The sequence below is a fragment of the Microbulbifer aggregans genome (assembly GCF_020524005.1).
Lineage (GTDB): Bacteria > Pseudomonadota > Gammaproteobacteria > Pseudomonadales > Cellvibrionaceae > Microbulbifer > Microbulbifer aggregans_A.
On sequence record NZ_JAIVKK010000006.1, the window covers coordinates 1 to 57671 of the forward strand.

Genomic DNA, 57671 nt, shown 5'->3' on the forward strand with positions numbered 1-57671 from the left:
TTAGCAAGCGCTTTTCGCAGACTTTTTTTGCTCCGAAACCCTTATAAATCAAGGTGTTCCGAAGCTCTCGACCACCTCTCGGCGATCTCGATAAGGGCGCGCATTATATCGAGCTCTTATCGCCTGACAAGCTGTTTTTTGAATTTCTTTTTCAGGGAAAACCCTTTGAAAATCAACAACCTTTCTTGCCGCTCGCGCTGTCTCTGCAGCAGCGAGGGCGCGAACTATACGGCCCCCACTATGGCGGCGCAAGCACTTTTATGACAAAACTGTAAAAAAGATTTTTTGCGCCGATCCGCCCACATCAACGATCAATTTGCGCGATAGAACAGGTGATACTTTTTCTTACCCAGGCGAACGATATAGAAACGGCCGTGCAGCGCTCGCTCCGCAGAAAAGACCGCGGAGGGATCGCCATTGCTCTCCATACCTACAGCATCACCATTTACCAGAACGGCATTGCGCCCAAGGGCGTCCTTAACCGGCTTACCCGACGGCGCCATACCCGCATCCACCAAAAGCTGGATCAGGCTCTGGCCTTCAAAATCGGAAGGCAACTCAGAGCTTGGCAGCCCATCGAGACGCAGCTGCTCCAGGTCTTCGGCCGAAAGCTCGCCAATATCACCAGAGAACATAGCCTGTGAAATTCGCTCAGCGGCAGCGAGACCTTCCTCACCATGTACCAGGCGGGTAACTTCCCGCGCCAGAATCGCCTGCCCCTCTGGCTTGCCCGCACGCCCGTGGTCAGCGGCTTCAATCTGCTCGATCTCATCCACACTGATAAAGGTGAAATAACGCAGGAACTTATATACATCCGCATCAGCGGTATTCAGCCAGAACTGATAGAAGGCATACGGCGAGGTACGCGCCGGGTCCAGCCAGATGGTGCCGCTTTCTGTTTTACCGAACTTGGTGCCATCCGCTTTGGTGACCAAAGGCAACGTGAGACCGAAAACCTTGCCGCGGTGCTGGCGCCGGGTGAGATCCACACCACCGGTAATATTGCCCCACTGGTCTGATCCACCGATCTGCAAAGTACAGTTGTGGCGCTTGTACAGCTCAGAGAAGTCCATGGACTGCAGCAGGATGTACGCAAATTCGGTAAAGGAGATACCTTCACCCTCGCGTTCAATCCGCTGCTTTACAGACTCTTTGTTGACCATATTGTTAACGGAAAAGTGCTTACCCACATCCCGCAGGAAGTCGAGCACATTCAGGTCTTTGGTCCAGTCCAGGTTGTTGACAACGACGGCGCCGTTTTCGCTCGCCTCAAAGTCGACAAAGGCGCTGACCTGCTGTTTGATCTTCTCCACCCAATTCGACACCACATCCGGTGTATTGAGTGAGCGCTCCTGCGCCTTGAAGGAAGGGTCGCCAATCAGGCCGGTTGCGCCGCCAACTAGCGCAATTGGTTTATGTCCTGCCGCCTGAAACCTCTTGAGGGTCAGCAGCGGGACTAGACTGCCTATGTGAAGGGAATCTGCAGTGGGATCAAAGCCGCAATAGAGGGTGCGACTCTCACCTGCCAGGTGCTGTTCCAGTTCGCCGTCACCGGTGGCCTGATTGACCAGCCCGCGGCGCGTGAGATCTTCCAGCAGTGTCGCATCCACTCTGGCCATTGTATCCCCTTGCGGTAAATTCAGATGTGCTTAAAGGAACCGGTCGTCCCGGAGGCGAACGGCAAAAAATCGGGCTGCAAATGTACCGAATCCAGCGGTAAATACAAGCACACACCAGTGCTTGCGCCCGCGGGCCGGCCAAGCCCAGTAAAGCATGGAATCACGACCGAGCAAGGAACCGAATCATGGACAGACAGGTCAATTACCTCGTGAACCACGGCGGGATTTTTGTTATAAAGTCGCTTTGGTGTTCGTTTTTTAGGCACACATTTTGCCTGAACCCTGTAACTTTTTCCGTTTCTGTCAGCACTACCTGTTAAGACCATGCAAGAACAACGCAACAACCCGCGCCTGCTGGGCGCCCTGGGCAGGCACTTTCCGCGCACTCACGCTCTGGCGGCTGGCGCCGCCAGCTTTGCGCTGGCGCTGACACTCTTCATATCGCCACCAGAGGTGGAAGCGAAGCGCACAAGCCTGCAGGTATCACTGAGCCTGCCCGAAACCGCCCTCGCAGAGCCCGTGGCAGCGGTCGAAAGCGCCTCCCAGGAAGCAGCAATCGACAGCGGCATGCGCACTATTGAAGAGAAGGTGCGCAACGGCGATACGCTCTCCGACATATTCCAGCGCGCCGGTGTCAGCAGCGCCGACATGTACCAGCTGCTGGGCAGCGGTAAAGAAGCCAAGCAACTGGCAAAACTGGCTCCGGGCGAAGAGCTGACCTTCCAGGTGGACAGCGACGGCAACCTTCAGAGCCTGGAGTTGCACCGGGACCGCCTCAGCAAGGTTGAGTTCAGCCGGGAAAATTCCGACGAATACAAATATGCGCTCCATCAGCGGGAGCCGGACAGCTATTCAGCTTTCCGCCAGGCAGAAATCGAGAACTCCCTGTTCGTCGACGGCAGCAAAGCCGGCCTCAGTAACAACCTGATTATGGAAATGGCCGATATCTTCGGCTCCGATATCGACTTTGCACTGGATATACGCAAGGGCGACAAATTCAGTGTTATTTTCCACGAAGAATTTCTCGACGGTGAGAAAATCGGTAATGGCCCGATTCAGGCGGTGACATTCACCAACCAGGGAAAAACCTTCAGCGCGGTTCGCTATACCGACACCAATGGCGATACCAACTTCTACACGCCGGACGGCAGAAGTATGCGCAAGGCGTTTATTCGTACACCTGTGGATATCGGTCGTATCAGTTCCCACTTCAACCCACGTCGCTTGCACCCGATTTTCAAGACACGACGCCCGCACAACGGTACGGACTATGCGGCCCCTCGTGGAACACCGGTCTACTCCGCCGGCGATGGCAAGGTCGTTAAGGCGGGCTATAGCAAGGCAAACGGCAACTACGTATTCGTTCAGCATGGCGAACGCTATCTCACCCGCTACCTGCACTTGCACAAGCGCCTGGTATCCCGGGGTCAACGCGTAAAACAGCGCCAGGCCATCGGTACCGTCGGCTCTACCGGATACGCAACCGGGCCACACCTGCACTATGAGTTCCTGGTGGACGGACATCATCGCAACCCGGCCACCATCGTGCGCAAGCTGCCCAAAGCCAAATCCATCCCCTCTGCCGAGATGGAGCGCTTCCTCGCCCAGACCCAGCCGGTTATGGCGCAACTGGAACGCTTCGAGCAACCCGCTCTGGCTCAGCAGAACACCGAGCAGGCCGACACCGTAAACTGAATGACAGAGCTTTATATTGGCCTGATGTCCGGCACCAGCGTCGATTGTATCGACGCGGTGCTGGTTGAGTTCTCCTCCCTGGAGTCTCCAGCACCTTCGCCTGCCCTGCGCACAGTCGCCGCAATCGGCCACCCCATTAATACTGAAACCCGTGATGCCATCCTGGCTCTCTGCGCTCCCGGGCCTTCCGAGCTGGATCGCAGTGGACAGCTGGACCGGCAACTGGGCATTCAGTTCGCAGAAGCAGCCCTGGCGGTGCTCAAGGAAGCCAACGTTGCCCCCGGTGACGTGACGGCCATCGGTAGCCATGGCCAGACTGTACGTCATCGCCCTCCCGGCTCTGTTTCCATGCCATTTACCCTGCAGATCGGTGACCCCAACACGATCGCGGCGCAGACCGGTATCACTACCGTGGCGGATTTCCGCCGCCGCGATATGGCGCTGGGCGGGCAAGGCGCACCGCTGATGCCCGCCTTTCACAACGCGATCTTCCGCACCCAGCAGGATCGGGCGGTAGTCAATATTGGCGGCATGGCGAACATCACAGAGCTGGCCGCAGACGGAGCGATTCGCGGATATGACACCGGCCCGGGCAATGCGCTGCTGGACTACTGGGTAAAGCTCCACCTGGGCAAGGCCTATGATGCCGACGGTCTCTGGGCCGCCAGTGGGAGCGCTCACCCGGAACTGCTCAATCGCCTGCTCTCCGACCAATTCTTCGCTACCCCTCCCCCAAAGAGCACCGGGCGGGAAGCCTTCAATCCAAGCTGGCTGGAGCGGGCCTCCGCCGGTCTGGAGGTCGCACCCGCCGACGTACAGGCAACCCTGGCTGAGGTCACCGCAGCCAGTATCGCCAATGGGATACATGAGTTCTCCGCCGGCGGCGAGCTGCTTGTGTGTGGTGGCGGCGCGCGTAACAAAGATCTGATGGCGCGGCTACAGCGGCGGTTACCTACCTGGTCGGTAGCGCCAACGGATCAGTATGGTCTGGATGCGGACTGGGTGGAGGGTGCCGGATTCGCCTGGCTGGCCCGCCAGACCCTGCTGGGCTTGCCCGGGAACTGTCCTGCTGTCACTGGTGCGGAAAAGTCTACAATCCTCGGGGCCATCTACCCCGCCTGAAACCGCTGCACCGGCAGACAAGCTTCGCCCACGGCCAAGCCGCTCGGCCTAACACAGCAAAGTATCTACAACAGGGAAGAAATGGATACGGCCTGACGGGACATCAGACCGGGGACTTCAGATAGAGAAGGACGAACCACACCCACAGGTGGAGGAGGCGTTAGGATTCTGCACCACAAAGCGGGAACCAGACAGCCCTTCTTCATAGTCGACACTTGCACCCACCAGGTACGGGTAACTCATGGCGTCGACGAGAACCTGGATCCCCTCTTTTTCGATGATCGCATCATCCTCAGCGACCAGCTCGTCAAAGGTAAAACCGTACTGGAAACCGGAGCAGCCGCCACCGGTTACGAAAACACGCAGTTTCAGATCCGGGTTGCCTTCCTCTTCCAGCAGTCCCTTCACCTTGGCAACGGCCTTTTCAGTAACCTGAAGCGGGTCGGGAGAAAAGGAAACAGCTTCTGACATAATGACTCTCGATACCTATCATGATTCCGCCCCTTGAAAACCAGCAAAGTAAACTCCGTACTTTATCAGCCGGCACGGGCCGGAAAGCGGGCGAATGCGCGCATTATGGGTAAAACCCAGCAAACAGGTCAAGTATTGCCCGGTTTAGCCTGCGGCACCAGCCCACATCAGGCAGGATTACTCGGCGTCGGCAGCGGTTTCTTCTGAAAAGCCGAGCATACGGGGTTCGCTGGTGGTATCGACTTCGACATTGGATACCAGGGAACCGTTCACCTGCGCGCCCTTGACCATCTCAATCAGCTTGTAGTGAACGTTGCCTTCAACCATGGCTTTGGATGCCAGCTCGAGGTGCCCACTGGCGTGTACGTCGCCTTTGACATTGCCGTTAACCACCACATTCGGCACACGAATTTCACCCTCGATAACACCGCCGTCAACGATCTGCAGACGCGCATCGCTGTCACTGTGGGCGCTGACGTTACCATTGACCCGACCTTCGACAACCAGGTTACCGCGGAAATGCAGGTCGCCAGTTACTTCAGTATGACGAGCGATCAGAGTCGTATTGTTGCCACCGGTGTTAGCCATAGTTTTCTCTTTTTTCTTCAACATAATTCAACCGAAACCTCTTGAATTGAGTGGGGCCTACGCAGTCCCGAAACCCTCAGGTCTTCTGCACCAGCCAGCCGTAACGCTGGTCGATGCTGAACCCTTTGCTCTTGCTGGACTTGAGAGACAGCTCCACACCTTCGGGTTCAAACCCTTCCGGCAACTGCAACTCACCCTCAATGTTCTGGAAATATTTGAACCGCAACGGAATGGACACACTTTCCACCTGAGAGGAAAGATCGGAAAGCGCGTAGCGCTGCTCCGCTCCATTCAGCTGACCAAAAATGGTGAAGCGCACCGCGCCGGTCACCACCTGGTGACGAGCCGCAGACTGCTGCACCAGCAACTTGTACTGGTATCGGCCGGGCGTCCCGGCCTCGGAAATACTGAAGCGGCCGATTGATACACCGTCACTGCCTTCGTTCGGCGCCATAATGCCGCGGTAGAAGGAAATTTCCTTGTTCAACTCGGCAATTTTGTTGTCTTTCGCGATCAATTCCGCACGGACGGACTCACTGGCCTGCTCGCTGATCGTGACCGATTGCTCGGCAGAAGCAGCCCGGACACGCAGGGTCTCGATCTCATCCTGCAACGCCTGCAACTGCTTTTCCGCCTGTTCGTGCTGGCGGGTTTTCTGGTCCAAACCCTTGCGGAGCTGGTATTGCCCCGCGAAATAGGCACCCGCTGTTGTCGAGAGCACCAGCAGGCTCACTCCCAGCACCGAGAACACCCCCTGAAAGGGGCGGTGCGGGACCACCTTCATCCGATACTGTTTACTGCCTTTAACTTTGCGTGCCATGGACTCTGCTGTCGTCTATTTTGTTTTTCTGAACCTGCCCGATTTTAAGGCAGCAAGGCTGGGCTCTCTAGCCCTTGGTTCTCATTTAAGCCGAACATGATATTCATGTTCTGTACGGCCTGCGCCGAAGCGCCCTTAGCCAGGTTATCAATGACCGACAGGACCACTACGGTATCGCGGTTTTGAGGGCGTAATACTGCAATCCGGCACATGTTGGTACCACGGACGCTGCGGGTCTGCGGGTGACTGCCCGCCGGCATAACATCCACAAATGGCTCATTCGCGTAGCGCTGTTCAAACAGCTGCTGCAAAGCCTCCTGGCTGACATCGCTTTTCAGCGTCGAATACAGGGTCGCGTGAATACCGCGAACCATCGGCAACAGATGTGGCACAAAGGTCATCTGCACATCACCGCCATTTACCAGGCCCAATCCCTGCTCAATTTCCGGCAAGTGACGGTGCCCGCCCGCGGCATAGGCGCGGAAGCTGTCATTGTTCTCGGCAAATAGCAGATCGGTTTTGCCCTGGCGACCGGCGCCACTGGCGCCACTGGCGGCGTTGGCAATCAGGCTCGCGGGATCGATTACGCCAGCTTCCAGAAGCGGGATAAATCCCAACTGAATTGCCGTAGGGTAGCAACCCGGACAGGCCAGTAACTGTGCACCGGCAATCTGCTCACGGTTAACCTCTGGCAGACCGTACACCGCCTCCCGGGCGAGCTCCGGGCAGGCGTGCTCCTGTGCATACCATTTTTCCCAGGTGGGGATATCCTTGATGCGAAAATCCGCAGAGAGGTCAATGACACGCACACCGCGACCAATCAGTTCCGGCACCTGCGCCTGTGCTACTCCGTGGGGCGTAGCGAAAAACACCACATCGCACTCTGCCAACTGTGCCACGTCCGGCACACTGAACTTGAGGTCATAGTGACCGCGCAGGCTGGGGAAGAGTTCCGAGACGCCAGTTCCCGCCTCCGCTCGTGAGGTAATCGCGGTGACCTCCACGTTCGAATGCCCGGCAAACAGGCGCAACAACTCGACCCCGGTATATCCGGTTCCACCTACAATTGCTGCCTTGATCACACTCACGCTTACTCCTCGCTATCCATTCCATTCCGCGATTTATCGGCCCCTGCGGCCATCCGGACTCGCCCATGCCAATCCGGCGGGTGAGCCCTGTATACTGAACCGAGCACTCTACCACAAGCCACCAGATAACAAGGACTTAGTGTGCCTCGCTCCCCCCGATTCCGAGCCATTTTGCGGAATCCTTTTAAACCAAATCTGGGCAAACGGAACCAGGGTCGTTACTTCGATCGCTTGCAACTGCAGCTTTCCGCACAGCAGGCCTTGCCGCTGCTCGTGTTCCTGGCACTGCTCATTGGTATCTGTGCCGGGATAGTCGTCATTCTGTTCCGCCAGCTCAGTGAAGGCCCGGCCATCCTCTACCTGCCGCGCCTGGAGGATTTTGAATCCCTGACGCCCGAGTGGCGATTTGCACTGCCCCTTGGTGGCGCCCTGCTGCTCGGCCTCCTGTTTCAATGGATTGCCCCCTCCGGTCGCCCAACTGGCGTTGTCCACGTGCTCGACCGGTTGCACAACCACCAGGCCAGGATGCCCATCAAAAATGCGATCCTGCAGTTTTTCGGAGCCAGCCTGGCGCTACTGAGCGGCCAGTCCATCGGCCGCGAAGGTCCCGCCGTCCACCTGGGTGCCGCCAGCGGGAGCTGGATTACCCAGCGTCTGCGCCTGCCCCACAACTCCGGTCGCACCATGCTCGGCTGCGGGGTTGCGGCAGCCATTGCGGCCTCCTTCAACACGCCGCTGGCCGGGGTGATCTTTGCCATGGAAGTGGTGATGATGGAGTACACGGTTGCCGGCTTCCTGCCAGTGATTATCGCCGCGGTCAGTGGAAGCGCTGCGACGCGCCTTGCCTTCGGCCACCAGGCGGCATTCAGTGTGCCAGCCATTCAGATGGAATCACTGGCTGAACTGCCCATCCTGTTTGTTTGCGCGCTAATGATCGGCGCACTGGCTTCGGTATTTATCGTCAGCCAGCGCCGTCTCGCCCCCCTGCAACAGAAGCACTCACCCCTGCTACGTTTTGGCATCGTCGGCCTGGTGACCGGCGGCCTGGCCATCTACGTGCCCGAGATCATGGGTGCCGGCTACGACACCCTGGAACTGGCCATGCTCGGGCAACTGGGGTTGACCGCGCTCACCAGTATCGTGATCGCCAAACTGCTCGCTACCGCCGTTGCCACCGGACTCGGAATTCCCGGCGGGGTGATCGGCCCCGGCCTGATTCTCGGCGCCTGTATCGGTGGTGGCGCAGGGCACATCGCCAATCACTGGCTCGGTATCAGTAGTGTCAGCCCCGGCCTTTACGCCATGGTCGGTATGGCGGCGATGATGGGCGCGCTATTGAACGCGCCTCTGGCCGCACTGCTGACCATTCTTGAGCTGACCTACAACCCCAACGTACTCTTTCCGGCGATGATGACCATCGTTGTAGCGACCCTTGCCAGCCGCCAGATATTTTCCACCGAGGGCATTTACCAGGAATCCCTGCGCGCACTGGGTAAAAGCGGCACGCCAAGTTGGCGCGCCCAGATGCTGAGCCGGGTCGGTGTCGCCAGTGTCATGGAAAAAGCGATCGCGGTGGCGCCACAAAAGCTCGACGAAGCCCAGGCCGAGCGGCTGATCGAACAGCAACCGACGTGGCTACTGGTGGGCGGGGATGAAAAACCGCAGATGTTGCGCACGGCGGACCTCGCCAGCTTCCTGCAACGCCCGCGAGAGGACGGGGATACTGAAGACGGCGAAAGACAGGCACGCAAGAAAGACAGGAAACAAGGGGAGGCGGAAAAAATCGATCTATTGCGCCTTCCCGGAGAGCGGCTGGAACTGGTTCCACTCAGCTGGCGCGCGACCCTGCTGGAGGCCCAGCAGCTGCTGGAAAGCTCCGGGGCCGGTGCGCTGTATATCGGCCGCGACTACGACCAGGGCAACCCGGGTGTACTGGACAGCGATGTGGCGGGTATCATCCTGCCTCAACACATAGAACGTTATTATCGACAATAACTCCTAAATAAGGACGTCGTATGCTCTGGGTCAAAGCTTTCCACATTATTTCCATGGTCTGCTGGTTCGCAGCCCTGTTTTATCTGCCGCGCCTGTTTGTCTATCACGTGGACGCCACCGACGCGCTCAGCAAGGATCGCTTCTGCATTATGGAGCGGCGCCTGTACCGCGGCATTGCCATACCCTCCATGGTCGCCACCATTGTGTTCGGCCTGTGGCTGATTCACATCGGCGCTTCCTACAATCCGGACTACTTTAAAACCGCGGGCTGGCTGCATGCGAAGCTGGCCCTCGTGGTACTGCTGATCGGCTACCACCATATCTGCGGCGCCTACGTGAAAAAGTTCGCCAAGGGCACCATCACCAAAAGCGGGCGCTTTTTCCGCGTGTTCAATGAGCTGCCGGTACTTGCGCTGATTGCGATTGTTATTCTCGCGGTGGTCAAACCTTTCTGAGCCCGCAACCACAGGGGCGCCGGATACCACCGGCTGCCCCGCGATTCACGGCTAGAATTAAACGATCGATAACCGGGAGACGCGCCCTTTCCAGACACGCCTATGGATACACGCCAACCCATCGTTCTGACCATCACCCATCACGACCCCAGCGGCAGTGCAGGGATCACGGCAGATACCGAGACTGCCACCAGCCTCGGTTGCCACTGCGCGTCCGTCGTTACCGCAATCACAGTGGGGGATACCCGCGAGCTGACCGGTGTTGCTCCAGTCGACGGCAACCTGCTGGTCGAGCAGGCACGGGCCGTGCTCGAAGATATGCCGGTCGCCGCCATCAAGATCGGTTACCTCGGCTCGGTGGAAAACGTCCACGCCCTGCACAGCGTGTTGCGGGACTACCCTGATATCCCCCTGATCATCGACCCTGACGCTACCCTTGCCGACAAGGAGAGCCTGCTGGCACCGCCGTTGTGGACCTCCATGTGCAATATGCTGCTGCCGCTGGCAACACTGGTCGCGCCCAATCGCCGCGAGGCCCGGGCCATGGCCGGTGAAGCGGATGTGCACGATGCCCAGGCCCAGGAACTGCTGGAAACCGGCTGCCGCTACCTGCTTCTCACCGGCGTGCCGGTCACCAGTTGTGAACTGGAAAACCGCCTGTACGACGCCCGCGGGCTGATGCGCCAGTTTCAGTGGAAACGGCTACCACCTGCGTCCTACGGTGTCTGCGGCACCCTGACCACCGCCATTGCCTGCCATATTGCCCACGGACTTACGATCCTGGAAGCGGTCAACCGCAGCCAGCAGTTCACCTGGAGCGCCATTGCCGACAGCCGCCGCCTGGGCATGGGACGCCCGGTGCCCAACCGCTTTTTCTGGGCCAAGAAAGACTGATCAGATCCAGCCCCGGCTGTCATTCTCAACGCAGTTTGCGAGCACCGCCGCAGGCGAAGATAATACGCGCAGTTTTTTACCCTTCCTCACCCCCAATTCATCCAATCCGGTTTCCGAATTTCTATGAGCAAGTCCGAAACTCTCTTTGCCGAAGCCCAGCGAGTCATTCCCGGTGGCGTTAACTCTCCGGTACGCGCGTTCCGCGCGGTTGGCGGTACCCCCGTATTTATTGAGCGCGCCGAGGGCGCGTATCTGTATGATGCAGATGAAAAACGCTACATCGATTATGTCCAGTCCTGGGGTCCTATGGTTCTGGGGCACGCCCACCCCGACGTAATCGACGCGGTTGTGGAACAGGCCCAATCCGGCCTCAGCTTCGGCGCGCCCACTGAGCTGGAAACCGAGCTGGCGGAAGAGCTCTGCCGCGTCTGGCCGAACATGGAGCTGGTACGGTTTGTGAATTCCGGCACCGAGGCCACCATGAGTGCCATTCGCCTGGCCCGCGGTTACACCGGTCGCGACAAGATCGTGAAGTTCGAGGGCTGCTACCACGGCCACTCCGACTCCCTGCTGGTAAAAGCCGGTTCCGGCGCCCTGACTATGGGCGTGCCATCCTCCCCGGGCGTACCCGCCTCGCTGGCGGACCACACCATCACCCTCACCTACAACGATGCCGAGGGTGTGCGGAAGTGCTTTGACGAAATCGGCGACCAGATTGCCTGCATCATCGTCGAGCCAGTGGCCGGCAATATGAACTGCATTCCGCCAGTACCCGGTTTTCTGGAAACCCTGCGCGAAGTCTGTACCCAGCACGGCGCCCTGCTGATTCTCGACGAAGTGATGACCGGCTTCCGGGTAAGCCTCACCGGCGCCCAGGGTTACTACGGTATCGAGGCAGACATCACCACCCTCGGCAAGGTCATCGGCGGCGGTATGCCAGTCGGCGCCTTCGGCGGCAAACGGGAAATCATGGAGCAGATTGCACCGCTCGGCCCGATCTACCAGGCCGGCACCCTGTCCGGCAACCCGATGGCGATGGTCGCCGGCCTGGAAACCCTGCAACTGATCCAGCAACCGGGTCTATACGACGAGTTGACCGCGAAGACCAACCGCCTGGTTGAGGGCGTGCTGGCCGCAGCCAAGGAAGCCGGCATCCCACTGACGGCCAACAAGGTCGGCAGCATGTTCGGTTTCTTCTTTACCGACGCCGAGCAGGTGACCAATTACCAACAGGTAATGGCGTGCAACAACGAGCGCTTCAACCGCTTCTTCCACGGCATGCTGGAAGAAGGCGTGTACCTGGCGCCCGCCTCTTACGAAGCCGGCTTTATGTCTGCCGCACACACTGATGAAGATATCGACGCAACTATTGCGGCCGCGCGCAAGGTGTTTGCCTCACTGGCATAATCACACCTTCAGGACTCGACCTTTCCCGAGCCTCAAAGAGCCCGCACAAATGTGCGGGCTCTTTTGCTTCGGCAACCCGCCCGTAATTCCGGTTGCATCAACCAAATATCCCGCCTATAAAATGTATACATTTTTCAAAAGGTATACATTGTGCGACGCTCACTCTGGGGCGATTTCAGCCTTTCCACGATCAGTGCCGGCTTCGTCGCCGTGCTGGTAGGCATTGCCAGCTCGGTAGCCATTGTCTTTGCCGCCGCCCGTGCCGCCGGCGCGACTGACGCCGACATGGTGTCCTGGATCGCCGCCCTCGGGCTGGGCATGGGCCTCACCTGTATCCTGTTCTCCTGGTATTACCGCGCGCCCGTCATAACTGCCTGGTCCACCCCCGGTGCGGCGCTGCTGGTAACCAGTCTGTCCGGCGTGAGCCTGGCCGAAGCCGTCGGTGCATTCCTGTTCGCCGCAGTGCTGACCATCGCGCTGGGGCTTTCCGGCGCCTTCGGACGGGTAATGGGGAAAGTGCCAACGCCGATTGCCAGCGCGATGCTCGCGGGCATCCTGGTGCAGTTCGGCCTGTCCGTCTTCACTTCGCTGCAGGCGAGTCCGCTGCTGGTGGGCGCCATGCTGCTGGTGTACCTCGTCGGACGGCGCTGGATACCCCGTTACGCAATCATCCTGGTACTCATCAGCGGCGCCACTGTCAGCGGGTTGCTGGGGCAGGTACACATCGAGCAAATGCACTGGGCACTGAGCCGACCGGTGTGGGTCACTCCAGAATTCAATACCACTGTCCTGCTCGGGGTCGGTCTGCCCCTGTTTATCGTCACCATGACCTCACAGAATATTCCGGGCGTCGCCACCCTCCGCGCGAGTGGCTATACACGGGTGCCGGTTTCCCCCGTCATTACAGGCACCGGCTTCACCGCACTGGTGCTGGCGCCTTTCGGTGGCTATGCCTTCAACCTGGCCGCTATTACCGCAGCCATCTGCACAGGGTCTGAATCGCATCCGGATCCAACGCGGCGCTATACCGCTGGTATTGCTGCCGGCGTGTTTTATCTATTGGTGGGACTGTTCGGCGCCAGCGTGGTGGCGTTGTTCAGAGCTTTCCCCGAAGCGCTGGTGGCCAGCGTGGCCGGGCTGGCACTGATTGGCACCATCGGCGCCAGTCTCGACGGCGCAACCCGCGACCCGGACAGCCGGGAAGCCGCGCTGATCACCTTTCTCGTCACCGCCTCTGGTGCAGAGTTTTTCGGGATCGGCGCGGCATTCTGGGGGCTCGTAGGTGGCATGCTCAGCCACTGGCTGTTTAACAGTGCCCGCCACCCGGTGGGAGACAGCAAGTGAGTGTGTACCAGCGGATCAAGCACGACTTGCAGCAGGGTCGCTTTGCCCCCGGCAGCACGCTAAAGCAGACGGAACTCGCGGAGCTCTACAGCGTGAGCCGGATACCGGTACGCGATGCCCTGCAACGATTGAAAAGTGAAGGCTGGCTAATCCCACACGGTAAACGGGGCGTTGCGGTCCCGCAGTTTGATGCCCGGGAAGTGGAAGATCTCTACCTGATGCGTATGCGTCTGGAGCCCCTGTTACTGAAGTTCGCCGCAGAGCGGCTGAACGGAGAAATACTGGGGCGGGCACGGGATATTCTTGACCGCATGGAGCAAACGCCGGGGCTTTCCGCCGCGGAAATCGGCGCACTCAACCGGGAGTTTCACGCCTGCCTGTACCATGCTGCCGAGCGGCCGACCCTGTTTGCCGCAGTCGAGCAACTGCACGAACAATGTGAGCGCTACATCGGCTACCAGTCCCGCAGCCTCGACTACCAGCACACCAGCCAGCGCGAACACTATGCCATCCTGGAGGCATTACAGCAGGGCGACGTGGAAGGCGCCAGCCGGGTACTCGAGCAACATATCTCGGCAGCAGGGCGCGCGCTGGTCGATTATCTGAACGGGCGTCCGGAGTGACCGCTTTCACCTTGGCTCCATCCTGTTCCATTTTGATATGATGGCCGCCATCCAGGCTGCGCCGCCGACGGCGCAGCAGATCCGACCTTCCTCCCGGAGCGATTTCCTATGAGCAGCAGCCTACTCCGCGGCGCTTACCCCCAGACCCGACTGCGCCGCCTGCGCGCCAACGACTTCTCCCGCCGCCTGGTGCGGGAAAACCATCTCACCAGCGACGACCTGATTCTGCCGCTGTTCGTGATCGAAGGTAGGGGCGAAACCCAGAAAGTAGCCTCCATGCCCGGTGTCGAGCGCCTCACCGTAGACCTGCTGGCAGCCAAGGCCAAGGACCTGGTCGCCCTGGGAATCCCCGCCGTCGCCCTGTTCCCGGTCGTGGATCCGGCGCACAAATCCGACGACGCCCGCGCCGCCTTTGCCGCCGACGGCCTCGCGCAGCGCGCAGTGCGCGCACTGAAAGACGCGGCGCCGGAACTGGGCGTGATCACCGATGTGGCCCTGGACCCATTCACCAGCCATGGCCAGGATGGCCTGATGAACGACAGCGGCTACATCGTCAATGACGATACCGTGGAAGTCCTGGTCCAACAGGCACTGTCCCACGCCGCGGCGGGCGCCGACGTGGTGGCACCGTCTGACATGATGGACGGGCGTATTGGCGCAATCCGCGCGGCCCTGGAGCGCGAGGGCTACGCGAACACCCAGATCATGTCCTACGCCGCCAAATATGCATCCGCCTACTATGGGCCTTTCCGCGATGCGGTGGGCTCCGCCGGCAACCTGAAAGGCGGTAGCAAAGAGAGCTACCAGATGGATCCCGCCAACGGCGACGAGGCACTGCACGAGTGCGCGCTAGACCTGCAGGAAGGTGCGGACATGATTATGGTCAAACCCGGCATGCCTTATCTCGATGTGGTGCGACGGGTGAAAGACGAGCTGAAAGTACCGACCTTCGCTTATCAGGTCAGTGGTGAGTACGCGATGCACTGCGCGGCATTTGAAAACGGCTGGCTGAATCGTGAAGCGGTGATCCTGGAATCCCTGCTCGCATTCAAGCGCGCCGGCGCGGATGGTGTACTGACGTACTTTGCCGAAGAGGCCGCACGCCTGCTACAGCGCTGATTTATAGCAATTGCTAAACAAAGGGGGCGCAACTGCGCCCCCTTTTTTATTTGTCCTAAACGTTCATTCCTTGCTGCTGCCGCGGCGGAACAAACGCAGCAGGCCGCCAAACGCCAGCGGAATCAGGATCCAGAATTTTTTCAGCAACACCAACAGCGCCGCCAGCGCGCCGGTTTTTGCCAGAACTTTACCGGTAACCAGCGCTCCCAGGCCGTAGGCTGCCACTTTGTCGATCTCCGGGTCGAACTCCTCGTAGCGGTAGCCGGGATTGAAACTGGTCATTGCCAGTACCGCTTCGCGGTTTTGCTTGATGTCCTCAAGCTCGGGCATGCCGGCGATAAAATTCAGTACCAGCACGCCTTTGCGCCCCAGCACGCGAATGTTGTAGTTGAGCACATTGGTTTGGGTATCCCCGAATTCCAGCTCCTTGGCCCAGTACAGTTTCTTCTGCTCCGCATCGTAATACGGGGCTTCCGCCCAGCCCACCAGGCTGATGGACTCGTATCCATTCTGCACCCGGTGCTCGCTCTCTTCGCGAGTGGACACCTTCATTTCCTGCAGCAAATCACCGTAATCAATTTCAGCGGCATCATCATCGCGGATATAACCCTCCTCACTGTACTCGATGGTAACGCCCCAGGAGTTGTCGTCGAAGGGCGTGCTATCGGCGGGAAAGAGCATACCCAGCGTCAGCTCATCCGTTTCCGGGTTGCCCCAGATTTGCTCCAGGACAATTTTCGCGTCCTGCGGATTCAGGTAGTAAAACGCCTCCGGTACTTCAAGGCTGGCAATGCCATCACCGAGGGCAATAGTTCCGGTGCGCCGCTCGATGGCATTCCAGGTGTCCTGGGCCCAGGTCATGTACTGCTGCTGCTCCTCAGTCAGCTGCGGAGTGTCCTCTTCGACCAGCGCCTGTGCGACGCTCGTGAGTGGTGATAAGGCCAGTAACAGACCAGCCAGGGCCACGAGTTTTGTCATGTTCATCAGTTCCCCCAAGGTTTCCTTATTGTTGTTACATCCCTTCGAATCAGAGCAAGCGGGTCCAGGCTCCCGGATCGGTAAACAGCACAAATACCAGACCGGTCACCGCTCCCCAGAAGTGGGCATCGTGATTGATACGGCTATTTTTCCCACGGCTCGCATAAACACTGTACGCCAGGTACAACAGTCCGAATAGCCATGCCGGTATCGGGATTGGCAGGAACAGCAGGTAGAGCTCGGAGGTGGGGAAGTAAACGATATACGCAAACACCAGCGCCGAAATGGCACCGGAGGCGCCAACGCTGGCGTAATTCGGGTTATCCCGCTCCTTGAACAGGGTTGGCACATGGCTCGTCACCAGAGCCAGAGCGTAGAGCAGCACAAACAGCGTGCCACCGATACGCTGTTCGAGTACGCGCCCGAACAACCACAAGCACCACATATTTACCGCAAGGTGCAGTAAATTCGCGTGCACAAAACCCGCCAGGTAGATCGAATCCCGGTTTTGCCCCCGCCACACCAGGTACGGCCGGAAGGCACATTGCTCGAGCAGACGCGGGGAGATAAACAGCGCAATCAGGCTTACGCCGATGGTCACCGCCAGCAGGATGCTGGTGGCATCAAGTGAAGGAAATTGAAAGCCAGTCAATTGGAGGCGCCGCCCGCAGTGGATTGAATATCCATGCTACACCGGTTTGGGCGACGCCGTTTAGCCTAATGCCATTACAGCGGAGTACACGTGTCGAACAGGGCCGTTCATGGCCTACCGGCTCACGGCCACTGATCTTCCTGTTCCGGAGGCCATGGCTCGGCCTCTTCTACCGGGGCACCACCGCCGCGACGCAGCTCCTGCTCACGCCGCAGCCGCTCCTCGAGGATGCGCCGCTCTTCACGCGCGCGACGCTCCTCTTCGAGATAGCGCTCCTCCTGAATCCGCCCCGCTTCGTCCAGGCGACGCAGGCGCTCTTCTTCGCTCTGCGGCGGGGGCTGGATTTCTTCCGGGTAGAAGTCGGGCTCCTGCGGGATCGGCTGCGGGTAGCCATCAGGGGTGTCCTGTTGCTCTCGCTGCAACTGCTCACGCAATTCCCGCTCGCGACGCTGCTGTTGTTCGCGGCGCTGCTGTTCCGGATCTATACCCCAGCCCGGGGTCATTTCCTCCCGCGGCACAGCCTCTTCCTTCTTGTCATCGCCAAACCAGTTGCGGAACCAGCTACGTCCACGCCCCTGACAACCGGGCGCCGTTTCCAGGCGGCTTTCATCCGACACCGGGATTTCCCGGCCGCCCTCACAATAGCGCGGATCCATGTACTGCCCCTGGTCATTGACCGGCTTCCATTCCACGCCCCGCGGAGCCTTGATCCGGCCGTGGCGATGGGGCAACTTGCGCATCATTTCCGTCCAGATGCTCAAGGCGCCGGTGGCCCCGGTGAGACTGGTGCGTTCGTTGTCATCGCGACCAATCCATACCACCGCTGTCAATCCGGGGGAAAACCCGGCAAACCAGCTGTCGCGATAATTGTTGGTGGTACCGGTCTTACCAGCGAAAGCCACACTGTTGGGCAGGCGGCGCAGCGCGCTCTTGCCGGTACCCTCGCGCATCACCTGCTCCAGGCCATAGCGCAACAGGTACACAGGTACCTCATCCACACCGCGACTGGCCTTGCGACGGAAGCGCTGCACCTGTTCACCGTCCGCATTGGATACTGCCAGCAGAGTACGGGGCTCCACATGCTCGCCGCCATTGGCCATTGTCTGGTACATGCCCGCCACTTCAAACGGGGTCATTTCCACCGCACCCAGAAACAGCGATGGCACCCGGGGGAGATTGGCCTGCACGCCGAGGCGACGAATGGTCTGGCGCACGCTCTCGATCCCCAGATCCAATCCCAGCCGCGCTGTGGCCTGGTTATAGGAACGTGACAGCGCCACATACAGGGGCACGAGACCGTGACTGCGGTTGTTGAAGTTGGCCGGCATCCACACCTGACCATCCTCAGTCACTTCCCGAATCGGCGCATCGTCGATCAGGGTCGCCAGGTTGTATTCATGGGCCCGCTCCAGCGCGGTGAGATAGACCGCCGGCTTGATCAGTGAGCCGATCTGCCGGCGCGCTTCCAATGCACGGTTGAACCCTGGGTAATGTGGGCGCCGGTCACCAACCATGGCCAGTACATTGCCGCTGTGGTTTTCCATGATGACCGTCGCCGCCTGCAGTGAGTCAGCCTGGATACCGCGGTTTTTCTCCAACTGCTCGGCGCCTTCGCTGATCGATTTTTCCGCCAGCGCCTGTACCGAAGGGGCGAGAGAGGTATAGACGCGCAAACCGGCGGTACGCAGCTCTTCCACGGAATAGTAAGGGCGTAATTCTTCCAGCAGGCGCTCGGTAAACGCCGGGTAAGGGTTCTGCGCAGCGCCACCGGCGGAGGCGACCTCAAGCGGTTTTTTACGCAGGCGGTCGTGCTGCTCCTGGGTGATGAGTTTTTGCTCCAGCATCACATCGAGCACGGTATTGCGCCGCTCAAGCGCGCGTTCCGGGTTGCGCCACGGATTGTAATAAGAGGCGCCTTTGGCCAGCCCCACCAGCAATGCAATCTGGTGTGGTTCCAACTGACTCAGCGGCTTCTGGAAGTAGAATTCGGAAGCCAGACCAAAACCGTAAATAGCCCGGCTGCCCTGTTGCCCGAGCCACACTTCGTTGATGTATTCCTGCAGGATGTACGACTTGTCGTAGTGCACCTCCATCAGGATCGCCATCAGTGCTTCATTGAACTTGCGCCACAGGCTCGGCTTGTGGTCAAAGAAGATGTTCTTCACCAATTGCTGGGTAATCGTCGATCCACCCTGTACCACTCCGCGTGCCTTGAAGTTGGCCACCATCGCGCGGGCAATACCCCGCGGGGATACACCGAAGTGATGTACGAAATCCTGGTCTTCCACCGCGATCAGGGTCGCACCCAGCAGCGGGGGGATTTCCTCGATCCGCACCGGTGTGCGGTCGTCACCGCCCCCCAGCAGGGTGCCTATGGGTGCAGCATCAAGACGGAATTCTTTGAGGGCGGCGTCGGACTCATCACGCAGGCGCGTGATTTCATCATTGCGCAATCGGAAGCGCACTTTTGCCTTGTCTTCACGGCCGTCGGCGTGAATAAAGTCCCGCCGCCATACCAGGTACTCCATGCCATCGCGCTGCCATTGTCCCGGCTCATCGACTGTCGGCATTTTCTTGTAGTTCAGCGCTTCAAACTCCGCTTCCAGCTCGTCCGGACGCATCACCATCCCCTCGCGCAGGATCAGCGGGCGCGCGAACACTCGAGCCGGCAGTTGATACTGGCGGCTATCCAGTCGCTCGCGCAGCTGCACATCCAGCCACACCATATAGCCGGCCAGTACCAGTACACCCAGAAGTGCCAGCAGACTCAAGCGCCTGATCCAGCGTCCCAGACGCCCGGGCCGTGATTTTCTGGTCCTGGACCGGTTATGTGTACGGCGTTTGTTAGATGCCATAAGAATCCAAATTTCAGCTCGTCAGTTCACTATAGAAAGATTTACAGGCAGGTTTAGCCGATTTAGCGGCTGTTATAACCGGCTTTTATAAGGTCACCAGCGCGCAAGTCAAACCAGTGCCGCGCCCGCACCACGCGCCTGTGGGGGCCTGCTATACACTTGCACTTGCCCCTGTCGCGGCCATAATGCGGCGCAGTATAAGCAGTCGCCAGGAAAACGCTCCCTTCGCGACCGATCAGTTTTGCGAACAGTAACGGAAACACTATGCACCAGTACGACCTCTACGGCATCGGCGCCGCCCTGCTCGACACGGAAATCGAAGTCAGCGACAACGACCTGCAGTCCCTCGGCGTCGACAAAGGAGTCATGACTCTGGTGGACGACAGCCGCCAGCACCAGCTGGTAAACGATCTCAAAGATCACCTGGTAACCGCCAGTCACGCCTGTGGCGGCTCCGGCGCCAATACTGTTATCGCGGCCAGTTACTTCGGCCTGGACACCTTTTACTCCTGCAAAGTGGCGGCCGATGATAACGGGGTTTTCTACCGCGACAACCTCGCCGCGGCCGGGGTCAGCTACCCCAAGGCCCTGCACCGTGCGGATGCCGGCATCACCGGTAAATGCCTGGTATTGATCACCCCGGATGCCGAACGCAGCATGAACACCTTCCTCGGTATCAGCGCCGAGCTGTCTGTAGCCGAGCTGGACGAGGAAGCCCTGGCCAGGTCGCGCTGGGCGTACATTGAAGGCTACCTGGTATCCTCACCCACCGGTCGCGCGGCAGCTATTGAGCTGCGACAGCAGGCTGAGCAAAAAGGCGTAAAAACTGCCCTGAGCCTCTCGGACCCCATGATGGTGCAACTGTTCCACGACGGTCTCAAAGAAATGCTCGGCGGCGGCGTTGACCTGCTGTTCTGCAATCGCGATGAAGCACTGCGCTTCTGTGGCACCGAAGAGCTCGCGGAAGCCGCTCAGGCACTGCGTCAATACTGCCGCGCTTTTGCGATCACGCTCGGCGCAGAAGGCGCTCTGCTGTGGGATGGGGAACAGGAATATCGAGTGGCTGCGCCCAGCGTTAAAGCGGTAGACACCAACGGTGCAGGCGATATGTTTGCCGGCGCTTTCCTGTATGGAATCAACCGTAACCTGGGATACCAGGAGGCGGGGGAGCTGGCCTGTGCCGCCGCCGCCCAGGTAGTGAGCCAATATGGTCCCCGCCTGCGCCCGGAACAGCACAGCGCGCTGCTGGCGCAAACCGCCAGCGCCTGAGGCGCGGCGCGCCAAGCGCACCCACTCGATAACGAGCTAATGGGGGAGTGTGGAATCAGCCGGTTGGCGTCGAACGCGGGCCGCTGATTTCCGGTAGGCAGGCGGCAGCGGCTATACCGAAGCCCTGAGCGTAATCCACCCCCATGACACGCAGCTTCTCCAAAAGCTCGGGGGTTTCGGCAAACTCTGCAATGGTGCTGATACCCATACGCTTGGCGAGGTGATCCACGGTACTCACCATGGCGCTGTCAATTTCATCTTCCAGCATATTACGCACGAAAGATCCATCAATCTTCAGATAGTCCACCGGCAGCTGGCGCAGGTAAGCCAGAGATGACGCGCCGCGACCAAAATCGTCGAGGGCAAAACTGCATCCCGCAGCACGTAGCTTGTGGATAAATACCAGCGCCCGATCCAGATTGTTGATCGCACTGGTCTCGGTAATCTCAAACTGTACCCGCGACGGCGCTACGCCGGCGTCGGTCAACTCGCGCAGCACGAAATCCGCGAACAACTCATCGCCAAGGCTGATGCCGGAAATATTGATGGCATAGTGGAAACCGCCCGCGCCGCTACTCTGCTCGAGTGCCATGTAGCGGAAGATATTACGGATTACCCAGCGATCGACCTCATCGATCATTCCATAGCGTTCGGCAGCCGGCAGGAACAGCCCTGGTGAAATCACCTCACCATCGCGGCCCTGCATCCGTACCAGAACTTCGTAATGATGCACACGGTTTTTATCCTGCAGCGCGACCACTGGCTGGCGATACAGCAGCAGGCGGTCTTCACGGATGGCCGCGTGAATTTCTGCCAGCCAGGAGCTTTCGCGGCGCTTTGCCAGAGCTTTGCGGGAATCGCTGAAAAACTTCACCCGGTTGCGTCCCTGGTCGCGCGCCGCACTGCAGGCATCGTTGGCCGAAGCCAGCAACTGGCTCGCCGGTGGCGCCTGATAGTCCACACTAACGGCACCTATCGAGAGGGCCGGGCGGGTTTCACTGTCTTCCCACTGGAATACAAACCCGTTCACCGCCTCGCGCAGACGGGTCACAATACGTCGCGCCTCCTCCAGCGTGCAGTCACGTAGCAGCAGCGCAAACTCATCGCTGCCCACACGCCCCAGTAAATCCCCTTTGCCAAGGCAGCGGGTAAGAATCTTGGCCAGTGCAATCAGCAGAGCATCGCCGGCGCTGTATCCGAGCGAATCATTCACCACTTTGAACTGATAGACATCCAGGTAGAGGAGGATATGGTGCTGTTTGGAGTCGGCCTCTGAATTGAGTACCCCCTGCAGGGCATATTCAAAGGACTGTCGATTGGGGAGGTGGGTCAGGGAGTCGTGCGTGTTCTGCCAGCTGAGGCGCGAGGAGATACGGCGGGCATCCGTGGTATGCCGGAGCACCACCACAAATCCCTCCACCCTGGCGCCCTCGCAGACCGCGTTGATCTGCACACTGACTTCCAGCTCATCCCCTTCCCCACGGTGGATTTTGGCACGAACTTCGCGTCGGCTTGGCACGACGTCTGCCGCACCCTCCCCTTCCGCGAATTCCAGGGTGAGCGGTTGGCCGCCATCATCCAGCAACACCAGACAATCGGCGAGTAATTGCCCGGGAAGCAGTCCCACCACATGGCCACACAGCTCGCTGACAACCGGGTTACTGTAGCGAATCCGGCCGGCGCGATCGGTAATCACCACACCATCGGCCACCTCAGCCAGTGCCATTTCCGCGGCAGAAAGGCTGAGCTGAGCATCTGGGAGCAACGTACCGTCAGCCTGCACGAGCAGGCCGTGAAGGTCGGCTTTTTTCTGGGTGAACTCGGTCAATGCAAATCCAATAATTCTCTACAAACCGCCGCCACAATCGGGCCAGCGCTTTAAGTCCCTGATAATAACGGCATCCTGGCCTTCAGGGGACAATCCCCCGAATAGCTGACCACATCTGTGACCCCAGTCACACGCACGCCCCGCCGAGTCATTACAGGTGCTGGCGCAGGAAGGCTTTCAGCTTTTCATCCTCGAACGCGCGCTGCAAGGTCGCACTCAGCAATTGGTTAACACTGGTTTCCACCTCTTCCCGACTTGGTTTGATCAGGTTGCGGTCTTTCCCGCTGGTGGCGTAATTACCAAAAAAAGTGGCTCCGCGCACAGTAACCTGCAGCTGTATCGCGGCGCCACTGTTTACTTTGGTGGTATACAACTTATTCGGGCTGTCATAACTGAGCTGGGTCAAGTTAGCGACAACTTGTACATCGCCCCCGGCATCAACGGGACGGAATGCCCAGGAACCAAAGCCCTGATTCAATGCCACCGCCAGCGCTTGTTCAATATCGTTGGCCAGGGTCACATTGGAGGCATCGGCGTATACGCCACCCAATGACCCCAGGCCACCCCCCTCCAACTGGTTCACCCCTCGGGCATACACGGTATAGCCGGACCCAATCGTATCTGCCGGCACGCTCACCTGTGGCTGTACCATAATCTGCACCGGGCTGTGGGCACAGGCTGCCAGCAAACAGGCGGCAAGCGCCGCAGCAAAAAATACACCGACTTTTCTCATAACTTTACTCCGTTATTTTGATATCAAAAGCACAATACTTGCGCCCCTGAGAAAGCAATTTGCGAAAAATGTTCAACCGTGATGATGACCGTGCCCGCGATGCTCTGAGGGAGCCTCGGCGCGCACCGGTATTTCCACTTCCAGTGCGCCGCCATCAGCAAAAATCAGCCGCAAAGGCAAATTTTCCCCTGCGGCAAGGCGCACCCCTCGCAACATCAGATGGGTAGCCCCCGGTTGCATTTCAAGGGACTGCCCCATTGGCAACTCAATTTCAGAAAGCGGCCGCATGCGGCTTACTCCACCCTCCCGCACAGTACTGTGCAATTGGGCGCTGGCATCCGGGTGGCGAGGTAGCTCGACCCTCAGCAGGCGGCGTTCGCGCGCTCCGCCATTATGGATTCTGAGGTAGGCCACCCCCATCGGAGCACCCGGTGGTGTTTCTCGGGCAAAGCCCGCCACCGTCACATCGGTGGCCTCACCCGCCATGGCCGTGTCAACGGAAAACACGACCATGAACAATACAACGCCGAACATAGCACCTGGGCTACGGCGGCAAAACCGCGAAAAGGCGGCAAATCTGGTCAACTGGCGCACTGCAAACTCTCCCTCTCACGGCATGATTATTGTTCGACGGGCTTCTTTATATGTCCCTGTATATCTATATAACCGCATACCTGCATATAGACCGGGTATACCAGCCGCTTCCGCGCAAAACTGGCACTTACTGGTTTTTCTGTAACAAAAGTCGTGGCGGGTTGCCCAGCTTGATATCTCCCCGCACCCGGTAGCCGGGAACCGCCTCGCGCAGCTGGCTGTAGATCCAGCGCCCTTCCGCGTCATTGCGAGCCACAATAACCACTCGCATCTCATGTGTTCGGATACGCTCTGCCGTCGCCCTGAGCAATTGCACTACCAGCGGCGATTTACTCGTAAGCTCTGCCGGTGGCAGCGGGACCGCCTGCGCTCCGGGTCCATCCAGTGCGACATCTGCCGCTGCCCGACGCTGCTCCCGCTGCAATTGCGTGCGAACCTCGGCGGAAAGCGGGTTATTCGGCGCGATTTCATCGGCCCGGTTCAACAGGCTGCTGACCTGCCCGAAAGCCCGTTGACGCAGGGCGTCACGCGCCCGCGCGACGAGCTCCATTACAATGATTTGAATACCGGCCGCGGCTTTCTGATTGCCGGGGTCCAGTTGCTGAACGTTCAGATAAAAATCGTAAGCGCTCGCACCGGCGGGCATGGTGTAAAAGCCCTCCCGCTGTGCCGCTTCTGCACGCCGCAGAAAATGCTCGACCGCCCGCTGACGGATTTCTTCCTCCGTTGGTCCCTTTGGTTCTACTGGCAACGGAATGGCCTTTGGCGCGGGTGCTGGGGGCGGAGCAGATGCGCAACCTGAAAACAGTACGCTAAGACCAATCATCGCAGCCACCGATAGTAATACCGGACGAAAATGACACCGCCCCACCACCTGAATCTGTTGTCCGCTCACAATGATTGCCTGCCCTCTGTGCTGTTTTTTTGTCCCATTGCCACCGTTATACTGCGCGTTCACTGCGCACAGTGCTATGAACACCCTTGAAAGGACGCCGCCCCGCGGAACCGCGTGGTGCCGTTTCAGTCCAATATCGCCTGACTATAAAGAATTTTGTTGCTCATGAGTGTGAAGCCCCCCGGTTTGCGAGAAAAAAATTGGCTGATGCGTCAGTTGATTCCTGCCCTGCTGGCTGTCTACAGCCTGCTTGCCATCTCTTTTATGCCGTGGGCGCACGCTGCCAACAACCCTTTGGGCAGCAATAGCTTTGGCGCCACCCAGCAGGATGAGTTCCTTCCTGTTGACCAGGCTTACCAGCAGGATTTCCTGTTTGCCCAGAATGGGGAAATCAGCGCCCTGTTCCAGATTGCCCCAGAGTATTACCTCTATCGCGACAAACTGGCGCTCTACCTGCTGGGCGAGGACGGCAAGACCGAGCTCCCCCTCGAGATCGAAAAGGGCGAAGTGATCTGGGATGACTACTTCGAGAAAGAGACGGAAGTGTATCGCTGGCAGCTGGAAATACCGGTCAGCATCCCCTCCAACCTGCGCTCAGCGGACACGCCACTGAAGCTTGAACTCCACTACCAGGGCTGCGCTGACGCCGGACTCTGTTACCCGCCACAGACGCGCCGCTTCGCTATCGACCTGAACCAGCAAACGGCTACGCCGCTGTCGGCGGGTGGCCCTTCTGCCGCCACCGGCAACCGGACCCCGCTCGCCAATTATGCGCAGTCGCAAGCCGCGGCAGATAGCAGCGATACCGGGTTCCTGCTGGCCCTGTTACTGGCTTTCGGCGGCGGCCTCATTCTGAACCTGATGCCCTGCGTGTTCCCGGTGCTCTCGATCAAGGCGCTGGCGATTACCCACAGCAAGGGTAATCACCACCTGCACGGCTGGGCATACACAGCCGGCGTCATTGCCACATTTACCCTGATCGCTGCGGTCATGCTGGCACTGCGCGCCACTGGAGAGGCGGTAGGCTGGGGCTTCCAGCTGCAATCTCCACCGGTGGTGGCGACGCTCGTTTACCTGTTTTTCATCATGGGGCTCAGCCTTTCCGGACTGACCGAGTTCGGCAGCCGCCTGATGGGCATGGGTGGTCAAACCAACTCTGGCCTCAGCGGCTCCTTTTCTACTGGTGCACTGGCCAGCGTAGTGGCCAGTCCCTGTACCGCTCCGATGATGGGCTCTGCACTGGGATTTGCCGTGACTCAACCGGCGCCAGTGGCGCTGGCTGTATTCGCGGCGCTGGGCGCGGGCATGGCTGCGCCGTTCCTGTTGCTGACCTATGCCCCCCAGCTCGCCGAGCGCCTGCCTCGCCCGGGCCCGTGGATGGAGCGCCTCAAACAATTACTGGCTTTCCCCATGTATCTGACGGCCGTGTGGTTGCTTTGGGTACTGGGCCGCCAGACCGGTAGCGACGGTGTGGCTCTGGTGCTCGCCGGGGCCGTTGCCATCGCGTTTGCCCTGTGGCTCTGGCCGCGCCCCACCGATATCACCCAGGGGGTTGGACGCTTTAGCCGGAGCGCATTGGCCGTTGCGGCGCTGGCAGGCGCCGCTCTACTGATCCCGCAACTGGAAAAAACAGCGGGTTCGTCCGCGAGCACTATGGCGAGCTCTTATTGGCAGACCTATTCCCCGGAAACCCTGGAAAGTGCCCGCGCAGAGGGGCAGCCGGTCCTGATCAATATGACGGCTGCCTGGTGCATCACCTGCCTGGCCAATGAAAAAGTGGTCCTGTCGAGCGATGCAGTCAGCGACGCGATCGGGCAACTGGGGATCACCGCACTCAAGGGCGACTGGACCAATCAGGATCCCCAAATCAGCGACCTGCTGGCGCGCTACGGTCGCACAAGTGTGCCTTTATACCTGCTCTACCCTGCCGGTGGCGGCGAACCCACTATCCTGCCGCAAATCCTCACCCGCGACGGCCTCCTCTCTGCACTGCGCGACGCCGCAGGCAAACCCACCGTGGTTAGTGAATAACCAACTGGTGCATTTCGGCCAGGATTGGCCTTTGTGGCCAATCCTTTAGGCAAAAAAGCCACTCACTGTAAAACTTTGCGCTAATCTGGAAGGTATTTTCGGCGAACTGCGCGCAACTTCTCGATTTCACATTTTGGGGCATGGACAGAGGGTCACTTTTGCGGCAAACTCGCGCCCAATTGTGAAAAATGTGCATGAGAGATGCATTTACATGCACGATCCATGACTTTTTCCGGATTTTAGTCACAGTTTCGCGCGCATTACCGAGGCACAGTATGGCTAAACTGCTTCTGCTACACGGCCCCAACCTCAACCTGTTGGGCACCCGAGAGCCGCAGATTTACGGCTCTACCACGCTGGCTCAAATTAACGAAGCCGCCCGCGCCCAGTGCACGGACGCCGGCCACCAATTCGATTGCCTGCAGAGCAACAGCGAAGCAGAACTGGTGGAACGCATCCATCAGGCCTTTGCCGACAAAGTGGACTTCATCGTTATCAATCCCGCCGCATTTACCCATACCAGCGTCGCACTGCGCGACGCACTCGCCGGCGTGGCGATCCCGTTTATAGAAGTACACCTGTCTAACCCGCATGCCCGCGAGCCCTTCCGCCACCACTCCTACTTATCGGACCTGGCGCAGGGCGTTATCTGCGGTTTTGGCGCGGGCAGTTACCGGCTGGCACTGCAGGCAGCACTGGAACGCGTTTAAAAAGGTTTTCATTTACGGGCACTGTTCGCGCAACGGGGCCCGCTCCGATATTCACACAGACTACGAGTGACACTGTTATGGACATCCGCAAAATCAAAAAACTGATCGAACTGCTCGAAGAATCCGACATCGGCGAGCTGGAAATCAAAGAAGGTGAAGAATCTGTGCGCATCAGCCGTGGCGTCAGCGGCGCCTCCATCCAGATGCCGCAAATGCCCATGATGGCCCCTATGGCTCCGATGGCACCAGCCGCTCCGGCACCAGCGCCGGCTGCCCCGGCTGCAGCGCCCGCCGAATCCGCCAGCGAATCTGTTCCCGCCCTGACCGGCCACCCGGTCAAATCCCCAATGGTAGGCACCTTCTACGCGGCTTCCAGCCCCGGCGCCGAACCGTTCGTGAAAGTGGGCCAGCAAGTTAAGGCTGGCGACGTTATCTGCATCGTCGAAGCCATGAAGATGATGAACCAGATTGAAGCCGACAAGTCCGGCACCATCGAGTCCATCCTGGTGGAAGACGGTCAGCCGGTAGAGTACGACCAGCCGCTCGTTACCATTTCCTGAGCTGGGGTGTCAGTGCATGTTTGAAAAAATTCTTATTGCCAACCGCGGGGAAATTGCCCTGCGAGTGTTGCGCGCCTGTAAAGAGATGGGCATTGCTACTGTTGCGGTCCACTCCCAGGTGGATCGCGACCTGAAACACGTGCGCCTGGCAGACGAAGCCGTCTGCATCGGACCAAACCCGTCTCCGCAAAGCTACCTGAATATCCCGGCCATCGTTTCGGCTATGGAAATTACCGACGCCATGGCGGTACACCCGGGCTACGGCTTCCTCGCGGAAAATGCTGATTTCGCCGAGCAGGTACAAAAGAGCGGCTTCACCTTTATTGGACCGGACGCTGATGTCATCCGCCTGATGGGCGACAAGGTTTCCGCCATTGCGGCGATGAAGAAGGCCGGCGTACCTACCGTACCGGGCTCCGATGGCCCGCTCCCCGCCGACGGTGAGCGCTGCATGGAAATCGCACGTAAAATCGGCTTCCCTGTCATCATCAAGGCCGCCGCCGGTGGCGGTGGTCGCGGGATGCGCGTCGTGCACTCTGAAGGCGCCCTGCTGAATGCCATCTCAGTGACCAAATCCGAAGCCGGTGCCGCATTTGGCGACAGCACCGTGTATATGGAGAAATTCCTGCAGAACCCGCGTCACGTGGAGATCCAGGTAATGTCCGACGGCCAGGGCAATGCCGTGCACTTCGGTGACCGCGACTGCTCCCTGCAGCGCCGTCACCAGAAGGTTCTCGAAGAAGCACCGGCGCCCGGCATTCCCGATGCCGTGCGCAAGGAAGTCCAGGACTCCTGTGTGCAGGCCTGTATTGATATCGGCTACCGCGGCGCGGGCACCTTCGAGTTCCTGTACGAAGACGAGCGCTTCTACTTCATCGAGATGAACACCCGTATTCAGGTAGAGCACCCGGTTTCCGAAATGGTGACGGGCGTCGACCTGATCAAGGAGCAGATCCGCGTGTGCGCGGGCGAGAAGCTCTCCTTTAAACAGGAAGACATCAAGATCACCGGGCACTCCTTTGAATGCCGGATCAACGCCGAAGATCCGAAGACCTTCTTCCCCAGCCCCGGCAAAGTGGAGTCCTTCCACGCGCCTGGTGGCCTCGGCGTGCGCGTGGACTCGCACCTCTACGCCGGTTACACGGTACCGCCGAACTACGACTCCATGATCGCCAAGATCATCACCCACGCAGAAGACCGCGAAACCGCACTGGCGCGCATGCGCGTGGCCCTGAGTGAGATGATCATCACCGGCATCAAGACCAACATTCCGCTGCAGGAAGAGCTGGTTCGGGATGCGGCTTTCGCCAAGGGTGGAGTAAATATCCACTATCTGGAGAAGAAGCTGGGGATGGAATAAGCCCCTCTGTGTACCCCGCCCCGCTGGCACTTTCACTCCGATTGGCCTCCGCGGCGGGAAAGCACCGGGTATAGGTTTTCAAAACCGGACTAGGCGCCCCCCTGTGAACCCATCCATGGGCGCTGCGGCGGCGACGTCCTTGTCGCCGACGCTTTTGAAAACCTATCCCCGACACTTTCCCTTCATGCGCACCTTTTCTACGCTGTATGCGCCCTCTCTCTAGTAGAATGCTCTGAGATCCAAACCGAAGGCTCCGCTACCGGTAAGGCTTTGCGAGACGTTGATTCAGGTCATAAATGACCTTCACCCTGCGGGCGCCTAAAGGCGTCCTAAGCGCTAAAATCGCTTAGTCTAAAACAGGGACGCTTTAGAAGAGCCCCCATGGATGGGTTAAGGGGGGCGCCTAGCTCGTGTCTCGCAAGCCCATACCGGCAGTGGAGCCGCCACAAAACTTTCCAGTTACTAACCACAAAACCGGGACCAAATTAAATGCCCTGGCTCCAACTCCGAGTGAATACCAACCGCGAACAGGCCGAGAAAATTGAAAACGCCCTGCTCTTCGCCGGTGCCGTCTCCGTCACCCTGCAAGATAACGCCGACCAGCCCATCCTCGAGCCGGGTCTCGGGGAAACCCCCCTGTGGGACGAAACACTCGTCACTGGCCTGTTCGATGCCGAAGTCGATACCAATGTCACCGAAGCCAAAGCGGCTTCTTACCTGTGCGAACTGCTTCCCAACGCGCGCTGGGAACAGCTCGAAGACAAGGACTGGGAGCGGGAGTGGATGAGCCACTACAAACCCATCCAGTGCGGCGACAATCTTTGGATCTGCCCAAGCTGGTGCGAACCGCCCCAGCCCGACGCCGTCAACCTGTTGCTGGATCCCGGTCTCGCCTTCGGCACCGGCACCCACCCCACCACCTTCCTGTGTCTGCAGTGGCTCGCTAAAGAACCGCTGAGCGGAAAAAACGCCATCGACTACGGTTGCGGCTCCGGCATCCTCGGCATCGCCGCCCTGCTACTCGGCGCCGAAACCGCGCTGGGAACCGATATTGACCCCCAGGCTCTGATCGCCAGTCGCGAAAATGCCCTGCGCAACAACATCGACCCCGAGCGCTTCCCCGTCTACCTGCCGGAGAAAACACCACCGGCCAACGAAGCCAGTGCCGACGTCATGCTCGCCAACATCCTCGCCGGCCCGCTCGTCGAACTTGCGCCGCAACTGATCGAACGTACCAGGGTCGGCGGCCGTATATGCCTGTCAGGCATTCTCGCCAGCCAGGCGGAAAAGGTGAAAACAGCGTACAGCCAGTGGATTGACTTCGATGCGGATGGCGAGAAAGAAGAGTGGGTTCGACTCAGTGGCACAAGAGTGAGATAACACATCCTGGCCCCATACTGTCAGGGGCTGTCAGACCGCAAGGCCCCCGGCACTACGCGCCGGGGCTGCAGACTGATAAACTTGCCGGCCAACGCACTAATCGTCGAATTTCATGTCGCAACTGGTTACCCGCTGCCCACACTGCAGCACATCGTTTCATGTCAGTGAGCCACAACTGCGCGCCGCCCGTGGCGCCGTGCGCTGTGGTTCCTGCCTGCAGGTATTCCGCGCCGACGAAAACATCGTTTTCAACGAAGACGATCCACAGCCCGCGAGCAAGAAAGCAATCGACGAGCTGCTGGACGACGACGACTTCCTGATTCATGACGACATCGAGCTCGACGGCGACGATTCCCAGGATGACGGCACCGACCTGCCCAAAGCCAAAGCCTCATCCCGCAACAGCAAGCAACAGGACAAACCAGCCAAGCGTGAGCCCGAGCAACAGCCGCTCATTGACGATGCGTTCGGTGAACAGCAGTGGCAGGAACTCGATACACCCGCTGACGAAGAAGACGACCTTGTGCTGGGCGAGGATCTGGACGCCGCACGCGACGAACTGTGGGCGGAAGAGATGGCCATGGAAGCGCCGTTGGAAAGCGCGCCCCCCAAACAATCTTCCAGCCCGCACGATGAAAGCCTGCCAGGGGAAATATTCGAGGACGACTGGAGCGATGGGGTTCGCCGGGATAGCCTCGACTCCCTGATTGCAGATTCCGAAGACACGGTTGATTTACTCGGTACCGCGCGCATCCACAGAGAACCGGAGCAAACTCCGGTCGACGACGATCACATTGACTCCCAGCAGAGGGATCAGGCACCCCTACTTCCCCGGGACCAGCTGATATCCGCTATCGGCTCGGCGCCCATCGAGGTGAACTGGCAACCCAAACGCCACAATCGCGTGCCGGGGTGGCTGTGGGGGCTATCGGCGTTTCTGCTGCTGATTGCGCTCGCCGCGCAAACCGCGTACTTCCGCTTCGACACCCTCAGCAAGCGGGAACCCTGGCGGCAGATGTACGCCGTCGCCTGCCCGGTTTTCGGATGCAAGCTACCCGCACAGGTGGATATCAGCGCAATCCACACCTCAAACCTGGTAGTACGCAGCCACCCGCAGACCGCGGGCGCTCTTGCCGTGGAAGCCGTTCTGCTGAACCGGGCGCCATTTGAGCAGCCTTTCCCGGACCTGGTACTGCGTTTCACCGACCTGAAGAATGCGCCGGTAGCCAGTCGCCGATTTAAACCGGCCGACTACCTCAAGGGCGAACTCGCGGGGCGGCGCCTGATGCCCAGTGGCAACCCGGTACATATTGCACTCGATATCGTCGACCCCGGCACGGAAGCGGTGAACTACGAACTGGAAATTGCACCGCGCTGAATGGTCAGCCACTTTTTGCCAGCCGCGGCGACCGTCCCGGCTGACACATAATGCTACAAATTGTTGCACAAACTTCGCCCTAAACGGCCAGCCATCGACCAATTTGCGCGCTTTTTCGCTTTTCCGACGGCCGAGCAGCCGCTATCATAGGCGGCTCTTTTGACACCGACCGGCGCGGAGAACACATTTGCGAGGCAGTATCGCCATAGGGCCCTATAAAGTCGGCGCACCAGTAATCCTGGCACCGATGGCCGGCGTTACCGACCGCCCCTTCCGCCAATTGTGCCGCGACCTCGGGGCCGGTCTGGTGGTCTCTGAAATGGTTACCTCTGACACCAGCCTGTGGAACAGCCGCAAATCTCGTATGCGCCTGAATCACGCCGGTGAAGCCGGTCCCATTTCCGTCCAGATCGCCGGCGGCGACCCACAGATGATGGCTGAGGCTGCGCGGGAAAATGTCCGACGCGGCGCCCAGATCATCGATATAAATATGGGTTGTCCGGCGAAAAAGGTGTGCAAAAAAGCAGCGGGCTCTGCCCTGCTGCGCGACGAAAAACTGGTCGCCGACATTCTGGAAGCCGTGGTGCAATCCGTTTCAGTTCCAGTAACGCTGAAAATTCGTACTGGCTGGAGCCCGGATTCCCGCAACGGAGTGACGGTAGCCAAAATGGCCGAGGATCTCGGAATTGCTGCCCTGGCAGTTCACGGACGCACCCGCGCCTGTGGCTACCATGGTCAGGCCGAATTCGATACCATTGCCGAGATTGTGTCCGCGGTAAAGATTCCCGTCTTTGCCAACGGCGACATTACCGGCGCGGAAAAGGCCCGCAAGGTGTTGGACTACACCGGCGCTGCTGCAGTCATGATTGGCCGTGCAGCTCAGGGACGTCCATGGATTTTTCGGGAAATCGCCCACTTCCTTGCAACAGGAGAGCGATTACCTGAACCCTCACTGGAAGAAGTCAGGGACATATTGCTCACTCACTTGAGTGAATTACACCGTTTCTACGGTGAGGTTATGGGGGTACGTATCGCCCGCAAGCACGTGGGTTGGTACTTGAAGACACTCGCTGACAGTGAGTCCTTTCGCAAGACCTTTAACCAATTGGAATGCGCAGAAGCACAACATGCCAGCGTTCGCGAGTGGTTTGAACGCCGAATAAATAGAGGGGCAAAAGCGGCATGAATAACGAAGCACTGATTCCGGATGCCAGTGATATGGTATCCACTGGGGGCCAGACTCAACTACAACAACCGCAACAGCAGTCACTGCGTGACGCGGTTGAACACGCGATGGAAAACTACTTCCGTCACCTGGACGGCCAGATGGTTACCGATGTCTATGACATGGTGCTGTCTGAAATTGAAGCGCCTATGCTGGAAGTGGTAATGAAACACACCCGCCACAACCAGACTCGCGCGGCACAGTTACTGGGTCTCAACCGCGGCACTCTGCGTAAGAAGCTCAAGCGCTACGGTCTGCTGTAAAGCGGCCAGCCGCCTGGGCCAGAGCCGGCAGTATAGCCGGCGCGAAAAGGGCGGCAAAAATTCGACGAGGGGGGATGGGCTCAGCCTATCCCCCCTCGCTATTTGTTACTTCCGGTTATTTTCAACCTGCTCTTTGTACATTTAGATGGACGATGCGATATGACTGACAAGGTGGCCATTCGCCGCGCGCTGATCAGCGTTTCTGACAAAAGCGGCATTGTGGACTTTGCCCGTGAACTCTCCGCCATGGGCGTGGAAATCCTCTCCACCGGCGGCACCTACCGCCAGCTCGGCGAAGCCGGCATCCCGGTAGTCGAAGTCTCAGACTACACCGGTTTCCCGGAAATGATGGACGGCCGCGTAAAGACCCTGCACCCGAAAGTGCACGGCGGCATCCTCGGCCGTCGCGGCCAGGATGATGCAGTCATGTCCGAGCACGGCATCAAGCCCATCGACATGGTTGTGGTCAACCTGTACCCCTTCAAGGCCACCGTGGCCAACCCCAACTGCGACCTGCCCACCGCCATCGAGAACATCGACATCGGCGGCCCCACCATGGTTCGCTCTGCCGCCAAGAACCACAAAGACGTAGCCATCCTGGTTAACGCGCACAGCTACGACACCGTCATCGAAGAGATGAAAGCCAACGACGGCGCACTGGGCTACGAAACCCGCTACGACCTGATGGTGCAGGCGTTCGAACACACCGCACAATATGACGGCATGATCGCCAACCACTTCGGTGCCCGTAACACCAACAACGAAGCGCGCGAATTCCCCAACACCTACAACGTCCAGTACGAAAAAGCCCAGGACATGCGCTACGGCGAGAACCCGCACCAGAAAGCGGCCTTCTACGTAGAAGCAGATGCCGAAGAAGCTTCCGTCTCCACCGCCACCCAGCTGCAGGGCAAAGAACTGTCCTTCAACAACGTGGCCGACACTGACGCCGCACTGGAAACCGTCAAACTGTTCGACGAGCCGGCCTGCGTCATCGTCAAGCACGCCAATCCTTGTGGCGTGGCCGTAGCTGCGGACATCAAGACCGCCTACGAACTGGCCTTCGCCACCGACCCGGAATCCGCGTTCGGCGGCATCATCGCCTTCAACCGCGAACTGGACGCCGAAACCGCCCAGCTGATCGTCGACAAGCAGTTCTCCGAAGTCATCATCGCACCCAAGGTTTCCGAAGAAGCCGCCAAGGCCGTGTCTGCGAAGAAAAACGTGCGCCTGCTTGAGTGTGGCGAGTGGAGCAGCGAGCGCCCCGCAGCCTTCGACTACAAGCGCGTTAATGGCGGCCTGCTGATCCAGGAAAAAGACAACGGCATGGTTGCCAAGGATGACCTGAAAGTGGTCACCAAGGTACAGCCTTCCGACGAACAGCTGGATGAACTGCTGTTTGCGTGGAAAGTCGCCAAGATGGTCAAGTCCAACGCCATCATCTACGCCAAAGACGGTCGTACCATCGGTGTTGGCGCCGGCCAGATGAGCCGCGTGAACTCCGCGCGTATCGCCGCCATCAAGGCCGAGCACGCCGGCCTGGAAGTCAAAGGTGCGGTCATGGCATCTGACGCCTTCTTCCCCTTCCGCGACGGCATCGACAACGCCGCCAAGGTGGGCATCAGCGCCGTAATCCAGCCCGGCGGCTCCATGCGCGACGACGAAGTCATCGCTGCGGCCGACGAGCACGGAATGGCGATGGTGTTTACCGGTATGCGCCACTTCCGTCACTAAGCCTCTCGTATTGTCATGACTCTGCAGCAATGAATCTGCAGAGTCAGAAGCGAAGGCGCCGTGGCTGGTGGCCTTGCGCGAGACCGTATGCGGCCAGGACGGCCGCATCCGAGCCCCCATGGAAGGGTTCACGGCGTGCCTCGCGCAAGGCCACCAGTCATGGCGACGCCACGGATCTGCTGGGCGCACCCTTGCCCCACTTAGGTTCGTCGCCAGATTCGCACTTCCAAATGCTAAACTAGCCCACCTAAATAACAGGCACGGGGAAACTCAAGAATGAATATCCTGGTAATCGGCTCTGGTGGCCGCGAACACGCACTGGCCTGGAAGGCCGCACAGAACCCCGCCGTAGACACCGTCTTCGTCGCACCGGGCAACGCCGGCACCGCCCGCGAACCCAAACTCCAGAACGTCAACATCGGCGTCGACAACTTCTCCGCCCTGTCCGACCTCGTCGAAGAAAAAGGCATCGACCTCACCATCGTCGGCCCGGAAGCGCCGCTGGTTGACGGTATCGTCGACTTCTTCAACGCCCGCGGCCACAACATCTTCGGCCCGGAAAAAGCCGCTGCGCAGCTGGAAGGTTCCAAAGCCTTCACCAAAGATTTCCTGGAGCGTCACAAAATCCCAACCGCCGCCTATCAGAACTTCACCGAAGTTGAACCGGCCATTGAATACATCCGCGCACAGGGCGCTCCCATCGTCGTCAAAGCCGATGGCCTCGCCGCCGGTAAAGGCGTAATCGTTGCCGAAAGCGTGGAACAGGCCGAACTGGCGGTTCGTGACATGCTGAGCGGCAACGCCTTCGGCGACGCCGGTTGCCGCGTGGTGATCGAAGAATTCCTCACCGGCGAAGAAGCCAGCTTCATCGTCATGGTGGATGGCGAACACATCCTGCCGATGGCCACCAGCCAGGACCACAAGCGCGTTGGCGACGGCGACACCGGCCCCAACACCGGCGGCATGGGCGCCTACTCCCCGGCCCCGGTGGTAACCCCGGATGTGTACGAGCGCATCATGAAGGAGGTCATCGAGCCCACCGTCGAAGGCCTCGCATCCGAAGGCATGCCCTACACCGGCTTCCTGTACGCCGGCCTGATGATCAATGAAGAGGGCACGCCCAAGGTCATCGAATACAACTGCCGCTTTGGCGACCCGGAAACCCAGCCGATCATGATGCGCCTCAAGTCCGACCTGGTTGAGCTGTGCATGGCTGCCGTCGAAAAGCGCCTCGATCAGGTAACCGTAGAGTGGGACAGTCGCCCGGCCCTCGGTGTCGTCCTGGCCGCCCATGGCTACCCTGGCAGCTACCGCAAGGGCGACGCCATCTCTGGTCTGGACAAGGCCGATAGCGAAGACGCCAAGGTATTCCAGGCCGGTACCGCCCTGGACGGCGAGCGCGTCGTCACCAGTGGCGGCCGCGTACTCTGCGCCACCGCACTGGGCGACACCGTAGCCGAAGCGCAGGCCAACGCCTACGAGTGTGCACGCCAGATCTACTGGGAAGGTTGCTTCTACCGCAAAGATATCGGCTACCGTGCAGTTGAGCGCGAACAGGCCGAAAACGCGTAATTTGCGATAGCAACCAAAGGAGGGGCTGACATGAGCCAACGTCAACTTTCCGGACTGGACCGCCTGCTGCTGCAGGCGGACCGTGCCCTGCGCACCCTGAGCCCGGGTTCACCGTGCCACGAGCGGCCTTCACCGGCCAAGTCTGCGACGGAAGCCGAACTGTCCGACGCGGAACGTCGCCATGCGGCGGGCCTGATGCGGGTGAACCACAGCGGTGAGGTCTGCGCACAGGCGCTGTACCAGGGCCAGGCGCTGACGGCGAAGCTGCCGGAGGTGCGTGCTGAGATGGAGCATGCGGCGGATGAGGAAATCGATCATCTGGCGTGGTGCGAACAGCGCCTGCAGGACCTCGATAGCCGCCCCAGCCTGCTGAACCCGGTCTGGTACGGTCTGTCTTTTGGTATTGGCGCTGCCGCCGGCAAGATCAGTGACAAGATCAGTCTCGGCTTTGTGGCTGCTACCGAAGAGCAGGTGTGCAAGCACCTGGAGGGCCACCTGCAGGAACTGCCGGCGCAGGACGAAAAGAGTCGTGCAGTGGTGGAGCAGATGCTGGTGGATGAAGCCAAACACCAGCATGCCGCACTGGACGCCGGTGGAGCACGCTTCCCCGGCCCGGTAAAAGGCCTGATGACGCTGGTTTCCAAGGCGATGACTTCGGTGAGTTACCGGGTCTGAGTCTACCCTTTGTTAGGTTCGCTAAAACCCCAAGTCTTTCGCGAGGCTTGGGGTTTTTCTTTTCTGCTAGCCCGGTGGCATTCGCTTTGAATGCATTCTTGTGGCGCCGTAGCACTGGGTATTGGTTTTCGAAACCGCTGTAGATACATCCCTGTACGCTGCGTCGGCGACTTCCCTGTCGCCGACGCTTTCGAAAACCAATACCCAGCACTCCAGCTTCGCGTCGAATTACAGCGCTTCGTTAGAGCGATCGTCGCTTCTTACGTAGTAATAGAGAGTTACTGAAGGTCTGGACAGCGGGGGCGGCTCGAGAGACCTTCTAAAACAGGGATGTTTTAGAAGAGCCCCCAGGGATGGGTACACGGCGTGTCTCTCGAGCCGCCACCGCTGGCCAGACCGCCACGAATCATAAACAGAGCTCCGAGCAAGAGAGCTACGAAGCTCCATTAAGCACCAGAGCCAAATCAGACTTCTTCAATCCGATAAGTGTGCACGATCTCCACCTCGCCCTTACCGAGCATAATGGAAGCGGAACAGTACTTCTCTGCTGACAACTCAACTGCGCGTGCAACCTGGGACTCTTTGATCCCGCTTCCACGCACCACAAATTCCATTTCGATCTTCTCGAACGGTGCCGGAACTGCGTCGGGGCGGTGGGCCTTGAGCTCCACGTGGCAGCTCCGCACGTCCTGACGGGCTTTTTGCAAAATACCGACGACGTCCACGGACGCACAACCACCAACGCCCAGCAGGATCATCTCCATCGGCCGGATGCCATTGTTCGTCTCGCCACCTTCCATCACTACAGAGTTGCCACTGCCTGCCTCGCCGACAAACATGACATCCTTCACCCAGGTAACTTGAGCCTGCATAACGCCAGCCATGGAACATACTCCTTCGAAATTGATGAGGGCCGGGAGCTTATCACAACAAAATCGCCAACTGCAGAACAGTAAACATGCGGCTTGCGATTCTCACACTTCACAAAAAAGTAAGTCATTACTCACGACAGTTGTAACAATACCCGACAACCGCTATAAACGACATCTAGGTTCGACCCTCCATAAATAGTGGTACAGATCACATTGCGGAGTATTACCGGTCACTGCCCCTGTCAGCCCTACACAATAAGCGGGATAATCCACCGCTTTCCGGGATCAGGCCCAAAAAATTCTAGAAGAGGAGTAGATCCGTGACGGTTGCTATCGAAGAACCCCTGTCTACAGGCAACATCGAAGACTTCCTGGCGCACTGCCACCGCCGCCGCTACCCGGCCAAAAGCACCATCATCTACGCCGGTGATCGTTGCGAGTCTCTTTACTTCATCATGCGCGGCTCCGTGACCGTACTCATCGAGGACGATGAAGGCCGTGAAATGATCGTTGCCTACCTGAACGACGGTGACTTCTTCGGGGAAATGGGCCTGTTCGACCAGGACACCCGCAGCGCATGGGTTCGCACAAAAACGGAATGCGAAGTCGCAGAGATTTCCTACACCAAATTCCAGGAACTGAGCCGTCAGCATCCTGAATTCCTGTTTGCCCTCGCGACCCAGATGGCTGGCCGCCTGCGCAACACCACCCGCAAAGTGGGCGATCTCGCGTTCCTCGACGTGACCGGTCGCGTTGCCCGCACCCTGCTGGACCTGTGTAACGAACCGGATGCGATGACCCACCCGGAAGGCATGCAGATCAAGATCACCCGTCAGGAAATCGGCCGTATCGTCGGCTGCTCGCGGGAAATGGTTGGCCGGGTACTGAAAACCCTGGAGGAACAAGGTCTGGTCTCCGTAAAAGGCAAGACCATGGTGGTATTCGGCACACGCTGATACAGCCCGCTTCTCACAAACAAAAAAGGCGAACCATCTGGTTCGCCTTTTTTGTTTCAGCCCCGGATCAGTTGATCTTCGGAACCAGCTCGCCCTTCTCGTAGCGAACGGACATATCGTCCAGGCTAACCGGGCGGATTTTGCTCGCCTGGCCAGTAGTGCCGAAGGCCTCATAACGGGCCATACAGATTTCCTTCATCGCCTGGGTGGTGGCCTTGAGGAATTTGCGCGGGTCGAACTCAGACGGGTTCTGGGCCAGGAAACGACGCACCGCACCAGTAGATGCCAGGCGCAGGTCGGTGTCGATATTCACCTTGCGCACGCCGTACTTGATGCCCTCGCAGATCTGCTCAACCGGCACGCCATAGGTTTCCGGGATCTCACCACCGAATTCGTTGATCACTTTCAGCCACTCCTGCGGTACAGAAGAGGAACCGTGCATAACCAGGTGGGTGTCCGGGATACGTGCGTGGATTTCCTTGATGCGATCAATCGCCAGGATATCCCCTGTGGGCGGGCGGGTGAACTTGTAGGCGCCGTGGCTGGTGCCACAGGCAATTGCCAGAGCGTCGACCTGGGTTTTCTTGACGAAGTCTGCGGCCTCTTCCGGGTCGGTCAGCAGCTGGTCGTGGGACAGCTTGCCCTCCGCACCAACGCCATCTTCCTCGCCGGCCATACCGGTTTCCAGAGAACCGAGACAGCCCAGCTCACCCTCCACGGAAACACCACACGCGTGTGCCATTTCCACCGCACGCTTGGTTACATCCACGTTGTACTCGTAAGACGCCGGGGTCTTGCCATCGTCCATCAGCGAGCCATCCATCATCACGGAGCTGAAGCCCAGCTGGATGGAGCGCTGGCACACCGCCGGGCTGGTACCGTGATCCTGGTGCATAACAACCGGGATATGCGGGAATTCTTCGATGGCCGCGAGGATCAGGTGACGCAGGAACGGAGCGCCTGCATATTTACGTGCGCCGGCGGAAGCCTGCACGATTACCGGAGAGTCCGTTTCCTGCGCCGCTTCCATGATCGCGCGCATCTGCTCCAGGTTATTAACGTTAAACGCGGGCACGCCGTAGCCGTGTTCGGCAGCGTGGTCCAACAGTTGACGCAAGCTGATTAAAGCCATGAAAAAACCCTTTCTCGTCGAAATTTAGCTGAATAATTGGTTACTGCTGGTGTGCGATTCCGTGCGCGGGGCGCCGGTCACATCTCGTTTTAATAGTGAAAACATCAACATCAGAAAATTGGGCAGCCCGGGTTTATCCGGGCCACCGGGAACCGTTAACCGGTCCCGTTAAAAAGTCCTCGCTGGGGCCGCTGCTCAGTCGTTGGCGCGGGATTCCAGCATGGCGACCGCCGGCAGCACCTTGCCTTCCACGTACTCGAGGAAGGCACCACCCCCAGTAGAAATATAGGAAACCTGCTCGGCAATGCCGTACTTGTCGACCGCTGCCAGGGTGTCGCCGCCACCGGCAATGGAGAAGGCGTCACTGTCAGCAATAGCTTTCGACAGGCGCTCGGTACCACCACCAAACTGGTCGAACTCAAACACGCCCACCGGGCCATTCCAGATAATGGTCTTGGCATTCTTGAGGATTGCCGCCAGGGCTGCGGAAGAATCCGGGCCGATGTCGAAAATCATGTCATCTTCGGTTACCGCGTCGGCAGGTTTGGTTTCCGCCGCTGCGGATTCGCTGAATTCCTTGCCGGTAACCACATCGCTCGGCAGCGGGATATCGCACTTCTCCATCAGGCTCTTGGCGGTGTCGAGCAGGTCGTGCTCACACAGGGACTTGCCAACCGGCTTGCCGCTGGCCGCCAGGAAGGTATTCGCAATACCACCACCTACGATCAGCTGGTCCACCTTGTCAGACAAGGTCTCCAGTACGGTCAGCTTGGTGGAAACCTTGGAGCCACCAACGATGGCCACCATCGGGCGCGCCGGGTTTGCCAGGGCTTTCTCCAGCGCATCCAGCTCTGCCGCCAACAGCGGGCCGGCACAGGCGACCGGTGCGAACCTGGCCACACCGTGGGTGGAAGCCTGGGCGCGGTGCGCAGTACCGAAGGCGTCCATTACAAATACATCACACAGTGCTGCGTACTGCTTGGACAGGGCTTCGTCGTCCTTTTTCTCACCGACGTTAAAGCGCACGTTTTCCAGCAGCGCCACTTCACCATCTGCAAGATCCACGCCGCCCTGCCAGTCTTTGATTACCGGTACGTCTTTGCCCAGCAATTTGCCGAGGTGCGCAGCAACCGGGGCGAGGGAAAATTCATCGGCGTATTCGCCTTCCGTCGGGCGCCCGAGGTGGGACATCAGCAGCACTTTGGCGCCAGCCTCCACAGCGGCCTTGATGGTGGGGAGTGCCGCGCGAATACGCGCATCAGAAGTGACCACTCCATCCTTTACCGGAACATTCAGGTCCTCGCGGATCAAAACGCGCTTACCCGCCAGATCCAGATCCTTCATCAATTTAACCGCCATAGCCAATCCTCGTTTGCTAGTTGCTGATTACTCACTAACCCCGATGCATCATGCGCCGGGGAGCGGGCGCGGATTATAAGCTGTTGCGATTACCACTGCCCACAACACGCAGTTCGGAGCCGGCACAGGCGTACCGGGGGAAACTGGTCAGGCCGCGAGTATATCAATCCGCCTTGTAATTGGATTACCGCAGGAGCCTGATAACTTATTGATAACGCTGTCATTTTTACAAAACAGCCACTTTTCCACAGGACAGCTGAGCGGCGCGGCATTGAACCCAGGTTGTCAGCTGCCTAAGATTGCCCGGCCCAGTTTTCCCGAGGACGCAGATCCGAGCCCATGAACAAGCGCAACTCTCGCCGCAAAGTAACCTTCCCCAATCGCCACGGGCAGTTGCTCGCCGGTATTCTGGAGACTCCGGCGCAAACGCCACACGGCTTTGCGATCTTTGCCTCCTGCTTTACCTGCGGCAAAGACGTACTTGTCGCCTCGCGGATCTGCAGGCGCCTGGGGGAGCTTGGGATTTCGGTATTGCGCTTTGACTTCACCGGCCTCGGAGACAGTGAGGGAACATTCAGCGCCACGAACTTTTCCAGCAATGTGGAAGACCTCAAGTGTGCAGCGCGCTTCCTGCGCGACGAGTATCAGCCCGCCACCCTGCTGATCGGCCACAGCCTCGGCGGGGCCGCGGTACTCGCAGCGGCCGCGGACCTCCCGGAAGCGCGGGCCATTGCTACCATCGCCGCACCGGCAGACCCGAGCCATGTACTCAAGCAGTTTCCCAGAGCACTTGAAGCCATAAAAACCGACGGCCACGCGGAAGTTCAGCTCTCCGGTCGCCCGTTTATCATCGAGCAGCATTTTGTTGCAGACGTGTCACAGCCACAGAAAGACATGATCCAGAACCTGGGACGCCCGCTACTGATCTACCATTCACCACAAGATCAGGTGGTGTCCATTCGCGAAGCCTCTGCTCTGTTCGAGCGCGCGCAATATCCAAAAAGCTTTATCTGCCTCGACAAAGCCGACCACATGCTGAGTGCGCGTAAAGATGCTATCTATGTAGCCGATACCCTGGTGGCCTGGGCCGCACCTTTTTTAGGTACGTGACTTTAAGTACGCGACTTTAAATGCATGGCGTTAAGCTCGTGACGTTCGGAGGATCCCTATGGACAAGGTGGAAGAATTCAGCGATCAGTGCCCCTACTGCGGCGAAACAATCCTGCTGCTGATCGACACCTCCGCCGGCACCCAGCATTACATTGAAGACTGCGCCGTATGCTGCCGACCCATTCAGGTGCTGGTCAGTGTGGACATGGAAGGCGATTGGCAGGTGCAGTTGAAACATGAGAGCGAAGTTTAAATTGATCCTGAGGTGATCGCTCGCACCCTACCCCACCGCCGGCCCACGATCAGATCCCCTGAAACCAAAAAGGCCGCGGGAAAAAACCCGCGGCCTTTTTGGCATCCTGTGAGATGGAAAAGTTTATACCGACTGGTGAATTTCCCGCGCCGCGCGCTCACCGGTTGAGACTGCCGCATCGATGTAGCCGAAGTACTCCAACTCGGTGTGCTCACCACAGAAGTGGATATTGCCTTCCACCAGCGGCTGCGCGCCCCACCAGGAGGTGTAGCTGCCAAAGGTCGGGGTAGAATAAGAGCCCTTGGACCAGGGGTTGGCGGACCACTTGGACTGCATTGCAGTGCCGGAGAAAGCATCCGAAGTACCCGGGAAGACGTTATCCACAAGTCCCAGGAAGTGATTGATATCGCTGGTCTTGGGCGCCGCGAATGGCGTATTACCACCCAGGTTCGCACCGTAAGTACCACCGAAGAAGTTCACCAGAATACCGTCGGTTGCGCCGTTGACTGACGTGGAATCCCAGGTGTCGAACAGCTCCGGGCGACCCACATAGGTGACACCGTTACCGGTAACCGCCTGGCCATTGACGTACTGCGTCTGGGTCCACGGACGGGTATTGGCGTGAATAGCCATTTTGCCGTTGGAACCGAACGCCATCTGCTCGATCGCCATGCGCTTTTCCGGACGGAAGCTTTCGTACAACGCCGGCTCGATATCCACGTCGCGCAGCAGGGAGAACGGCAGCGCCAGCACCAGCTTGTCGCAGGTGTGTACATAGCCATCTTCGAATGTCAGGGTATAAGGACCGGCGATATCACCATTGATCGCGACCAGCTTGCGTCCGGTTTCGATGGTACCTTCCGGCAGCTGCTCGACCATTTTGCTCCACAGCTGATCATTGCCACCTGCAATCCGGAAACGCTCGTCGGTTCCCGCCAGTGGCAGCGCACTGTTGATCGGGTTCCAGGCCAGCAGGTAAATCAGGTTGAGCGCCGTCTGGTCTTCTGGCTGGACACCGTATTCCGCGACGAGGTCTGCCTGGAAAACCTGTCCCATATTGGAATTGGCACCAATACCAACCTGATCCATCCAGGTGTTGGAGTCGATGTAGTCCAGCGCTTTGTGGGTGTCGTTGTGCCATTCGTAAGTCGGCAGCCACGGTGCATCCTGCTGCACCTTCTTGAAGATTTTGTATACGTCACGCCACTCTTCGTTCAGCTGGTGCTCGCTGTAGTGCTGGCCGTTTACGTAATACAGCTCGCTGCCACCTGGCACCGCATTGCCGTTTACATCTTCCACATCCAGCCCCAACTCATTGGCCAGGTTGCGCACAGCATTGTGCTCCGTGGAAATCAATTCGCCACCGCGCTCCACCGGGCCGCCAAAAATCGTGCGGTTGGTATTCACCCGGCCACCCAATCGGGTATTGCCTTCAAATACAGTACTGGCGATGCCGTACTGCTGTAGACGATGCGCACAGCGGATACCGGCGACACCGCCGCCGATGATTGCCACGGTACCCGGGTATCCGTCGCCATTACCGCCGCCCGGATCTGCCTGCACAGGGCGTGAAACACCACCCAGGGAGGCGCCAACGCCTACCGCCGCAGCACCCAATCCCAACTGCTTGAGAAACTGGCGACGCTGCTCATCAGAAGCCTCTTTGCCCCCCAGGCGTGCGCCCTCGGTAATGATATCGAGACTTTCGTCTGCGGAAATTCCGGTTTTGTCAGACAACGCCTGCGCAGCACGCATCCGGCGCAACAACCCCGCGATGGGGGAGAGAGACTTGCGACTTCTCATGATTTTTTCCTGTGAGTCGAGAAATTGGGATCAACGTCCCAAAAGTTATTTTTAACGCCATTCTACATAGCACACAGAAAAATGGAATATTTGTTCGGTTTTTTGCCGGATTGTGGAAATTAACCCCCAATTCTTGTATCTAACTGTTTTTAAACGCTTTTTCTTTCAATACCAGCAAAAAACAAAAAATGCTGCCGTCAGGGAATAGAAAAAAGACTCATTGCCCAAGGTTCATTACTTACCCGTCGGAGGACACACTCCCGACCCAACGCACCTCTCACGCAGGACAAGCGCAATCAATCCAATGCCCCTATCTACTGCGAGAGCACAGAATACAGAACGATCGGTTGCGGATTCGCCTCCAACGCCTCGTCACCAAATTCATGCATAAATAATCAATTTGCCCATCCGTCAAAAGCAATCGAATCCAGACCATCAACAACAAGAACTACCACCCCATTAAAGTGCTGATAGAAATAAACGTCGGCCACTCTCTGTACTGGCGCTAGAAGCGCAAAGTGCTTTAGCTGCCCACTTACCAAGTAATGCGCTCGGCAACCCACAAGGAGATCTCGGTTCCTCAGGGCGTGACAATGCCTACGGTTTCGGCCTCGTACAGGCCCAGGACGCCGTCAACTACCTCACCGCCAATCCTTGCGGCGGTGGTGGCGGCAGTAAGCGCTGCAAGGGAAAAATCTGCACACAGTAAGGCAGGTCAACCAGATAATACTCACCAATATAAAAGGGGCCCTTCGGCCCCTTCGTTCACTGCATCAGGCAGAGCACTGAAAACGCAGCGATCTGCGATTATGGATAAGCCTTTACTCGACCGAACAAAAAAGGCGGCCGAAAAACGGCCCGCCTTTTTTCCTTATCGACATAAACTTACTGCGACTTACTGTTGCAGATCACTCACACACTTGTTGTATTCCTGAATGTACACACTGCTACCACGGTTCGGTACCGCATTGGACTTATCCGCAGCAGCGTTACGGCAACCATCAATCTGGTCGGCCGTCAGGCTCGTTGCCGGCACAGTCTGACTGCGCTGATACATGTGCGCTGCCCGGTCCTTATGAGCCTGCACGGTAGGCTGCGGAACCTGATAGAACATGCCGGTATCTTCGTTAAAACGATAGAAATTATCGCCACTGTGCCAGTAGGTTTTACCCATAATCTGAACCGTTTCGGCACCTGGAGGCAGCTGCTGAACGGTATCACCTGCCAGGGCAAAACCAGACATACAGAAAACTAATAAAAATGAAGCCATGTAACGCATGAGGTTTTCCTCCTCTTCCGATGTGCTTCAAAGTCTATTCAGCGCGTTCGACAATCCCAATAATCTTCCTTATTAAAAACGGGCTAAAAAACAGTGAGCCCTCATCCATAAACACATCTTGTACAAAGGCAGCGAAACTAGAATTAATTTCCATCTGGCGATCAATAAATAGACAGCCAGACTCCAAATTGATTTATATCAATTTTGCCCGCACCTTCTGGGCTACCATGCGCGCCCGCAGGCAACCCGCCAGCGCAATGAAAATGACAATAGCTGTGGAGAGGGGCGGCGATGGGCAATGCCGACAGCGATATCGTGTTCCAGAGTTATGGCCGCTGCTGTAACAATGAACACTTTTTCATCGATTTTTACGATCGCTTTATGAGTAGTTCTGCGGAAATCCGCGAACTCTTTATAGATACCGACATGCCCGCGCAACGTCACCTGCTGCGCAATGGCATCATGCAATTGGTATTGCATTCCCGCGGACTGCCAGACACCAAACTGAAAGCCCTGGGCAACAGCCATTCCCGCACAGGCTATAACATTCGCCCCGAATGGTACGGTCTCTGGCTGGACGCACTACTGGATACTCTGCGCAAGCACGATACACACTTTGACGAGTCCATCGCCCAGGCATGGCGCCGCGCTATCGAGCCGGGGATCCAGCTTATTCGCGGAGCTTACTGATATCGCGTCGGGAACAAGGGGAGAAAGCCAAAAAAACCGGCGACATAAATCAGCGTTAAACTCAGCGTTCAACATTGACGGATGTCACCGGTAAAAAGTCCGCGAGGAGGGCTCACAACCTCGCGGAGTGGCGCTGGGAACCGGTTAATTCCAATCCGCTTGCAGGGCTACACCACTGTATGCACTGTAGCCTTTCAGGCTCAGGTACCAGGTGCCAGCCTGAGGACTGGATACACTGCAACTTTCCTCATTGCCGTTTTTATACGGACGGCAGTCGTACGAGGTGTTGGTAGGTTGGGAAGCAGCACGCACATAGAGATCCGCATCGCCGCTGCCGCCACTGATGGCAACGTTCAGGCTGCCAGTGCCGGCCGGCACCTCGATGGAAAAGTGCTGCCATGCTCCCTGACTGCCACTGAGATTCGACTCGCTGAAACTGCCGGGTTCTGAACCAGAGCCGCCATCTTCGCTATAACTGCCGGTAAGGGTTACTCCCGAAAAACTTGAATAGCCACGCAAGGTTACGAAGTAACTGGCAGCCTGCGGACTCGTATAACTGCAGGTTTCCTCGTTGCCGCTTTTATAGGGACGGCAGTCATAGTCGCTGGTGGTTGGCTGTGCGCCAGGTTTTACATACAGGTCAGCATCACCGCTGCCACCGGTAATCGTAAAACTGAGGTTCGAGGCCCCGGCTGGCACATTGAGCTGATACATGAGTTCTTCACCCTGCCCCGCGGCCAGTCCACTCGCCGGCACGCCATTAGCCAATGCGATGGCTTCGTCCGTCGGACAATCCGTGCAGGGGCCACCACTGTCACTGCCTTCAATGATGCTGCGCCCTGCGGCACTCTGGGTCAGCGTCATCACCGCGCCCACCGTATTCGCCGACCACCAGTTGACATTGCTCGGCAGTAGCGTCGGGTTGCTGCTGCGCTGCTCACGGGTGAGCGTGCCGGCGGAGCTGTCGAACTGGGCCGTACGTACTTGTAGTGAATCCGCTGTCACAGTCAGTACTTTAAATTGCTGGATGCTGGCCAGGTCAATGGTCCAGGCTTTGGGGTCGTTGGCGGAGCGCGCCGGCGCACCCCAGCTGCCTTCACCCACAAACACTGTTCCACCATCTATCACCGCGTTATAGCCATTGGTATCCGGTTTCAGCGCTTCGGTCAGTTTGTTCATGTGTGTGTCAGACTCCACCACCAGGTTCATACCCTGCTGGTAGAACAGATCAGACCACCAGTCGAACAGGGTCCAGTTGTCCGATTTACCGCTGTAGTGCGGGAACATCGGCTTGTGGTACTGGGCCACGCGCCATACTGCCTGCTGGCCGGCGCCGGCGAGATCAGAACTCAGCCAGCTGTTCATACGGCTCGCGTAAGAAGACCAGCCGCTGTTCTGAAACTGGCTGTTGAGCGTATAAGCGCGGAACAGTGGTGACACACGGACAGCACCATAAGTGTCGTCAGGAGAACAACTGCCGTCATTGTTCGGATCAATACCGAACACTTTACAGACCGTCGAATAATCCCCGTCTTCGTGATTGCCGTGAGTCGGCAACAGCGGGTAAATCCGCTTGTAGGCCACACCATCAATCGTGTCACTGGAATACGTCAGCTCCCAATCACTCAACCAGGAGCGTACTTCAGATGCGGTATTCGCATTGGTGAAGTCACCCCCATGCATGATGAACAGCGGACGCAGCTTGGCGACCAGACGGTTGCCCTGCTGGCGATTGGTCCAACCGGTGCGCGTATCGCCGCCCGCAACAGCAACAAACGGCGAGTTGTCGGTCGGAGCGGTGCGGAACCAGAAGCGATCGCCGCAACCATCCTGGTCGCAGACCCGATAATAAATGGGCGAGTTAGCCGGCAGATTGGCAAGCCGCACAAAGGAGCTTTGCAGGCTCGAATCAAACGTGCGACTTGTGGATACAGACACCGTCGACCAGCTGGCTTCGTTGGTGCTCGTACCGTACTTCACCGTGGGGCTGGTGCTAGTACCACTCGGCGAAAAACCGATTACGGCAGTGCTGCTGGGGTCGGCATCCCAGCTCAACCTGTGGTACTGGGTGCTGGCCTGCGCTGTAAGGCTGGCCAGCCCCATCATCGCCGCCGCTCCCGCAGCAATCCTCAAAGAGGAAGTTTTCATTTTTATTCTCCATCATTTAAAGGTAATGAAGCCGTACTACGCGATTCCTCGACTTCGGTTACTAATCGCAAAAATGCGGCATTGCGAAAAGGCAGTGTTTTCTGTCGACCATCGCCAAAATTGACCGCAGCCGCGCCCTCTTTCAGGTGCTCAAATACGCCCGCCAATGGCAGTCCGTTTGCGCTGCTCCAGTAGTCCCCGGAGCGGGTGTGGGGGAAAAAGTTTTTATCGATCTGCGTGTAGCCAGGCGGCACCCGACTATCCACTAGCGTCATCAGTTCGTTGGGCGTGGGCAATCGCCAGTCGTTGCGGCCGCATAAACCGGCTTCGTTAACACGCCGGATCAAATCCTGGGTATCGCACCGTTGCGGTTCGAAAAAGCAATCACCGGCATTTTCAACGCCGTGCTGGCCGTCAAACCAGGAGTAGGTCCAATCGCCATCGTGCAGAAACTCTGCGTCTGTTTTTACTTCCCACAGCAGGCCGTGGCGACGATCGAGCACGCACGACCAGGGACCGGACCAGATCGGTATCGGCACACCATCCGCGGCGATTTTTTGCAGCTGGAAATCAGTTTTCGCGTGCGGCTTAACCCGCGCTAATGTGCAGTAGCCACCAATCGCAGTGATGATCGCGACCAAAATAAGGAGTCGGTGGAGCATCAGGATTCCTCCAGCTTCAACTTGATTGGCCGGCTGTGACGGGTATGACCGACCTGCGCGTGATCAAAAGCGGCTACCCAGAGGCAAACACCATCGCGAATGGCTACATCCAGCGGCGAACCAGTATCGAGTGTGCGCGCCAATTCCAGCGACCAGTAGCCATCGCGCCAGATGCCGGCAGCGCGCACGTCGGCCCTGTCACCCTCAAAACGATTGGAACGGTAAAGTACGGAGGGAATCACGCTGCCCACCGGTAGGGTGTCGGCGGTTTCGTTGTATACCGAGAGGTCGAACCAGGTACCCAGCATCTGAGTGGAGGCAGCCGGCATGGTCTGCGGCGCCTGCTGCGGCAAGCGTTTTGGCACCACCCCGGCAGTCTTGAACCAGCGCCAGTTCATCACGTAGCTACCGGATTCCTTGCCATCCTGCATGTAGCCCGCGGTATAGCGCCGGCTACCGGGCCGCTCGGCATAGGGTGGACCTATATGGTTGTCGTCAGCGAGGCGCATTTCGTTCGTGCGCACCGCCTTCCAGTGCCACAAATCGTGAATGCTCTCATCGCTGCTGTAGTGGTAACCCTTGCCATGAAAGTTGGCCGGCTTGTCACCCAGGGGTTTGGGCCCCAGGTGCGATGTACCTGCGCCCCCTAGGCTGCAAGAATTGGAGAGCAAAAGCGCAAACTTGTCTTCGTAATACTTGGTCTCGTTAAAATTTTCGAAGCCTTCGTATACAACCTTCCAGCCCTCCGCCGTTTTTTCCAGCGGCAGGTGCAAGCGGCTTTCGGTAGGATCCTGCCAGCGGATATGCATATAAACATCGCTGCCATTCTGCAGCGCTTTTATCTGCACCTGGCTGCCGCCATCCTCAAAATTGGCGCCGAAAAATGTATCAACTGTCACGGGTATAGCGCCCTGCCACACCGCCTCATCCGCCTCACCATCTACATTGACGATGTCTTCGATGGGGATGGACTTAACGTCCAGGCGGGAACTGGTACTCCCGTAGGCCAAGACGAGCAACACCAGGCACAAGCCCACAACCGCGGCGGATTTGATTACCGGCAAACCGGAAAACTGCGCGCGCGGCAATATCCGGCGCATGGCAGCCACACCGTATTGAACCAGATAGAAAACACCGTGCAGAAAGATAAAACCCAGCCCAGCCAACGCGAGGAAAAAATGCACGCGCACCAATACTGCGGCCTCTAGGATCGCGAAAAAAAGCACCCCGCCCGTAGCCAGGGAAAGTAGCAGACCAAGGCAACCGATCCACAATACTGCGCGGTGATAGCGGGCCAAGCGCCCGCGTAGCGGCCGCTGTTTTTCGCGACAGAAAAAGTAATAGGCAAGGCTGCACACGGCAATCGCAGACAGCAGTGAGCCGCTGACAAAATGCAGTGTATGCACCTGCCCCTGGGGAAGAATGGGAGACAGGAAACCGAGGAATGGGAAGCTAAGAACAGCAATCCGCAAACCACTGAAGAGGCTAAACAGTAACAAGGTGATGGCAGCAAGGTGCAACCAGGAAAAAACACTGAGTTTCCAGCGCCCATCCACTTTTGATTCAGAATGAGACATAGTCGTAATTATTTTTTAGTTTTAAAAAAGGATGCCAGACACATCGCGAGACAGCAGCCAGATCATTGGCCAGCAGCCGACTGATAAATAAGCGAATCAAGATCTATTAATATCTACCTGTGCCGGGATTCACACGGGCACAGAAAATCGCGCGACAGGTGAATGATTTCGGCAGGACTTTTTACCCGAAGAATGTTTAATTTTTCTAACGGTACCTGATACGCCCGTACCCATAGGCAAGCTTCATTCGCAATGACTGTTTTAGCGAGCACGAGAAATGGAGTGTTTAAGAGTGGGAAAATCAGAAATGGACACCATCGCTTACCGACAGGGCAAAACCGCCTGCGCGCTGATCACCTGCGGAAAAATTTCATTTACTGTGATCTAATTACGCTTTCACTATTGAATATGGACCTTTATCGTGCAGTCAGAATTTCTCACCGCCACCCTGTTTAATCTCGGCCTTAACCTGCTCTATACCCTGCTGGCTCTACTGATTGGCCTGATCGCACTACTCGTCATCGATAAGAAACTCCTCAAACATGTAGATATTGAGCAAGAGTTGAAAAAGGGGAATATGGCTGTCGCCACATTTGCTTCCACCATCCTGATTTTTGTAGCGCTGATTATTTCGTTCGGACTGAAGGGTTGAGGAAGTTGCACCTATGCGTATGCTGCTAGCCGGTGTCATCCTCGGCATCCTTCTGACGCTGCCGGAATTGCTGCGGGAGCGAAAGCTGGAGCGGATTGAGCGGGACCTGGTAGAACAACAAAGACGTTCAGCCGCCACAGATGGCGCGGAGCTGACTACAGACAACCAGCAGGGCAATGTGCTGGTCAACGGCAGCAGCCGGCCGCTGACGGAGGGAATGATCCAGCGGTCCGTCAATCAGCAATCTACAGAGCGAAGCGGCTATATATCCATATGGAACTGGCAGGGCATAGAAACCGCGACCGCGTCTGCCCGTGGGCTCGACAAACTGCACCATTTTGCCAACAGCTACCTCGTGGGATTCCAGCCTTTTGAGACCAAGGCCCTGTGGGTCCCCCTCTACACGCTGGCCATTCGCAAGGAATATCAGTACGACCACCTGCAATACGCCGGACTTGCAGACATCTGGCAAACATCCCGCCAGGCGTATTTTCAGAAGCGCGGTGATTGCGAAGACCACGCCATTCTGCTGGCTGACTGGCTGATCAACCTGGGGGTCGATGCCCGCGTTGCCCTCGGCACACATAAAGGACAGGGTCACGCCTGGGTAGTGGCCATCGTCGACGATACAGAATACCTGCTTGAGGCCACCAGCAAGCGTCGCGAATCCAGCTGGAAAGCCATGCCGTTGGCGGCACTGGCGGAGGGCTACGAGGTGGAATTCCAGTTCAATCGCCATTACTTCTGGGCCAAGACCACTTCCGCATCCACGCGAGCCTATCGTGGCAACCACTGGATTCGTAAGTCCCAGTTTGTCCGTAGTTGATGCTCTCTCCTTCTCGCCAAATAAAAAGGCCGCCGGGTTCCCCAGGCGGCCTTTTTCCATTTTAGAGAATGCTCAATCAGATCGGCGATCCCGGCGGCATCGGCTTGAGGTCTTCTGCTTTGACCTCCAGCCTGCCCTCGCGGAATGCGGCAATGCGATTCGCCTCGTAAAAATAGTGGGCATTGTATCCCTGGGGGTCGTCACCAAAGAGTTTCATACTGCCCACCGCATGCTGGATTTTCGCCAGTTCGAAATGTGCCCGGGCACGGGCGGACTCGGCAGCAGCCTGATTGCCGGCCAGTAGCATCAGATGGTGGATATACACATGATTGACCCGTTGGTGGATGGCGGCTTTCAACCCCTGGTGCTGATCGCTCATCAGGGCCTGGTCGGTCAGGGCCGCCAGAAGGCTGCCAAATCCGGGACCGTCGCCACGGCGGGCATGCTGTTCCTGTAAACGCGCGGCCCGCTCCGGCTCCAGCAGGATCGAGTACGTATGACCCGCCGCGGCTTCCGCCATGGCGATAGCGTCAAAGGCAACACCGGTATAGGCCGGGAAGCTCTCACCGGTGCGTCCGTAGCCAAACGCCTTGGGCGGCAGGAGCTTGAGTACCCGCTCCGGCAGTGTCAGGAAATCCGGCTGCAGTGTGGCGATCAACGCGTCAATTGCCGCCTGCTGGCGCTCTGCCGGTACCATGGCATAGCTTTCCGGTGCGGCGTCGTTGTACAGGTAGTCGTAATCCAGACCGCCGATCAGCTTGCCAACCGCTTCGGCCTGGTAGCGGTGTCCGTAATACACCGGCACCAGAGTTTCATCGAGGGCCGAGCGCGGCGCGTCCGGATGGTTGGCCGCCGGGCTGAAACTGTTCAGGGCATGGTGGCGCAGCTCGCCCATACGCGCGAACTCTTCCAGTACATCGCCGCCGTTGTCCCACAGGTGAGAGCCGGCATGGGCGTTGTTGATGGTGCGGGAATCCTTGTCGGTAATAAAACGCAGTTGCTGCGTTTCGGCGTCACCGAGTACTGCGGCGAGATACGCTGGCTCGTCACTGTCCGCGATTCCGTAGCCGTATCGGACCGCCATTTTGTCCCATGCACCGATGCCGGTGGCATACGCCTGCTGTAGCTCCAGATTGCTGTCTTGCAGGCTAACCAGCGGTGCAGGGTAATCCATTACTGATGCCCGATCGCCGGTACTCGCAATAAAGTTGTGTGCCAGCCCCAGCGTGTGACCAACCTCGTGCGCAGACAGCTGGCGAATTCGCGCCAGGGCCATTGCCTTCAGATCATCGGTATTCGCGTTTTCTGCCCCGTATGGCTGCAACAGCCCCTGGGCAATCAGGTAGTCCTGACGCACGCGCAGCGAACCGAGGGTGACATTGCCTTTGAGGATTTCACCGGTGCGCGGATCAAAGATGGAGTAGCCATAGGACCAGCCTCTTGTAGACCGGTGCACCCAGTTGATCACGTTGTAGCGCACATCAAGCGGGTCGGCGTCTTCCGGCAACAGCTTTACCTGAAACGCATTTTTGAAGCCCGCGGCTTCAAACGCCTGGTCCCACCAGCTGGCCCCTTCAACCAGAGCAATGCGCACGGGCTCCGGCACACCGGGGTCCACGTAATAAATGATCGGCTCTACCGCTTCGTCACTACCCGGTTTTTTCTGCAGGCGATGGCGGAAGATCAGGCGCTGGTCCATCGGCTCGTCGATCGCCGTCGCGTAGTCGCGATAGATCAGGGGAAAGTAACCACTGTTGCTGTGGAATCTGCGCGGCTTATAGCCATCGTCGGGCAGCTCAACCAGGGAAATATGCTGACGCAGGGTCACCAGGCCCGGAGTGGGGACAACCTCCTGCATATAGTTACCGGGCTCGCTGCCGGCAAAAGTCAGTTGGGCCTCGAATTCACTGTTTTTGGGGAAACTCTTGGTGCGCGGCAGATAAATCGCAGACTTGCTTTCATCCAGCTTGTAAGCGCCCTGCTTGGTATCTTTCAATCGCTGGGCAATGCCGTGCTGGTCACTCAGCAGGAATGGGGTGAAGTCCACCAATACGTGGCCATCCTGTTCTGCAACGGCTTCAAAGCCCCACAGGACTGATGACGCGAACGCTTCCGCTACAGCCCTGCGCTCTGCGGCATTTTCAGAGTTAGCGCGGTATTTCAGGTTCGCCTGATGCAGCAGGACCTTGTTGCCGATTCGTTCAAACCGGACCACCCGGCTGTCGCCCGCCTGGTTCCGATCGAGCCCCACCGGGTTCGACCCCAACCCCTGGGCCAGTCCCGTGAGCAGCAGGAGCTCGCGGTCAAACACGTCGACTTCCAATAGCACCCGGCCCTTGGCCTCGTCCCAGTAGAAGTCGAAATACCCCTCATGGCGATCCATTCCTGCGGTCGCGCCGCTGATGGTTTCCGCCTGTGCCGACACGCCTATGATGAGCAGTGCGACGAGAACAAGCCGTCTTAACATGGTTTCCTCGAATCTATTTTTATAGTCGTGATTAAATTTACGTCATTGCGTACAAAATAGTAACACCTGACAGGAAGGAGTAAACCTATACAAGTGTTCCTGCCCCATGCACTGTATTTGCCCAGAGACACTTAATTGTTCAGTTCAGCAGTGCCATTGTGTGAATCTATGAGCGCATATCTTGCCCGTTCAGCTCAACGCTCATATTTCTCCTTCCACCGCTAACCCTGTCGTGCACCATCCTTTGGCACACTTAATGCTTTTCCCTAGTTGTTCGGGATCGTGTTTTACAAAAAAGTGTGTTGAGGGGGAAAAATGAGTCTCGAGGAAATTTCGCTGTTTATCCTGCTGCTGTGTGCCGCCGGTCTTATTGCCGGTATCACCGCGGGATTGTTTGGTAACGGTGGTGGTTTTGTTGTTGTGCCGGCACTGTTGGCAGTATTTCCATTTTTGCATAGCGCATCGGACGAGATGATGCGCGTCGCTGTAGGGACTTCACTTGCATCGATTGTTATATCTTCCGCACGCGCCGTGCAGGCGCACAATCGAAGGGGCGCTGTGGACTTTACGGTGCTCAGGGACTGGTCAATCTGGATTGTACTCGGCGTGGTAGGCGGACTTATTGTCGCCTCGTACACCGACAGTAAAAGCCTGATTCATGTCTTTGCCGGCGGCGTTCTTCTGTATTCAATTTACTTCCTGTTCCCTCATCTTTTCGACGGTCTCAAGGGCAAACTGCAGATGCCAACCGGGATTGCGAGAGCCGGCCTTGCCAGCTTCCTCGGTGGTTTCTCCTCACTGCTGGGCATTGGCGGCGGCACCATAACAGTGATGACCATGGTGCTGTGCAACCGTCCTGCGCACCAGGCTGTGGCAACCGCCTCGGGCATTGGTTTTCTGATCGGTCTTCCGGGTGCAATCGGATTTCTGGTCATGGGATTGAATGCACCAGACCTGCCCATGGGATCCATCGGCTACATCAATATTCCCGCACTGATTGCCATTTCAGTGTTTTCAATTATTTCGGCCCCAATTGGTGCACGCTGGGCACACAGCCTGAATGAAATGCACCTCAAACGCCTTTTCGGCGTTTACCTGATCGCCGTATCCATCACCATGTTCGCTAAAGCATAAGTGGAGTTCCATCTCCCAAAACATTAAGTACTGACACAACCAGGAGAGCACAATAATGCATAAATCACTGAGTAGAAGGTTGTTCTTGCAGGGCACCACTGCCGCATTGTCTACCGCAGCTATAGGCGGAATGACCACAGCATCCGCTAAAGAAATTGCACGCCCGACTCCGCTTTACGGACCGCCCCCCGGTGTAGCCAAACTGAATGCGAATGAGAACCCCTATGGCCCCAGCCCCAAAGCGCTAAAAGCGATGATGGAGGCCAGCCAGAAAGGTGCGTACTACGTATATGACAGCGTCGCCCGTCTGAAGGCAATGATTGCCGAGCGCCACGGTCTCACTCCCGATCACATCGCCCTCGGTTCCGGGTCCAGTGCCGGCCTGGTCGCCGCCGCGATCGTTGCCGGACACACCGGCAACATCCTGGGCCCGGACCTGTTCTGGGATACCACGTCGCGCGCAGTGGAAATTCAGGAACTGGGTGAAATCAAACGTCTGCCGAAACTGGAATCCTTGGAAATCGATCTCGACGCCATGTACAGCGCGATCGACGATTCGATTTCCATGGTGCAGGTCACCAACCCCAACAACCCCACTGGGATGCTGATCGATCCAGTCAAGATGCGTGAATTCTGTATCAAGGCATCGAAGAAATGCACCGTACTGGCGGATGAGGCCTACAACGAGCTCACCGACAATAGCGACGCCAACACCGTAATCCCCCTGATCAAGGACGGACACAACATTATCGTTGCGCGCACCTTCTCCAAAATTTACGGCCTTGCCGGCATGCGCGTTGGCTACCTCATCGCACAACC

The 57671-nt window shown here is 58.2% G+C and carries 50 protein-coding genes (1 of these 50 running past the window's edge); 29 read left to right on the forward strand and 21 right to left on the reverse strand.

What is annotated here, in order from left to right; translation table 11 throughout:
- Nucleotides 1-311 precede the first annotated feature (311 nt).
- Nucleotides 312-1619, reverse strand: a complete 1308-nt coding sequence (gene tyrS / locus LC093_RS12245) for a tyrosine--tRNA ligase (RefSeq protein ID WP_226665084.1) — start codon at nt 1617-1619, stop codon at nt 312-314.
- A 324-nt stretch (nt 1620-1943) separates the two neighbouring features.
- On the opposite strand from tyrS, the gene LC093_RS12250 reads away from it, so the two are divergent.
- Together LC093_RS12250 and LC093_RS12255 are read left to right on the forward strand one after the other, a co-directional pair.
- Entirely contained in the window at nt 1944-3314 is a 1371-nt protein-coding gene (locus tag LC093_RS12250; protein WP_226665085.1) for a peptidoglycan DD-metalloendopeptidase family protein, read from the forward strand.
- Complete coding sequence (locus LC093_RS12255) at nt 3315-4436, forward strand: anhydro-N-acetylmuramic acid kinase (RefSeq protein WP_226665086.1); 1122 nt, start codon at nt 3315-3317, stop codon at nt 4434-4436.
- A gap of 117 nt (nt 4437-4553) precedes the next feature.
- Here LC093_RS12255 and erpA read toward each other — a convergent pair whose 3' ends face one another.
- The 4 genes from erpA to argC all read right to left on the reverse strand — a co-directional run bounded on the left by erpA (nt 4554) and on the right by argC (nt 7397).
- Complete coding sequence (erpA, locus tag LC093_RS12260; protein ID WP_226665087.1) at nt 4554-4907, reverse strand: iron-sulfur cluster insertion protein ErpA; 354 nt, start codon at nt 4905-4907, stop codon at nt 4554-4556.
- A gap of 177 nt (nt 4908-5084) precedes the next feature.
- Nucleotides 5085-5495 (reverse strand): bactofilin family protein, encoded by a 411-nt coding sequence (locus LC093_RS12265; protein ID WP_226665088.1) that lies wholly within the window; start codon nt 5493-5495, stop codon nt 5085-5087.
- Nucleotides 5496-5571: 76 nt separating this feature from the next.
- The gene (locus tag LC093_RS12270; RefSeq protein ID WP_226665089.1) at nt 5572-6315 is read right to left on the reverse strand and encodes a DUF6776 family protein; all 744 of its coding nucleotides are present in this window, start codon (nt 6313-6315) and stop codon (nt 5572-5574) included.
- Nucleotides 6316-6359: 44 nt separating this feature from the next.
- Nucleotides 6360-7397 carry an N-acetyl-gamma-glutamyl-phosphate reductase gene (argC, locus tag LC093_RS12275; protein WP_226665567.1) on the reverse strand — a complete coding sequence of 346 codons (1038 nt, stop codon included), beginning with the start codon at nt 7395-7397 and terminating at the stop codon, nt 6360-6362.
- A gap of 177 nt (nt 7398-7574) precedes the next feature.
- Between argC and LC093_RS12280 the strand changes: the two genes are divergently transcribed.
- The 7 genes from LC093_RS12280 to hemB all read left to right on the forward strand — a co-directional run bounded on the left by LC093_RS12280 (nt 7575) and on the right by hemB (nt 15240).
- Nucleotides 7575-9398: a chloride channel protein gene (locus LC093_RS12280; protein ID WP_226665090.1), complete on the forward strand. Its 1824-nt coding sequence runs from the start codon at nt 7575-7577 to the stop codon at nt 9396-9398.
- A 20-nt stretch (nt 9399-9418) separates the two neighbouring features.
- On the forward strand, nt 9419-9853 hold the full coding sequence (gene hemJ, locus LC093_RS12285) for a protoporphyrinogen oxidase HemJ (protein WP_226665091.1): 435 nt from the start codon (nt 9419-9421) through the stop codon (nt 9851-9853).
- Between the two features lie 102 nt (nt 9854-9955).
- Nucleotides 9956-10747: a bifunctional hydroxymethylpyrimidine kinase/phosphomethylpyrimidine kinase gene (gene thiD / locus LC093_RS12290; RefSeq protein WP_226665092.1), complete on the forward strand. Its 792-nt coding sequence runs from the start codon at nt 9956-9958 to the stop codon at nt 10745-10747.
- A 123-nt stretch (nt 10748-10870) separates the two neighbouring features.
- Entirely contained in the window at nt 10871-12154 is a 1284-nt protein-coding gene (gene hemL, locus LC093_RS12295; protein ID WP_226665093.1) for a glutamate-1-semialdehyde 2,1-aminomutase, read from the forward strand.
- A 150-nt stretch (nt 12155-12304) separates the two neighbouring features.
- Nucleotides 12305-13498 (forward strand): benzoate/H(+) symporter BenE family transporter, encoded by a 1194-nt coding sequence (locus LC093_RS12300; protein ID WP_226665094.1) that lies wholly within the window; start codon nt 12305-12307, stop codon nt 13496-13498.
- A complete protein-coding gene (locus tag LC093_RS12305; protein WP_226665095.1) occupies nt 13495-14121 on the forward strand; it encodes a GntR family transcriptional regulator in 627 nt (208 codons plus the stop codon). Before LC093_RS12300 ends, LC093_RS12305 begins: the two co-directional genes overlap by 4 nt.
- A 108-nt stretch (nt 14122-14229) precedes the next feature.
- Nucleotides 14230-15240: a porphobilinogen synthase gene (gene hemB, locus LC093_RS12310; protein ID WP_226665096.1), complete on the forward strand. Its 1011-nt coding sequence runs from the start codon at nt 14230-14232 to the stop codon at nt 15238-15240.
- A gap of 63 nt (nt 15241-15303) precedes the next feature.
- Here hemB and LC093_RS12315 read toward each other — a convergent pair whose 3' ends face one another.
- From LC093_RS12315 to mrcB, 3 genes are all read right to left on the reverse strand, one after another.
- Complete coding sequence (locus LC093_RS12315) at nt 15304-16224, reverse strand: DUF2167 domain-containing protein (protein WP_226665097.1); 921 nt, start codon at nt 16222-16224, stop codon at nt 15304-15306.
- 43 nt (nt 16225-16267) lie between these two features.
- Nucleotides 16268-16870, reverse strand: coding sequence for a rhomboid family intramembrane serine protease (locus LC093_RS12320; protein ID WP_226665098.1), 603 nt, complete (start codon nt 16868-16870; stop codon nt 16268-16270).
- Between the two features lie 122 nt (nt 16871-16992).
- Complete coding sequence (mrcB, locus tag LC093_RS12325; protein ID WP_226665099.1) at nt 16993-19641, reverse strand: penicillin-binding protein 1B; 2649 nt, start codon at nt 19639-19641, stop codon at nt 16993-16995.
- 348 nt (nt 19642-19989) lie between these two features.
- On the opposite strand from mrcB, the gene LC093_RS12330 reads away from it, so the two are divergent.
- A complete protein-coding gene (locus LC093_RS12330) occupies nt 19990-20994 on the forward strand; it encodes an adenosine kinase (protein ID WP_226665100.1) in 1005 nt (334 codons plus the stop codon).
- A 55-nt stretch (nt 20995-21049) separates the two neighbouring features.
- Here LC093_RS12330 and LC093_RS12335 read toward each other — a convergent pair whose 3' ends face one another.
- The 4 genes from LC093_RS12335 to LC093_RS12350 form a co-directional block, all read right to left on the reverse strand.
- Nucleotides 21050-22822, reverse strand: coding sequence for a putative bifunctional diguanylate cyclase/phosphodiesterase (locus tag LC093_RS12335; protein ID WP_226665101.1), 1773 nt, complete (start codon nt 22820-22822; stop codon nt 21050-21052).
- 151 nt (nt 22823-22973) lie between these two features.
- Nucleotides 22974-23555, reverse strand: a complete 582-nt coding sequence (locus LC093_RS12340; protein WP_226665102.1) for a YajG family lipoprotein — start codon at nt 23553-23555, stop codon at nt 22974-22976.
- Between the two features lie 72 nt (nt 23556-23627).
- Nucleotides 23628-24089 (reverse strand): copper chaperone PCu(A)C, encoded by a 462-nt coding sequence (locus LC093_RS12345; RefSeq protein WP_226665103.1) that lies wholly within the window; start codon nt 24087-24089, stop codon nt 23628-23630.
- Nucleotides 24090-24276: 187 nt separating this feature from the next.
- Nucleotides 24277-25044: an N-acetylglucosaminyltransferase gene (locus LC093_RS12350; protein WP_226665104.1), complete on the reverse strand. Its 768-nt coding sequence runs from the start codon at nt 25042-25044 to the stop codon at nt 24277-24279.
- Nucleotides 25045-25209: 165 nt separating this feature from the next.
- On the opposite strand from LC093_RS12350, the gene LC093_RS12355 reads away from it, so the two are divergent.
- From LC093_RS12355 to coq7, 11 genes are all read left to right on the forward strand, one after another.
- On the forward strand, nt 25210-27075 hold the full coding sequence (locus LC093_RS12355) for a protein-disulfide reductase DsbD family protein (RefSeq protein ID WP_226665105.1): 1866 nt from the start codon (nt 25210-25212) through the stop codon (nt 27073-27075).
- 275 nt (nt 27076-27350) lie between these two features.
- Nucleotides 27351-27785: a type II 3-dehydroquinate dehydratase gene (gene aroQ, locus LC093_RS12360; RefSeq protein ID WP_226665106.1), complete on the forward strand. Its 435-nt coding sequence runs from the start codon at nt 27351-27353 to the stop codon at nt 27783-27785.
- A gap of 77 nt (nt 27786-27862) precedes the next feature.
- Nucleotides 27863-28345, forward strand: coding sequence for an acetyl-CoA carboxylase biotin carboxyl carrier protein (gene accB / locus LC093_RS12365; RefSeq protein WP_226665107.1), 483 nt, complete (start codon nt 27863-27865; stop codon nt 28343-28345).
- A 16-nt stretch (nt 28346-28361) separates the two neighbouring features.
- Nucleotides 28362-29705 carry an acetyl-CoA carboxylase biotin carboxylase subunit gene (gene accC / locus LC093_RS12370; protein ID WP_226665108.1) on the forward strand — a complete coding sequence of 448 codons (1344 nt, stop codon included), beginning with the start codon at nt 28362-28364 and terminating at the stop codon, nt 29703-29705.
- Nucleotides 29706-30194: 489 nt separating this feature from the next.
- Complete coding sequence (gene prmA, locus LC093_RS12375) at nt 30195-31085, forward strand: 50S ribosomal protein L11 methyltransferase (RefSeq protein ID WP_226665109.1); 891 nt, start codon at nt 30195-30197, stop codon at nt 31083-31085.
- 112 nt (nt 31086-31197) lie between these two features.
- On the forward strand, nt 31198-32463 hold the full coding sequence (locus LC093_RS12380) for a DUF3426 domain-containing protein (RefSeq protein WP_226665110.1): 1266 nt from the start codon (nt 31198-31200) through the stop codon (nt 32461-32463).
- Between the two features lie 187 nt (nt 32464-32650).
- Complete coding sequence (gene dusB, locus LC093_RS12385) at nt 32651-33649, forward strand: tRNA dihydrouridine synthase DusB (protein ID WP_226665111.1); 999 nt, start codon at nt 32651-32653, stop codon at nt 33647-33649.
- Nucleotides 33646-33951, forward strand: a complete 306-nt coding sequence (gene fis, locus LC093_RS12390) for a DNA-binding transcriptional regulator Fis (RefSeq protein ID WP_413231507.1) — start codon at nt 33646-33648, stop codon at nt 33949-33951. Before dusB ends, fis begins: the two co-directional genes overlap by 4 nt.
- 159 nt (nt 33952-34110) lie before the next feature.
- Nucleotides 34111-35685 carry a bifunctional phosphoribosylaminoimidazolecarboxamide formyltransferase/IMP cyclohydrolase gene (purH, locus tag LC093_RS12395; RefSeq protein WP_264193058.1) on the forward strand — a complete coding sequence of 525 codons (1575 nt, stop codon included), beginning with the start codon at nt 34111-34113 and terminating at the stop codon, nt 35683-35685.
- A 276-nt stretch (nt 35686-35961) separates the two neighbouring features.
- On the forward strand, nt 35962-37257 hold the full coding sequence (gene purD / locus LC093_RS12400; protein WP_226665112.1) for a phosphoribosylamine--glycine ligase: 1296 nt from the start codon (nt 35962-35964) through the stop codon (nt 37255-37257).
- A 30-nt stretch (nt 37258-37287) separates the two neighbouring features.
- Entirely contained in the window at nt 37288-37932 is a 645-nt protein-coding gene (gene coq7 / locus LC093_RS12405; RefSeq protein ID WP_226665113.1) for a 2-polyprenyl-3-methyl-6-methoxy-1,4-benzoquinone monooxygenase, read from the forward strand.
- Nucleotides 37933-38396: 464 nt separating this feature from the next.
- On the opposite strand, the gene LC093_RS12410 is transcribed toward coq7, so the two are convergent.
- On the reverse strand, nt 38397-38804 hold the full coding sequence (locus tag LC093_RS12410; protein WP_226665574.1) for an OsmC family protein: 408 nt from the start codon (nt 38802-38804) through the stop codon (nt 38397-38399).
- A 320-nt stretch (nt 38805-39124) separates the two neighbouring features.
- Here LC093_RS12410 and crp point away from each other — a divergent pair, with 320 nt between their 5' ends.
- Complete coding sequence (gene crp / locus LC093_RS12415) at nt 39125-39760, forward strand: cAMP-activated global transcriptional regulator CRP (protein WP_226665114.1); 636 nt, start codon at nt 39125-39127, stop codon at nt 39758-39760.
- 67 nt (nt 39761-39827) lie between these two features.
- Here crp and fba read toward each other — a convergent pair whose 3' ends face one another.
- Together fba and LC093_RS12425 are read right to left on the reverse strand one after the other, a co-directional pair.
- The gene (fba, locus tag LC093_RS12420) at nt 39828-40892 is read right to left on the reverse strand and encodes a class II fructose-bisphosphate aldolase (RefSeq protein ID WP_226665115.1); all 1065 of its coding nucleotides are present in this window, start codon (nt 40890-40892) and stop codon (nt 39828-39830) included.
- A gap of 195 nt (nt 40893-41087) precedes the next feature.
- A complete protein-coding gene (locus LC093_RS12425; protein WP_226665116.1) occupies nt 41088-42251 on the reverse strand; it encodes a phosphoglycerate kinase in 1164 nt (387 codons plus the stop codon).
- Nucleotides 42252-42590: 339 nt separating this feature from the next.
- On the opposite strand from LC093_RS12425, the gene LC093_RS12430 reads away from it, so the two are divergent.
- Nucleotides 42591-43361, forward strand: a complete 771-nt coding sequence (locus tag LC093_RS12430) for an alpha/beta hydrolase (protein ID WP_226665117.1) — start codon at nt 42591-42593, stop codon at nt 43359-43361.
- 58 nt (nt 43362-43419) lie between these two features.
- Nucleotides 43420-43614: a CPXCG motif-containing cysteine-rich protein gene (locus LC093_RS12435; RefSeq protein WP_226665118.1), complete on the forward strand. Its 195-nt coding sequence runs from the start codon at nt 43420-43422 to the stop codon at nt 43612-43614.
- 123 nt (nt 43615-43737) lie between these two features.
- Here the strand turns inward: LC093_RS12435 and LC093_RS12440 are convergent, their stop codons facing one another.
- Together LC093_RS12440 and LC093_RS12445 are read right to left on the reverse strand one after the other, a co-directional pair.
- A complete protein-coding gene (locus LC093_RS12440) occupies nt 43738-45417 on the reverse strand; it encodes an FAD-dependent oxidoreductase (protein ID WP_226665119.1) in 1680 nt (559 codons plus the stop codon).
- 895 nt (nt 45418-46312) lie between these two features.
- Nucleotides 46313-46660, reverse strand: coding sequence for a hypothetical protein (locus LC093_RS12445; protein WP_226665120.1), 348 nt, complete (start codon nt 46658-46660; stop codon nt 46313-46315).
- A 327-nt stretch (nt 46661-46987) separates the two neighbouring features.
- On the opposite strand from LC093_RS12445, the gene LC093_RS12450 reads away from it, so the two are divergent.
- Complete coding sequence (locus tag LC093_RS12450) at nt 46988-47386, forward strand: globin (RefSeq protein WP_226665121.1); 399 nt, start codon at nt 46988-46990, stop codon at nt 47384-47386.
- A 144-nt stretch (nt 47387-47530) separates the two neighbouring features.
- On the opposite strand, the gene LC093_RS20470 is transcribed toward LC093_RS12450, so the two are convergent.
- Genes LC093_RS20470 through LC093_RS12470 form a run of 3 tightly spaced genes read right to left on the reverse strand, consistent with a single transcriptional unit; the run spans nt 47531 to nt 51773 of the window.
- A complete protein-coding gene (locus LC093_RS20470) occupies nt 47531-49534 on the reverse strand; it encodes a pre-peptidase C-terminal domain-containing protein (protein WP_319004926.1) in 2004 nt (667 codons plus the stop codon).
- Between the two features lie 2 nt (nt 49535-49536).
- The gene (locus LC093_RS12465) at nt 49537-50196 is read right to left on the reverse strand and encodes a DUF1566 domain-containing protein (protein ID WP_226665122.1); all 660 of its coding nucleotides are present in this window, start codon (nt 50194-50196) and stop codon (nt 49537-49539) included.
- Nucleotides 50196-51773 carry an ethylbenzene dehydrogenase-related protein gene (locus tag LC093_RS12470; protein WP_226665123.1) on the reverse strand — a complete coding sequence of 526 codons (1578 nt, stop codon included), beginning with the start codon at nt 51771-51773 and terminating at the stop codon, nt 50196-50198. The genes LC093_RS12465 and LC093_RS12470 overlap by 1 nt, the downstream gene beginning before the upstream one ends.
- 421 nt (nt 51774-52194) lie before the next feature.
- On the opposite strand from LC093_RS12470, the gene LC093_RS12475 reads away from it, so the two are divergent.
- Both LC093_RS12475 and LC093_RS12480 read left to right on the forward strand, forming a co-directional pair.
- The gene (locus tag LC093_RS12475) at nt 52195-52425 is read left to right on the forward strand and encodes a DUF350 domain-containing protein (protein WP_226665124.1); all 231 of its coding nucleotides are present in this window, start codon (nt 52195-52197) and stop codon (nt 52423-52425) included.
- A gap of 13 nt (nt 52426-52438) precedes the next feature.
- Complete coding sequence (locus tag LC093_RS12480; protein ID WP_226665125.1) at nt 52439-53251, forward strand: transglutaminase-like domain-containing protein; 813 nt, start codon at nt 52439-52441, stop codon at nt 53249-53251.
- A gap of 76 nt (nt 53252-53327) precedes the next feature.
- On the opposite strand, the gene LC093_RS12485 is transcribed toward LC093_RS12480, so the two are convergent.
- The gene (locus LC093_RS12485; RefSeq protein ID WP_226665126.1) at nt 53328-55718 is read right to left on the reverse strand and encodes a zinc-dependent metalloprotease; all 2391 of its coding nucleotides are present in this window, start codon (nt 55716-55718) and stop codon (nt 53328-53330) included.
- A 315-nt stretch (nt 55719-56033) separates the two neighbouring features.
- On the opposite strand from LC093_RS12485, the gene LC093_RS12490 reads away from it, so the two are divergent.
- A complete protein-coding gene (locus LC093_RS12490; RefSeq protein WP_226665127.1) occupies nt 56034-56852 on the forward strand; it encodes a sulfite exporter TauE/SafE family protein in 819 nt (272 codons plus the stop codon).
- A gap of 55 nt (nt 56853-56907) precedes the next feature.
- Nucleotides 56908-57671 carry the 5' portion of a pyridoxal phosphate-dependent aminotransferase gene (locus tag LC093_RS12495; protein WP_226665128.1) on the forward strand. It continues 382 nt past the right edge of the window, so the window shows 764 of its 1146 coding nt (coding positions 1-764); it begins with the start codon at nt 56908-56910; the stop codon falls past the right edge of the window.

Excerpts from the sequence above, each read along its gene's own strand:
- aroQ (WP_226665106.1), top strand. The coding sequence starts at position 27,351 with ATGGCTAAACTGCTTCTGCTACACGGCCCCAACCTCAACCTGTTGGGC.
- LC093_RS12435 (WP_226665118.1), top strand. The coding sequence starts at position 43,420 with ATGGACAAGGTGGAAGAATTCAGCGATCAGTGCCCCTACTGCGGCGAA.
- purD (WP_226665112.1), top strand. The coding sequence starts at position 35,962 with ATGAATATCCTGGTAATCGGCTCTGGTGGCCGCGAACACGCACTGGCC.
- fba (WP_226665115.1), bottom strand. The coding sequence starts at position 40,892 with ATGGCTTTAATCAGCTTGCGTCAACTGTTGGACCACGCTGCCGAACAC.
- hemL (WP_226665093.1), top strand. The coding sequence starts at position 10,871 with ATGAGCAAGTCCGAAACTCTCTTTGCCGAAGCCCAGCGAGTCATTCCC.
- LC093_RS12265 (WP_226665088.1), bottom strand. The coding sequence starts at position 5,495 with ATGGCTAACACCGGTGGCAACAATACGACTCTGATCGCTCGTCATACT.
- fis (WP_413231507.1), top strand. The coding sequence starts at position 33,646 with ATGAATAACGAAGCACTGATTCCGGATGCCAGTGATATGGTATCCACT.
- LC093_RS12330 (WP_226665100.1), top strand. The coding sequence starts at position 19,990 with ATGCACCAGTACGACCTCTACGGCATCGGCGCCGCCCTGCTCGACACG.
- LC093_RS12480 (WP_226665125.1), top strand. The coding sequence starts at position 52,439 with ATGCGTATGCTGCTAGCCGGTGTCATCCTCGGCATCCTTCTGACGCTG.
- LC093_RS12425 (WP_226665116.1), bottom strand. The coding sequence starts at position 42,251 with ATGGCGGTTAAATTGATGAAGGATCTGGATCTGGCGGGTAAGCGCGTT.
- LC093_RS20470 (WP_319004926.1), bottom strand. The coding sequence starts at position 49,534 with ATGAAAACTTCCTCTTTGAGGATTGCTGCGGGAGCGGCGGCGATGATG.
- hemB (WP_226665096.1), top strand. The coding sequence starts at position 14,230 with ATGAGCAGCAGCCTACTCCGCGGCGCTTACCCCCAGACCCGACTGCGC.
- thiD (WP_226665092.1), top strand. The coding sequence starts at position 9,956 with ATGGATACACGCCAACCCATCGTTCTGACCATCACCCATCACGACCCC.
- LC093_RS12250 (WP_226665085.1), top strand. The coding sequence starts at position 1,944 with ATGCAAGAACAACGCAACAACCCGCGCCTGCTGGGCGCCCTGGGCAGG.
- LC093_RS12490 (WP_226665127.1), top strand. The coding sequence starts at position 56,034 with ATGAGTCTCGAGGAAATTTCGCTGTTTATCCTGCTGCTGTGTGCCGCC.
- hemJ (WP_226665091.1), top strand. The coding sequence starts at position 9,419 with ATGCTCTGGGTCAAAGCTTTCCACATTATTTCCATGGTCTGCTGGTTC.
- LC093_RS12485 (WP_226665126.1), bottom strand. The coding sequence starts at position 55,718 with ATGTTAAGACGGCTTGTTCTCGTCGCACTGCTCATCATAGGCGTGTCG.
- erpA (WP_226665087.1), bottom strand. The coding sequence starts at position 4,907 with ATGTCAGAAGCTGTTTCCTTTTCTCCCGACCCGCTTCAGGTTACTGAA.
- LC093_RS12450 (WP_226665121.1), top strand. The coding sequence starts at position 46,988 with ATGGGCAATGCCGACAGCGATATCGTGTTCCAGAGTTATGGCCGCTGC.
- LC093_RS12445 (WP_226665120.1), bottom strand. The coding sequence starts at position 46,660 with ATGTCTGGTTTTGCCCTGGCAGGTGATACCGTTCAGCAGCTGCCTCCA.
- LC093_RS12355 (WP_226665105.1), top strand. The coding sequence starts at position 25,210 with ATGAGTGTGAAGCCCCCCGGTTTGCGAGAAAAAAATTGGCTGATGCGT.
- coq7 (WP_226665113.1), top strand. The coding sequence starts at position 37,288 with ATGAGCCAACGTCAACTTTCCGGACTGGACCGCCTGCTGCTGCAGGCG.
- LC093_RS12270 (WP_226665089.1), bottom strand. The coding sequence starts at position 6,315 with ATGGCACGCAAAGTTAAAGGCAGTAAACAGTATCGGATGAAGGTGGTC.
- prmA (WP_226665109.1), top strand. The coding sequence starts at position 30,195 with ATGCCCTGGCTCCAACTCCGAGTGAATACCAACCGCGAACAGGCCGAG.
- LC093_RS12340 (WP_226665102.1), bottom strand. The coding sequence starts at position 23,555 with ATGAGAAAAGTCGGTGTATTTTTTGCTGCGGCGCTTGCCGCCTGTTTG.
- accB (WP_226665107.1), top strand. The coding sequence starts at position 27,863 with ATGGACATCCGCAAAATCAAAAAACTGATCGAACTGCTCGAAGAATCC.
- LC093_RS12315 (WP_226665097.1), bottom strand. The coding sequence starts at position 16,224 with ATGAACATGACAAAACTCGTGGCCCTGGCTGGTCTGTTACTGGCCTTA.
- tyrS (WP_226665084.1), bottom strand. The coding sequence starts at position 1,619 with ATGGCCAGAGTGGATGCGACACTGCTGGAAGATCTCACGCGCCGCGGG.
- LC093_RS12410 (WP_226665574.1), bottom strand. The coding sequence starts at position 38,804 with ATGCAGGCTCAAGTTACCTGGGTGAAGGATGTCATGTTTGTCGGCGAG.
- accC (WP_226665108.1), top strand. The coding sequence starts at position 28,362 with ATGTTTGAAAAAATTCTTATTGCCAACCGCGGGGAAATTGCCCTGCGA.
- LC093_RS12430 (WP_226665117.1), top strand. The coding sequence starts at position 42,591 with ATGAACAAGCGCAACTCTCGCCGCAAAGTAACCTTCCCCAATCGCCAC.
- LC093_RS12255 (WP_226665086.1), top strand. The coding sequence starts at position 3,315 with ATGACAGAGCTTTATATTGGCCTGATGTCCGGCACCAGCGTCGATTGT.
- LC093_RS12470 (WP_226665123.1), bottom strand. The coding sequence starts at position 51,773 with ATGTCTCATTCTGAATCAAAAGTGGATGGGCGCTGGAAACTCAGTGTT.
- LC093_RS12345 (WP_226665103.1), bottom strand. The coding sequence starts at position 24,089 with ATGTTCGGCGTTGTATTGTTCATGGTCGTGTTTTCCGTTGACACGGCC.
- LC093_RS12465 (WP_226665122.1), bottom strand. The coding sequence starts at position 50,196 with ATGCTCCACCGACTCCTTATTTTGGTCGCGATCATCACTGCGATTGGT.
- purH (WP_264193058.1), top strand. The coding sequence starts at position 34,111 with ATGACTGACAAGGTGGCCATTCGCCGCGCGCTGATCAGCGTTTCTGAC.
- LC093_RS12440 (WP_226665119.1), bottom strand. The coding sequence starts at position 45,417 with ATGAGAAGTCGCAAGTCTCTCTCCCCCATCGCGGGGTTGTTGCGCCGG.
- LC093_RS12380 (WP_226665110.1), top strand. The coding sequence starts at position 31,198 with ATGTCGCAACTGGTTACCCGCTGCCCACACTGCAGCACATCGTTTCAT.